The 56560-nt window shown below is 67.3% G+C and carries 50 protein-coding genes (2 of these 50 running past the window's edge); 18 read left to right on the forward strand and 32 right to left on the reverse strand.

The annotated features are described in order from the left end of the window. Nucleotides 1–690, reverse strand: the 5' portion of a protein-coding gene (locus tag AC1DKQ_RS13820) for a type 1 glutamine amidotransferase domain-containing protein (RefSeq protein ID WP_476919283.1). 87 nt of this gene lie to the left of the window's left edge; only the first 690 of its 777 coding nucleotides appear in the window; its start codon is at nt 688–690; its stop codon lies beyond the left edge, outside the window. A gap of 128 nt (nt 691–818) precedes the next feature. Further along, complete coding sequence (locus AC1DKQ_RS13825; protein WP_476919284.1) at nt 819–2069, reverse strand: MFS transporter; 1251 nt, start codon at nt 2067–2069, stop codon at nt 819–821. A 74-nt stretch (nt 2070–2143) separates the two neighbouring features. Here AC1DKQ_RS13825 and AC1DKQ_RS13830 point away from each other — a divergent pair, with 74 nt between their 5' ends. Continuing rightward, a complete protein-coding gene (locus tag AC1DKQ_RS13830; protein ID WP_476919285.1) occupies nt 2144–2686 on the forward strand; it encodes an ArsR/SmtB family transcription factor in 543 nt (180 codons plus the stop codon). Between the two features lie 34 nt (nt 2687–2720). On the opposite strand, the gene AC1DKQ_RS13835 is transcribed toward AC1DKQ_RS13830, so the two are convergent. The 13 genes from AC1DKQ_RS13835 to AC1DKQ_RS13895 form a co-directional block, all read right to left on the reverse strand. Next, a complete protein-coding gene (locus tag AC1DKQ_RS13835) occupies nt 2721–4043 on the reverse strand; it encodes a nicotinate phosphoribosyltransferase (protein WP_476919286.1) in 1323 nt (440 codons plus the stop codon). Nucleotides 4044–4224: 181 nt separating this feature from the next. Beyond that, nucleotides 4225–4983 (reverse strand): DsbA family oxidoreductase, encoded by a 759-nt coding sequence (locus AC1DKQ_RS13840; protein ID WP_476884365.1) that lies wholly within the window; start codon nt 4981–4983, stop codon nt 4225–4227. 96 nt (nt 4984–5079) lie between these two features. Continuing rightward, on the reverse strand, nt 5080–5616 hold the full coding sequence (locus tag AC1DKQ_RS13845; RefSeq protein WP_476919287.1) for an N-acetyltransferase family protein: 537 nt from the start codon (nt 5614–5616) through the stop codon (nt 5080–5082). Between the two features lie 34 nt (nt 5617–5650). Next, nucleotides 5651–6538 carry a TolB family protein gene (locus AC1DKQ_RS13850; RefSeq protein WP_476919288.1) on the reverse strand — a complete coding sequence of 296 codons (888 nt, stop codon included), beginning with the start codon at nt 6536–6538 and terminating at the stop codon, nt 5651–5653. Nucleotides 6539–6555: 17 nt separating this feature from the next. Beyond that, the gene (locus AC1DKQ_RS13855) at nt 6556–7551 is read right to left on the reverse strand and encodes a sugar phosphate isomerase/epimerase family protein (protein WP_476919289.1); all 996 of its coding nucleotides are present in this window, start codon (nt 7549–7551) and stop codon (nt 6556–6558) included. Between the two features lies 1 nt (nt 7552). Beyond that, a complete protein-coding gene (locus AC1DKQ_RS13860; RefSeq protein ID WP_476919290.1) occupies nt 7553–8746 on the reverse strand; it encodes a Gfo/Idh/MocA family protein in 1194 nt (397 codons plus the stop codon). 9 nt (nt 8747–8755) lie between these two features. Next, on the reverse strand, nt 8756–9874 hold the full coding sequence (locus AC1DKQ_RS13865; RefSeq protein ID WP_476919291.1) for a Gfo/Idh/MocA family protein: 1119 nt from the start codon (nt 9872–9874) through the stop codon (nt 8756–8758). Next, nucleotides 9871–10620 (reverse strand): sugar phosphate isomerase/epimerase family protein, encoded by a 750-nt coding sequence (locus AC1DKQ_RS13870; RefSeq protein WP_476919292.1) that lies wholly within the window; start codon nt 10618–10620, stop codon nt 9871–9873. Before AC1DKQ_RS13870 ends, AC1DKQ_RS13865 begins: the two co-directional genes overlap by 4 nt. A 74-nt stretch (nt 10621–10694) precedes the next feature. Then, nucleotides 10695–11588, reverse strand: a complete 894-nt coding sequence (locus AC1DKQ_RS13875) for a carbohydrate ABC transporter permease (RefSeq protein ID WP_476884358.1) — start codon at nt 11586–11588, stop codon at nt 10695–10697. Continuing rightward, nucleotides 11588–12547: a carbohydrate ABC transporter permease gene (locus AC1DKQ_RS13880; RefSeq protein WP_476884357.1), complete on the reverse strand. Its 960-nt coding sequence runs from the start codon at nt 12545–12547 to the stop codon at nt 11588–11590. The genes AC1DKQ_RS13875 and AC1DKQ_RS13880 overlap by 1 nt, the downstream gene beginning before the upstream one ends. Nucleotides 12548–12558: 11 nt before the next feature. Further along, nucleotides 12559–13884 carry an ABC transporter substrate-binding protein gene (locus AC1DKQ_RS13885; RefSeq protein ID WP_476884356.1) on the reverse strand — a complete coding sequence of 442 codons (1326 nt, stop codon included), beginning with the start codon at nt 13882–13884 and terminating at the stop codon, nt 12559–12561. A gap of 123 nt (nt 13885–14007) precedes the next feature. Then, nucleotides 14008–14811 carry a hypothetical protein gene (locus AC1DKQ_RS13890; RefSeq protein ID WP_476919293.1) on the reverse strand — a complete coding sequence of 268 codons (804 nt, stop codon included), beginning with the start codon at nt 14809–14811 and terminating at the stop codon, nt 14008–14010. After that, nucleotides 14808–15899, reverse strand: coding sequence for a Gfo/Idh/MocA family protein (locus AC1DKQ_RS13895; RefSeq protein ID WP_476919294.1), 1092 nt, complete (start codon nt 15897–15899; stop codon nt 14808–14810). The genes AC1DKQ_RS13890 and AC1DKQ_RS13895 overlap by 4 nt, the downstream gene beginning before the upstream one ends. 178 nt (nt 15900–16077) lie before the next feature. Between AC1DKQ_RS13895 and AC1DKQ_RS13900 the strand changes: the two genes are divergently transcribed. The 3 genes from AC1DKQ_RS13900 to AC1DKQ_RS13910 all read left to right on the forward strand — a co-directional run bounded on the left by AC1DKQ_RS13900 (nt 16078) and on the right by AC1DKQ_RS13910 (nt 19413). After that, nucleotides 16078–17289, forward strand: a complete 1212-nt coding sequence (locus AC1DKQ_RS13900) for an ROK family transcriptional regulator (protein ID WP_476919295.1) — start codon at nt 16078–16080, stop codon at nt 17287–17289. A 122-nt stretch (nt 17290–17411) separates the two neighbouring features. After that, nucleotides 17412–18599 (forward strand): MFS transporter, encoded by a 1188-nt coding sequence (locus AC1DKQ_RS13905; RefSeq protein ID WP_476919296.1) that lies wholly within the window; start codon nt 17412–17414, stop codon nt 18597–18599. A gap of 190 nt (nt 18600–18789) precedes the next feature. Further along, nucleotides 18790–19413: a dihydrofolate reductase family protein gene (locus tag AC1DKQ_RS13910; RefSeq protein ID WP_476919297.1), complete on the forward strand. Its 624-nt coding sequence runs from the start codon at nt 18790–18792 to the stop codon at nt 19411–19413. A 203-nt stretch (nt 19414–19616) separates the two neighbouring features. Here AC1DKQ_RS13910 and aceB read toward each other — a convergent pair whose 3' ends face one another. Both aceB and aceA read right to left on the reverse strand, forming a co-directional pair. Continuing rightward, a complete protein-coding gene (gene aceB, locus AC1DKQ_RS13915; protein ID WP_476919298.1) occupies nt 19617–21290 on the reverse strand; it encodes a malate synthase A in 1674 nt (557 codons plus the stop codon). Between the two features lie 264 nt (nt 21291–21554). After that, nucleotides 21555–22898: an isocitrate lyase gene (gene aceA / locus AC1DKQ_RS13920; RefSeq protein WP_476919299.1), complete on the reverse strand. Its 1344-nt coding sequence runs from the start codon at nt 22896–22898 to the stop codon at nt 21555–21557. A gap of 143 nt (nt 22899–23041) precedes the next feature. Between aceA and AC1DKQ_RS13925 the strand changes: the two genes are divergently transcribed. Together AC1DKQ_RS13925 and AC1DKQ_RS13930 are read left to right on the forward strand one after the other, a co-directional pair. Beyond that, the gene (locus tag AC1DKQ_RS13925) at nt 23042–24553 is read left to right on the forward strand and encodes a helix-turn-helix domain-containing protein (RefSeq protein WP_476919300.1); all 1512 of its coding nucleotides are present in this window, start codon (nt 23042–23044) and stop codon (nt 24551–24553) included. A 152-nt stretch (nt 24554–24705) separates the two neighbouring features. Continuing rightward, a complete protein-coding gene (locus AC1DKQ_RS13930; RefSeq protein ID WP_476884347.1) occupies nt 24706–26454 on the forward strand; it encodes a pyruvate dehydrogenase in 1749 nt (582 codons plus the stop codon). Nucleotides 26455–26555: 101 nt separating this feature from the next. Here the strand turns inward: AC1DKQ_RS13930 and AC1DKQ_RS13935 are convergent, their stop codons facing one another. Then, entirely contained in the window at nt 26556–26918 is a 363-nt protein-coding gene (locus AC1DKQ_RS13935) for an iron chaperone (RefSeq protein ID WP_476919301.1), read from the reverse strand. A gap of 32 nt (nt 26919–26950) precedes the next feature. Next, on the reverse strand, nt 26951–27835 hold the full coding sequence (locus AC1DKQ_RS13940) for a hydroxymethylpyrimidine/phosphomethylpyrimidine kinase (protein WP_476919302.1): 885 nt from the start codon (nt 27833–27835) through the stop codon (nt 26951–26953). Nucleotides 27836–27992: 157 nt separating this feature from the next. On the opposite strand from AC1DKQ_RS13940, the gene AC1DKQ_RS13945 reads away from it, so the two are divergent. Both AC1DKQ_RS13945 and AC1DKQ_RS13950 read left to right on the forward strand, forming a co-directional pair. Continuing rightward, nucleotides 27993–29408: an MFS transporter gene (locus AC1DKQ_RS13945; RefSeq protein WP_476884345.1), complete on the forward strand. Its 1416-nt coding sequence runs from the start codon at nt 27993–27995 to the stop codon at nt 29406–29408. Between the two features lie 257 nt (nt 29409–29665). Next, nucleotides 29666–30361: a queuosine precursor transporter gene (locus AC1DKQ_RS13950; RefSeq protein ID WP_476919303.1), complete on the forward strand. Its 696-nt coding sequence runs from the start codon at nt 29666–29668 to the stop codon at nt 30359–30361. 186 nt (nt 30362–30547) lie between these two features. On the opposite strand, the gene AC1DKQ_RS13955 is transcribed toward AC1DKQ_RS13950, so the two are convergent. The 9 genes from AC1DKQ_RS13955 to AC1DKQ_RS13995 all read right to left on the reverse strand — a co-directional run bounded on the left by AC1DKQ_RS13955 (nt 30548) and on the right by AC1DKQ_RS13995 (nt 39575). Then, the gene (locus tag AC1DKQ_RS13955; protein ID WP_476919304.1) at nt 30548–31486 is read right to left on the reverse strand and encodes a type IV toxin-antitoxin system AbiEi family antitoxin domain-containing protein; all 939 of its coding nucleotides are present in this window, start codon (nt 31484–31486) and stop codon (nt 30548–30550) included. A gap of 433 nt (nt 31487–31919) precedes the next feature. Next, nucleotides 31920–33218 (reverse strand): tRNA guanosine(34) transglycosylase Tgt, encoded by a 1299-nt coding sequence (gene tgt, locus AC1DKQ_RS13960; RefSeq protein WP_476884342.1) that lies wholly within the window; start codon nt 33216–33218, stop codon nt 31920–31922. A 33-nt stretch (nt 33219–33251) separates the two neighbouring features. Further along, complete coding sequence (locus tag AC1DKQ_RS13965) at nt 33252–33977, reverse strand: SRPBCC family protein (protein ID WP_476919305.1); 726 nt, start codon at nt 33975–33977, stop codon at nt 33252–33254. Between the two features lie 47 nt (nt 33978–34024). Then, nucleotides 34025–35086: a DUF6707 family protein gene (locus tag AC1DKQ_RS13970; protein WP_476884340.1), complete on the reverse strand. Its 1062-nt coding sequence runs from the start codon at nt 35084–35086 to the stop codon at nt 34025–34027. A 120-nt stretch (nt 35087–35206) separates the two neighbouring features. Next, nucleotides 35207–35746 (reverse strand): NUDIX hydrolase family protein, encoded by a 540-nt coding sequence (locus AC1DKQ_RS13975; protein WP_476884339.1) that lies wholly within the window; start codon nt 35744–35746, stop codon nt 35207–35209. Between the two features lie 44 nt (nt 35747–35790). After that, on the reverse strand, nt 35791–36411 hold the full coding sequence (locus tag AC1DKQ_RS13980; protein ID WP_476919306.1) for an RraA family protein: 621 nt from the start codon (nt 36409–36411) through the stop codon (nt 35791–35793). Next, the gene (locus AC1DKQ_RS13985; RefSeq protein ID WP_476919307.1) at nt 36408–36863 is read right to left on the reverse strand and encodes a RidA family protein; all 456 of its coding nucleotides are present in this window, start codon (nt 36861–36863) and stop codon (nt 36408–36410) included. The genes AC1DKQ_RS13980 and AC1DKQ_RS13985 overlap by 4 nt, the downstream gene beginning before the upstream one ends. Continuing rightward, complete coding sequence (locus AC1DKQ_RS13990) at nt 36860–38260, reverse strand: MFS transporter (RefSeq protein WP_476884336.1); 1401 nt, start codon at nt 38258–38260, stop codon at nt 36860–36862. Before AC1DKQ_RS13990 ends, AC1DKQ_RS13985 begins: the two co-directional genes overlap by 4 nt. A 133-nt stretch (nt 38261–38393) precedes the next feature. After that, complete coding sequence (locus tag AC1DKQ_RS13995) at nt 38394–39575, reverse strand: PucR family transcriptional regulator (RefSeq protein ID WP_476919308.1); 1182 nt, start codon at nt 39573–39575, stop codon at nt 38394–38396. A gap of 203 nt (nt 39576–39778) precedes the next feature. Between AC1DKQ_RS13995 and AC1DKQ_RS14000 the strand changes: the two genes are divergently transcribed. From AC1DKQ_RS14000 to AC1DKQ_RS14035, 8 genes are all read left to right on the forward strand, one after another. Continuing rightward, the gene (locus AC1DKQ_RS14000) at nt 39779–41116 is read left to right on the forward strand and encodes an MFS transporter (protein WP_476884334.1); all 1338 of its coding nucleotides are present in this window, start codon (nt 39779–39781) and stop codon (nt 41114–41116) included. Beyond that, nucleotides 41113–42753 (forward strand): thiamine pyrophosphate-dependent enzyme, encoded by a 1641-nt coding sequence (locus tag AC1DKQ_RS14005; protein ID WP_476919309.1) that lies wholly within the window; start codon nt 41113–41115, stop codon nt 42751–42753. Before AC1DKQ_RS14000 ends, AC1DKQ_RS14005 begins: the two co-directional genes overlap by 4 nt. Nucleotides 42754–42765: 12 nt before the next feature. Next, nucleotides 42766–44193 (forward strand): gamma-aminobutyraldehyde dehydrogenase, encoded by a 1428-nt coding sequence (locus AC1DKQ_RS14010; RefSeq protein ID WP_476919310.1) that lies wholly within the window; start codon nt 42766–42768, stop codon nt 44191–44193. 19 nt (nt 44194–44212) lie between these two features. After that, nucleotides 44213–45958: an amidohydrolase gene (locus AC1DKQ_RS14015; protein ID WP_476919311.1), complete on the forward strand. Its 1746-nt coding sequence runs from the start codon at nt 44213–44215 to the stop codon at nt 45956–45958. A 9-nt stretch (nt 45959–45967) separates the two neighbouring features. After that, nucleotides 45968–47230: a M20 family metallo-hydrolase gene (locus AC1DKQ_RS14020; protein WP_476919312.1), complete on the forward strand. Its 1263-nt coding sequence runs from the start codon at nt 45968–45970 to the stop codon at nt 47228–47230. 82 nt (nt 47231–47312) lie between these two features. Further along, on the forward strand, nt 47313–47534 hold the full coding sequence (locus AC1DKQ_RS14025; protein ID WP_476884329.1) for a hypothetical protein: 222 nt from the start codon (nt 47313–47315) through the stop codon (nt 47532–47534). An 81-nt stretch (nt 47535–47615) separates the two neighbouring features. Next, nucleotides 47616–48689, forward strand: a complete 1074-nt coding sequence (locus AC1DKQ_RS14030) for a hypothetical protein (protein WP_476919313.1) — start codon at nt 47616–47618, stop codon at nt 48687–48689. A gap of 277 nt (nt 48690–48966) precedes the next feature. Then, nucleotides 48967–49308, forward strand: coding sequence for a hypothetical protein (locus tag AC1DKQ_RS14035; protein WP_476884327.1), 342 nt, complete (start codon nt 48967–48969; stop codon nt 49306–49308). Between the two features lie 607 nt (nt 49309–49915). Here AC1DKQ_RS14035 and AC1DKQ_RS14040 read toward each other — a convergent pair. Next, nucleotides 49916–50683 (reverse strand): VOC family protein, encoded by a 768-nt coding sequence (locus AC1DKQ_RS14040; protein WP_476919314.1) that lies wholly within the window; start codon nt 50681–50683, stop codon nt 49916–49918. A gap of 91 nt (nt 50684–50774) precedes the next feature. Between AC1DKQ_RS14040 and AC1DKQ_RS14045 the strand changes: the two genes are divergently transcribed. Together AC1DKQ_RS14045 and AC1DKQ_RS14050 are read left to right on the forward strand one after the other, a co-directional pair. Beyond that, the gene (locus AC1DKQ_RS14045; protein WP_476919315.1) at nt 50775–51374 is read left to right on the forward strand and encodes a YdeI/OmpD-associated family protein; all 600 of its coding nucleotides are present in this window, start codon (nt 50775–50777) and stop codon (nt 51372–51374) included. Nucleotides 51375–51533: 159 nt separating this feature from the next. Further along, nucleotides 51534–52325, forward strand: coding sequence for a phosphatase PAP2 family protein (locus AC1DKQ_RS14050; protein WP_476919316.1), 792 nt, complete (start codon nt 51534–51536; stop codon nt 52323–52325). A 19-nt stretch (nt 52326–52344) separates the two neighbouring features. Here the strand turns inward: AC1DKQ_RS14050 and AC1DKQ_RS14055 are convergent, their stop codons facing one another. The 3 genes in view from AC1DKQ_RS14055 to AC1DKQ_RS14065 are tightly spaced (at most 26 nt apart) and all read right to left on the reverse strand, a layout consistent with a single transcriptional unit that may run on beyond the window. Next, nucleotides 52345–54315, reverse strand: a complete 1971-nt coding sequence (locus AC1DKQ_RS14055; RefSeq protein ID WP_476919317.1) for a glycogen debranching N-terminal domain-containing protein — start codon at nt 54313–54315, stop codon at nt 52345–52347. A 26-nt stretch (nt 54316–54341) separates the two neighbouring features. Further along, a complete protein-coding gene (locus AC1DKQ_RS14060) occupies nt 54342–55532 on the reverse strand; it encodes an ABC transporter ATP-binding protein (RefSeq protein WP_476884322.1) in 1191 nt (396 codons plus the stop codon). Next, nucleotides 55529–56560, reverse strand: partial view of an ABC transporter permease gene (locus AC1DKQ_RS14065; RefSeq protein WP_476884321.1) — the 3' portion only. Its footprint extends 561 nt past the window's final position; 1032 of the gene's 1593 nt are visible here — the last part of the coding sequence; the start codon falls outside the window, past its right edge; the stop codon is at nt 55529–55531. The genes AC1DKQ_RS14060 and AC1DKQ_RS14065 overlap by 4 nt, the downstream gene beginning before the upstream one ends.

Here is a 56560-nt window from a genome sequence, read left to right on the forward strand (position 1 = left end):
GGCTTTTTCCTGGTGGATGACCTCTGCGAAGAGCTTCTCCATCTCCTTGGCCACGCCGGCGGCCGAGGCCGGGTTCTGGCCGGTCACCAGCCGGTCGTCAACCACCACCTTCTCCTCAAAGACACCAGCGAAGACGTGTGTGGCGCCCTGTTCCTCAAGTCGGTCTGCCAAGAAGAAGGGAATGACCTTGTCTTTCCCGACGGCAACCTCCTCGTCGTTGGTGAAGGCGGCCACCCTCCGGCCCTCGACAAGGCGAAGCCCGTTCTTCAATTCGACGTTCAACAGGCCGGCCGGTCCGTGGCAGACCGCGCCCACCAAGCCGCCGGCGTTGTAGACGCTGGCCACCAGATTGTGCAGGCCTTCGCTGTCCGGGAAGTCCCACATGGTGCCGTGGCCGCCCACGAGATAGACGGCGTCGTACTGGTCGGCGTCAACGACGTCGACGCGGGCAGTGTTGTAGAGCCCTGCGCGCGTGGCCTCGTCCTCCGTGAAGGCGACCTGGATGGGATCTTTTGAGTCCACCTCGTCGCGCGGGGGCTGGCCGCCCTGGATGGACGCAAAGTCGACGAAATGCCCGGAATCTTTGAAGACCTTCCAGGGATGTGCAGCCTCGGCCACGTTGTAGCCGGTCTTTTCGCCGGTATCGCCGATCTCGGAAACGCTGGTCAGTACCATGAGGATTTTCTTCATGAAGTGCTCCTTTCGTCCACCTTCCACCCTACGCCAAGCCCAATTCGGGGCTCCCTCCCCTTTGAGGCGGTGGTAGTCCTTTGCGCCTCGAATCGCCTGTGCAAGGCGTCCTCGGCCGCAGTCAGATATTAGGATTCGATGTCGGCGGCGGCAATGGCCCTGTCCGTGAGGATGGGCATCATGCCGAGCAGCGCGAGGGTCAGCATCCCCATGATCGCGAACATGAGCTGCAGGCCCAGCCATTGGGCCAGCAGGCCGCCAGCTGCCGCGCCAAGCGGCATCGTGCCCCACGCGAGCAGCCGGTAGGCGCTGTTGATTCTGCCCAGCAAGCGGTTGGGAGTAATGCGCTGGCGCAGGGATACGGTGATGACGTTCCACAGCACGATCAGAATGCCGCCCACAAAGAGGATTGGGCCAAGAACATAGGGGTTGTCCGTCAGGGCGGGCGCACCGACGAACAGGGAGACCCCGAAGACAGCGAGCGTCAGCGACTTCGACCGCCCCAGCCTGGCCTCCACCCATTCGGAGATGAACGAGCCAACGAAGGCGCCGAGAGCCGAAGTGGTCAAAAGCAGGCCGAACCCCACTTCGGACAGTTCCATTTCTGAAGCCGGGCCCACGGCAAACAACACCAAGACCGCGAAGGCCGCGCTGGAGGCGAAGTTGAACACCCCGGTCATCACCGCGAGCGTGCGAAGGATCTTCTGGTTCCAGAGGAACCGCAATCCTTCACCAATGTCGAATCGCAGTGTCGTCTTCTGCTCCCGCTCCATGCGAAATGCACCCGGGATCAGGAGCAGGCCACCGACGGCGGCAAGCCACAGCGCCGCTGGCACGGCAACGCCCGCAACGACGCCGATGGCCACCAGCAGCCCGCCCAGCGGTGGGCCAATGAATTGGTTGGCGGTGAGCTCGACGGCGTAGAGCCGGCCGTTGGCGCGCGACAGTTCGTCCCTGTGCACCATCTGGGGCATGATCGACTGCGCGGAGGTGTCGTAGAGCGTTTCGGCCACACCCACCATCAAGGCGACTACGTACAGAGCCCAAATGGAGCCGAAATCCAGCAGGATGACGGCCGCCAGCACGGCGGGCAGCAACGCTCGGCTGAGGTTGGCCCACACCATGAGCTTGCGCCGATCCAGCCGGTCCGCCAGCGCTCCGGCAGTCAGGGCGAAGAGAAGCCAGGGAAGCGTCGCAGCGACGGTCAGCCCGGCAATCAGCGTGGGTGACTGGGTGAGCTGAATGGCAAGCAGTGGGAGCGCGATCTTGAAGACGCCGTCCGCGAGGTTGGACAGCCCGGATGAGGTCCATAGCTTCCAGTAGGACGCACCCAGGGGCGCGCGGCCCCGTTCCTTCACCTGAACAGCGGGAACAGTCATACGTGAACCATTCCCTATTGATTTAGAAAATTCAAGGTGGTTGAGTCTAGTAAATCAATTTGTAGGATGGGAACATGACGGATGCAGAGCAGACCAGCGCGGACAAGAAAAAGCCCGTCGCGAGCGCCCGGGAAATCAAGGCGCTGGCCCATCCGCTGCGCTTGAGGATCCTGCGCCTGTGCGGGCTCCACGAACTGACCAACAAGCAACTCGCCGACCGGTTGGACCAGGACCCGGGGACCATGCTCTATCACGTGCGGCAGTTGCTCTCCACCGGCTTCCTTGAACCCGCGGAGGTCCGCACGGGGCCCAGTGGTGCGCTGGAGAAGCCATACCGTTCCACGGGGCTGTCCTGGAATCTGGACACTGCTCTGCGTGAAGCAGGTCCGGACGGTCCGCTGGCACCGATCGAGGCGTTTCGGGAAGAGCTGACGGAAGCAGGGCCGGATGCGCTTGCCAGCCTCTCACGCTTCGTTCTGCACCTCTCCGAGGGGGACGCCGAGGACCTCATTACGCGCATCGAAGCTGTGCTGAACGAATACACCGACAGTGACCGGCAGCGATCGGACCAACCCGCATACGGCGGCATCTTCGTCCTGCACCGCTCGCCAGACTAGGTGGCCCTCCGCGAAGAGCCGCTTGCCCGCAGCCCTATTCGTAGATGGTGGGGATGGCCGGCTGGCCGGGCTGCAGCCTGTCCACCACCCGGGGCAGCTCTGCCATGGAGGCCGTGTGCCGTTCCCGCGCCCGCCCCACCGCGTCCGGCCCGGTCCAGCCCGGCAGGATCTCGCCATCCTTCATGAACTGCTGCAGGAGGGGGCGGCCGTTCCCGCCGGCGCCCGGAGGGTGGCCGACGCCGAGGACCTCGTGGGTGGCCGTGCCGCGGTCATCGAGGCGGCGCACGGCGAATTTGCGCCCTCCCATGTTGATCTTGTCCGTCGAGGTCTTCGCCACGGCAGTCAGCTCACCGGAGTCCCCGGCCCGGCCCACCAGCTTGTAGACCATCCCGGCCGTGGGCGCCCCGGATCCGGTCACCAGCGACGTGCCGATGCCATAGGAATCGGCCGGGGCAGACCGGAGCGCGGCGACCGAGAATTCATCCAGATCCGAGGTCACCACGATCCTGGTGTGCGCATTTCCGAGGCTGTCCAGGAGTTCGCGGACCCAGCGTGACTGGGCCACGAGGTCACCGGAGTCCAGCCGGATCGCCCCGAGTTTGTCTCCGGCGAGGGCGACGGCGGTGCGGACGGCCGCTTCGACGTCGTACGTGTCCACCAGCAGCGTGGTGCCGGGTCCCAGCGAGGCCAGCTGCGCCGCGAAGGCCTCGCGCTCGGAGTCGTGGAGCAGCGTGAAGGAGTGGGCGGCGGTGCCGATGGTCCGCAGGCCATAACGCCGTCCGGCAGCCAGGTTGGATGTGCCGGAAAAGCCGGCGATCACGGCTGCGCGGGCCGCCGCGGCGGCGGCTTCCTCGTGCGTGCGGCGGGAGCCCATCTCAATGCAGGGCCTGCCGCCGGCGGCACTGATCATCCGGGACGCGGCCGAGGCGATGGCGCTGTCGTGGTTCAGCACCGACAGGACGTAGGTTTCCAGGACGCAGGCCTCGGCGAACGTCGATTCGACGATCAGGACGGGGGAGTGCGGGAAATACGCTTCACCCTCCGGATAGCCCCAGATGTCGCCGGAGAACCGGAAGGCGGCCAGCTGATCCAGCGTGTCCTCATGGACCACGCCGGTGCTGCCCAGAAAATCGAGGTCGTCCTGCTCGAAGCGGAAGTCAGCGATCCCCTCAAGGAGCCGTCCGGTGCCGGCCACGATGCCGTACCGGCGACCGGCCGGCAGCCCCCGGGCAAAGGCCTGGAAGACGGACCGGCGGTGCGCGGCTCCGGAGTGCAGAGCCGCCTGGAACATGGTCAGCTCGTAGTGGTCGGTAAACAGGGAGGTCCGGCGTCCGCCCGGGCCGGCCGAAGTGTCCATGCTCCACTCTAGGCCGGGCGTGGCCGCCTGGCCCCGGGGAGTCACCGGTGAGGGTTTACGCGCCCGCCAGGGCGGCGAGTTCGCCGGAATGCGTCGTGGTCGCCGGAAACTTCCGGCGAATTCGGACGATTGCGGCGAATTCGGCGACGGCGGGCTCAGACGAAGGGCTCAGACGGTGGACTCAGACGGCGCAACCGTCGGGCCCGCAGGCACCGGAATCCGCGGCGCCGGGATCCGCTGCACTGGCCGCGCCGGGGGCATCCGCGGCGGGACCAGCCCCCGCGGCGCCCACCATGACCAGCGGGTGGCTGTCCTGCCATGCCTGCTCGAGGGCTGCGCTGAAGGTCTCCGCGGGCTGGGCGCCCGAGAGCCCGAACTTCCGGTCAATCACGAAGAACGGGACGCCGCTGAGGCCCAGGGCGCGGGCCTCGGCGATGTCGTTGCGGACGGCGTCGGCGTAGGTGTCCGTGCTGAACAGTTCTGCCAGTTCGCCGGCGTCGAGCCCGAGGTCCAGGCCCAGGGTGGTCAGGTACTCCTGGCTGCCGATGTCCTTACCGTGCTCGAAGTGGTCGCTGAGCAGGCGTTCCTTCGCGGCGTCCTGCTGGCCGTGCGCGGCGGCTAGGTGGATCAGCCGGTGGGCCGTGAAGCTGTTGGCCACCACGACGGCGTCGAACCGGTAGTTCAGCCCCTCACCCTTGGCCTGCGCCGCGACGTGCTCGAACATCTGCGAGACCTGAGCCGGGGCCAGGCCTTTGCGGGTGCTCAGGTAGTCCAGTTCGGTGCCGTCGTAGTGCTCCGGGAGCGCGGGGTCCAGCTGGTAGCTGCGCCACTGCACCTCCACGGAATCGCGGTGCGGGAAGGCCGCGAGGGCGGTTTCGAATCGGCGTTTGCCGATGTAGCACCAGGGGCAGGCGACGTCGGACCAGATCTCAATCTTCATGCCGGCGACAACCCCGGCGGCGCCGGGTCCATTCCCGGGCGGCCTGTCGGCTTCGTCACGGTGTCACGGATTCACGGCCCCAGCGTGCCTGAGGGCTCACAGTGCGACCGGGCGCTCCATCACGAAGTCGTGCTCCACACTGTTGCCCAGCTGAAAGGATTTGGTGCCGACCTTGCGGAACCCGGACTTTTCGTAAAACCGGATGGCCCGGGCGTTCTGGCTGTTCACGCCTAACCAGAGCCCGCGGGCGCCGGCCGCCGAGGCCGCCCCGATGCTGGCGTGCATCAGTTCGGCGGAGGCGCCGAGCCCGTGGTGCTCCGGATGGACGTAGCACTTGCTGAGCTCGGTGCACGGCAGTTCGCTCAGGACCGCGGCCACTTCCGGGTCCCGGGTGGGGCGGGCCACCAGCAGGCTGTAGCCGCGGAGGTCGCCGCCGGCGTCGATCACCAGCACCGTTACCGCGGGATCGGCAAGATAGGCGCGGAAATTGGCCTCGCTCAGGGTACTGGCCACGTGTGCCGCGATGTCCTCCGGCCGGGATTCCGGCGGGCACGCCAGCGGAAAGGTGATGGCCGCGAGTGCGGCCAGCCTCCCGGCGTCGTCCGCGGTGGCTGTTCGGATCTGGTGCGTCATGGCTAAAACCCTAGTCCCCGGACGGACCCGCCGGTCAGTCCACCGGGTAGGCGACGTAGGCAAACCGCGCCGAGTCCGGTGACCAGCTGCTGACGTTGAGCGTTCCCTGGCCGCCATGCAGGTGCCAGGTGTGCAGCGGCGCGGTCCAGTCCTGCACGGCGACGGCGACGATGTCGACCGGCAAGTCTGCCGGATGGCCAACGGTTCCGGGCGGGAACCTCAGGTAGGTGGCAAGGGCGCCGTCGGGGGAAATGTGCGGGAACCAGTCGACCGTTTCGTTCGCGGTCAGGCGCTCAATCCCGCTTCCGTCCACCCGGACGCGGGCGATCTGCGCGTGCCCCGGCTGGCTGCTGAAGCTCTCGGTGTTGAAGTAGATCCATTCGCCGTCGGGCGAATATTCCGGCCCGTCGCAATGCCCTTCCCCGACGTCTATGGTCGCCGAAGGTCCGCCGCCGGCGGGCAGCGTCAGGAGGCGACCCGGCGTCGTGAAGTCACCGGCCTCGATGCCTACGTAGGCGAGGCGCTCGCCGTCTGGGCTGACGCCGTGGAGGAAGTGGAAGAAGCCGTCCTCTGCCGTGATCCGGGTGGCCGGGCCGCCCGCAAGGTCGGCCTGGTAGATGTGGCCGTCGCTGGCCGAGAGGTAGATCAGCCCGCGGGGCCCGAGCACGTGATCATTGTTCAGCTCCGGGAGGCCGGAGATCGGCACCTCGCCGAGCGAGCCCGTGCCGAGTTCCAGCCGCCACAGTGCGCCCGACCCGTTGAGGATGAGTGAGGCACCGTCATGCGTCCAGTTGGGCGCCTCGAGGAGGAGCTGGTCCGTGGTGTAGATGAGGTCCCGGGCACCGGTTGCCGCGGACGCGATCCAGACCTCGCAGCGCTGGCCGGGCTGAAGCTGGCGCGGCGCGTTCGTGTTTTCCGCCATGGTGGGGGACGTAGCCGCTACTGCTTGAAGGCGGCGTCGAAGGAGGTGTTCGACGGCGGGAAGTCGTACTTCTTGAGTGCGGCGAGGGCCTCGGGGGCGCCATGGAGCCGGTCCATGCCCGCGTCCTCCCACTCGACGGAGATGGGGCCGTCGTAGCCGATCGCGGCCAGGGCGCGGAAGGATGATTCCCACGGCACATCCCCGCGGCCGGCGGAGACGAAGTCCCAGCCGCGGCGCGGGTCACCCCAGGGCAGATGCGATCCCATCACGGTGTTCCGGCCCGTGGGCCGGAGCTTGGTGTCCTTGCAGTCCACGTGGTAAATCCGGTCCTTGAAATCCCAGATAAAGGAGACCGGGTCGATGCCCTGCCACATGAAGTGCGACGGGTCCCAGTTCAGCCCGAACGCCTCCCGGTGCCCAATCGCCTCGAGGGTCCGGACGGTGGTCCAGTAGTCGTAGGCGATCTCGGAGGGGTGGACCTCGTGGGCGAACCGGACCCCGCAGTCGTCGAAGACGTCCAGGATGGGGTTCCAGCGGTCGGCGAAGTCCTGGTAGCCGGCCTCGATCACCTTTTCCGGGACGGGCGGGAACATCGCGACGTACTGCCAGATGGAGGACCCGGTGAATCCGACCACGGTGTCCACGCCGAGGGCTTTGGCGAGCCGGGCGGTGTGTTTCATTTCCTCCGCGGCGCGGGTGCGGACGCCCTCGGGATCGCCGTCGCCCCAGACCCTGGACCCGACGATGGCCTCGTGCCGGAAGTCGATCGGGTCATCGCACACGGCCTGGCCCTTGAGGTGGTTGGAGATGGCCCAGACCTTGAGGTTGTATTTTTCCAGCACGGCGAGCTTGGATTCGACGTAGCCGGGTTCGTCCCAGCGCCAGGCGTCCAGGTGGTCACCGGACACGGCGATTTCGAGGCCGTCGTAGCCCCAGCCGGAGGCGAGGCGGGCGACTTCCTCGAAAGGGAGATCGGCCCACTGGCCGGTGAACAGGGTGTACGGGCGGGGCATGTCAGGGTCCTTCGGTAAGCGTCTGGGTGGTCCGGACGGACGGGGTGAGCTGGATGATGGAGCTTTTGGCCGCGGCGCTTTCTTCCACGGCGGCTAGGATCCGCTGGACGGTCAAGCCGTCCTCGAACGACGGCGACGGCTGGGTTCCGCTGCCGACCGCCCGGAGGAAGTCGCGGATTTCGTGCGTGAACGTGTGTTCCCAGCCGATGACGTGGCCCTGCGGCCACCATGCTTCAAGATACGGGTGCTCGGGTTCGTTGACGAGGATGCGGCGGTAGCCCTGTTCGCGGACGGGCAGCGTCGCGTCCAGGAAGCCGAGCTCGTTCAGGTCCTCCAGATCGAAGAGCAGGGCACCCTTGTCGCCATAGATCTCCAGCTTGAGCGAATTCTTCTGGCCGGTGGCCACCCGGGAGACCTCCACCGAGGCGATGGCCCCGGAGGCGAGGGTCAGCGTGGCCCAGGCGGCGTCGTCGACCGTCACCTGTTCTGGACCGTTGGGGCCGGGCCGGCTGGGCGTGAAGGTGTGGAGCCGGCCGGCGACCTCGGTGACCTGCTCGCCCAAGAGGAACAGCACCTGATCAATGGCATGGCTGGCGATGTCGCCCAGCGCACCGGACCCGGCGGTGTCTTTGTTCAGCCGCCAGGTCATGGGCGAGTCCGGGTCCACGAGCCAGTCCTGCAGGTAGGCCGCGCGGACGTGCCGGATGGTGCCGAGGCGGCCCTCCGCGATCAGCTCCCGGGCCAGCGCCAGGGCCGGGACCCGGCGGTAGTTGAAGCCGATCATGGACTGCACCCCGGTGTCCTGGGCGCTCCGGGCCGCCGCCGCCATGGCCTCGGCCTCGGCCAGGGTGTTGGCCAGCGGCTTTTCGACGAGGACGTGTTTGCCAGCCGCAAGCGCGGCGATGGCGATTTCCGCGTGCATGAACCCCGGCGCGCAAATATCAACGATCTGGATGTCATCGCGGGCAATTACCGCGCGCCAGTCCGTGGCGGACTCGGCCCAGCCGTACTTGGCGGCCGCCTCGGCGACCCCCTCCGGGTCGCGTCCGACCAGGACGCGCCGTTCGAAGGCCGGGACGTCGAAGTAGCTGGCAACGTTCCGCCACGCATTCGAGTGGGCCTTGCCCATGAACGCGTACCCGATCATGGCCACGCCCAAAGGGGGAGGGCCGGGGCTGGTTTCTTGGGAGTTCATGCCTGGTTCCTAGAGTGTGGAAGCGGTGGGGTCCCAGTCCTCGGGGAGGGCTGCGGAGGCGGGGGCGGAGCTTTCGACGTCGATGAAGGTGCCCGAGTCAATCGATTCCGAGATCGAGACCATGGTGTCCAGGACGTGGTAGGCGAGGTTGCCGGTGGCCCGGTGCGGGACGCCGGCGCGGATGGAGCGTGCCATGTCCAGCACGCCCATGCCGCGGCCCTGGCTGGGGCCGGTCGCCGGGATCGTGGTCCATTCCTCGTCGCCGGCACGCCAGAGCCTGACGTCCCCGTCGAAGTAGTTCGGATCCGGCAGCGAGATAGTCGCTTCCGTTCCCGTGATTTCCACGAAACCCATCCGCAGCCGTGGGGACTCGAACGAGAAGACGCTGTGGGAGGACGCGCCGGACTCGAACTGGGCCATTGCGGAGACATGGGTGGGGACCTCGACCGTGAATTCCTCGCCGGCCTTGGGCCCGGAGCCGATGACCCGGACCTGTTTGGCTTTGGACCCGACGGCGGCCACCTTGCGGATGGAGCCGAACGTCTGCACCAAGGCGGTGAGATAGTAGGGGCCCATGTCGAACAGGGGGCCGGCCCCGTACTGGAACAGGAACGCCGGATTCGGGTGCCAGGATTCCGGGCCGGGGGTCTGGAACGTGGTCATGGCCGTCAGCGGTGTGCCGATGTCGCCGCGTTCGATCAGTCGCCGGGCCGTCTGCAGCCCGGCCCCCAGGATCGTGTCCGGGGCGCAGCCGAGCCGCAGCCCCGCGGCGTCGGCCGCTTTCAGCAGGCCGAGGCCGGATTCGCGGTCCAGCGAGAACGGCTTTTCCGTCCAGACGTGTTTGCCGGCATTGACGGCGGCCGTGGCGACTTCGACGTGTGCCGCCGGGATGGTCAGGTTCACGATGATCTCGACGTCGGGGTGGTTCAGGGCGGCGTCCACGCCGCCGGACGCGGCGATCCCGTATTCCTTGGCGCGCGCCGCGGCGGCGTCCTCGAAGAGGTCCGCGATGACGTGGACCTTGAGGTCGGGGAAGACCGTCAGGTTGTCCAGGTACTGCTTGCTGATGTTGCCGGCGCCGATGACGGCGACGCCCACCGGGCCTTTCTTCGTGGACGAGGTGCTCATGCCCGTGCTCCTTCGCTTGCTCCGGCGTTGAGGTAGTCGAGGCTCTGCGCGATGCCGTCGAAGATGTCGCCGGAGTAGTCGTCGAATTCCACGACGCCGACTTCGAGGGACTGCGCGGCGTTGATGACATCCCACACGGCGATCTTGCCCTGGCCGGCCGGCTGCTGCGCTTTGGTGTCTGTGGAGACGGGGCCGTCCTTGATGTGGATGAACTTCACCCGGTCGCCGAGGCGCTGCAGCAGCTGGGCCGGGTCCTGGCCGCCGACGGCGGCCCAGTAGGTGTCCACTTCCAGGACGAGTTCCGGGTCGAGGAGCCCTGCGAAGTATTCCAGGGCGGTCTGGCCCTCGATGCTGGACTCCAGCTCCCACGCGTGGTTGTGATAACCGACGCGGATGCCGTACCCGGCGCCCTTCTTGGCGGCGGCATTGAGCTTCCCTGCGGTGGCCTGGATGTCCTCGGCGGACTGCCAGTGCTCGGCCGGGAGGTAGGGATCGATCACCGTGCTGATGCCCAGTTCCCTGGCGGCGGCGAAGATCTCATCCTGGTCCTGGCTAAGCAGCGGGGCGTGGCCGGACGGGGCGGTCAGACCGTTTTCCTTCAGGGCCGCGCCGAGCTCAGCGGCCGTTGCCACGAAGTTGTAGGGCTCAACCTGGGTGAAGCCGAGCTCGGCGACCTTCCTGATGGTGCCAGGCAGGTCTTCGGCGATGGCGTTGCGGAGGGTGTACAGCTGGATTGAATACGACACGGGATTCCTTTGCGGTGAGTTCGGTTTTGACGAGGTGCGGGACGGGCCTTGCGGCCAGCGAGATGGGGACGGGCCTAGCGGCCGGCGAGGGAGCCGCCGATGCCGCCAACGCTGAAGTACTTGTTCAGGGCGGCGAAGACGATGATGGGCGGGAGCATCATGATCACGGCCAAAGCCATGACGGATGTCCAGTCCGTGGCGTTCTGCTGGAAGAAGGACTGGACGCCCATGGGGAGGGTGAAAATCTCGTTGGAGCGCAGGAAGACGATGGCCACGAGGTAGTCGTTCCAGGCCAGCAGGAAGGCGAAGATCGCGGTGGAGAGGATGCCCGGGAGGGAGTTGCGGAGCACCACCTTGGTGAAGCTGCCGAAGACGGAGCAGCCGTCGATCCAGGATGCTTCTTCCAGGCTGATGGGGATGGAATCGAAGTAGGCGGCCATCATCCAGGTGGCCACGGTCATGGTTGAGCCGACGTAGATGATGGTGATGCCCAGCAGGTTGTCGACCAGGCCCATGCCGGCGAAGAGGATGAAAAGTGGGACCACTGAAGTGATGATAGGCAGGGACTGCATGACAAACAACAGCAGAGAGTAGCCGGAGACCGCCTTGCTGCGGCCGCGGGAAAGGACGTACCCAGCGGGGGCGGCGACGGCCACGGAGACCACGACAGTGGCGAGGGTGGTGATGAGGCTGTTCTGAAGCCATGTGGCAGCGAGGGTTCCGGAGAAGACGTTGGCGAAGTTCTCGAAGGTCAGGCCCGTGGCGGTGCTGGTGGGTCCCGGGGTGAAGGCCAGGACTACGGTGACCATGATGGGAATGAGCACGATCGCGGTGATCATCAGGATCCCAAAGAACCTCCACCATTGGCCGCGGTGGCCTGCTTCGGAGAGGACGCGGCGGTTCTTGGCTGGACCGTCGACGCCGAGGACGGGGCCGGACTTGGGATGGGCGTGGACTGCTGCGCTCATTATTCGACGCTCGACTTTCGGATCTGGCGGTACAGGGCGACGGAGATGACCACCAGGGTCATGGTCATGAGGAAGGCGATGGCCACGCCGGGGCCGGTGGCGAAGTCTTGGAAGACCGTGCGGTAGGCCAGGACTACCAGGGAGGTAGTGGCGCTGACCGGCCCGCCGCCGGTGAGCAGATAGATGGTGGGGAAGTCGTTGACACAGAAGATGGTCATAAGGATCCAGCTGATGTAGGTGGAGCGGGCGATCAGCGGGAGGGTGATCTGGCTGAACTGCTGCCAGCGGGTGGCGCCGTCCATGCTCGCCGCCTCGTAAACCGTGGTGTCAACCGAGGCCAGGGCGGCAGAAATCATCATCATCATGAAAGGGAAGCTGACCCAGACTTTGAACACCATCACGGTGATGGACGCGAGGGTCGGGTCCGCGAGGAACAGCGGCGTTCCCATGCCCAGATTCCGGAACAGGGACGGGATCAGGCTGTCCGGGGTGGCGACCAACCAGTTCCACGCCGTCGAGGAGACGACAATCGGTACGACCCAAGGCAGGAGCAGCAGGACTTTGAAGGTGCCGCTCGCGGGGATCTTCGTACGGAGCAGCAGGGCCAGGCCCAGGCCCACCAGCCAGGAGCCGAAGACGCCCACGATGGTGAACCACAAAGTGAACTGTGCCGCTTTCCAGAACGCGGGAGAGGACAGGACGGTGGCGAAGTTTTCCAGGCCGACGAACTCCCCGGTGTCGATCAGGGAACCGTCGTGCGTGGCCTGCACACCGGCCTGGATGAGGGGGTAGCCGTGGATAAGGACGAGCAGGATGACGGAGGGCAGCAGGAGCCAGAAGAATGTCCGGCTGGTTTGCGCGCTGAGCTTGCTCTTGCGGTTGGCGGGGCCGCCCGGGCCGCCGGGCGCAACACCCTGGCGGGCCCGGCTGAGGCCGGATTGGGCTGTAGTCAGTGCCATGAAAGAACCGCTTACTTCTTTATGACGGATTCGAGGCCGGACTGGAAGGCCTGCAGGGCGGACTTGGCGTCAGACTGGCCGGTAAGGATGGTCTGGGTGAACTGGTTGAGGGCCTGACCGCCGTCAAGGGCTGCTAGGTTGGCGTTAAGGGTGTTGCCTTGGGACGCGAAGGTCTTGGCGATGGGCTGCCAGTCCTTGACGATCTTGACGTTGTTGGGGTCGCTGGCAAACTCGGGAAGTTCAGTGATTGATTTGAAGACAGGCAGCGCCGACATCAGCTTCTGGCGCCACAGTTCCTTCAACTGCCCCAAGTAGGCGACCAGGAAGGCCTCGGACGATGCCTGCGACGGCGTGTTCGTGTACATCATGATGTTGTTCGGGAAGACGATGGTGGCCTTGTCCCCGTGCGGGCCCGTGATGGGGTCCGCGACAAGAAGGTCTCCCGAGGTGTCGCCGACGCGCTGCGGAACGTTGACCTGGAACAGGCCGAAGCCTGCCTTTTTGTTCTTCCACTGCGCCGACATGTTGTCGGTGGTGTAGCTGACGGCGGCGGGGTCGACGATTCCGTTGGACACCAGTTCAAGGATGAATTCAATGGCTTCCACATTGCGGTCGTTCATCAGGTCCAGTTCACCGTCCTTGGTGAAGACGCCGCCGCCGTTGTTAACCATCATCATGATCATGGAGTGGTTGCCGTAGTTGTTGCCTGCGCCCGCCCCGGTGGTGAAGCCGAAGGCGCCGATCTTCTTCAGTGCCTTGCCCGCCTCCAGCAGGGTCGGCCAGTCGGTGGGAAGAGCCACTCCGGCCTTCTCGAAGAGCGACTTCCGGTACCAGAACACGCGCATGTCCAGCTGCCACGGCACGGCCACGTAGCCCTTGTCAGACTTGAATGGATCCAGGACACCCGGCAGGAAGTCGTCGTACATGCCGTTCTTCTTCAGTTCCTCCACTGCCTTGTCCGCGTAGGCGATTTGGCCCTGCTGCGCGAACTGGAAGGCCTGGAAGCCGCCGCCGGTGGACACTGCCGGTCCGGTCTTGGAGGCGATGGCCGAGGAGAACGTCTGGTAGAAGTTGTTCCACTGGATGGTCTGGTAGCTGGCCTTGAGGTTGCCTGAGGCCGGCGCATAGCCCTCTGCGATCTTCTTGGCGGCGTCGTTGTAGGCCGGCGTGGCCCACGGCATATCCCAGAACTTGATGACGCCGCTGCCGCCGCCCGACTGGGAAGCGGAGCCACCGCCGCACGCGGCGAGGAGCGGTGCGCTGGCCGCGGCTGCGGCGAAGCCCAGGAATCCCCGGCGGGAGAAAGCGGAGGAGGTAACAGAGGACTTGATCGTCACGATGAATTCCTTTCATGGCCGGCCCGCGGCGTCGCGGGCCGGTCTTCTCGACAGTGAGTTGATGCGGAAGGTGCTGCTGGCGGTGCAGTAGTTAGTGCAGTTTGCTATTGCAGGTCGTGCGGTTTAGTCGTGGAGGTGCCCGACGAGGGCGGTCAGGGCGGCGAACCGTTCCAGATCGGCCGCCGGGACGCCGGAATGGATGGCGGCGCGGAGCCGCCTCCAGCTGTGCCGGTGGGCCGATTCGTAGATGGTGGGGAATGTGGCGGCCCCGGCGGAGGTGACTGAACGGACCACTGCCGGCCAGCCTGCGGAGGCATCGGGCAGGGTGATGTCCGCCCGCCCGGACGAGGTCAGGACGGAAACGGTGGCCGTGGCCGGGACCGCGGATGTGGTGATCCCCTGCAGGGCCGCCGGTGCGCCGCCCGGGAGGCTGCCGATCACGGTGTAGCCGTTGGCGCTGCGCTGGATGACCCGCAGGCCGGACAGTTCGACGCCGCAGGCCAGGACGGCCGCAAGATGCCGCGTGAGCAGCACCCCTGTGTCGGTCCCGGGGGTGCCCCACGCCACGGAGTCGAGCAACACGGCGTCGGCCAGTGCGCCTGCGATGGCGTCCCGGGCCGCGGACTCCGTGAGGGCGGGGTTGCCGGCCCAGACTTGGTCAAGGATCACCGTTGTGCCCGCCTCGGCTGCCGCTGCGGCCAGTGCCGCGGGGTCTTCGGCCACGGGATCAACCACGACAACGCCCCGGGTACCCTTGCGGACCGCCTCGGTTGCGCTGGCAGTCCAGCCGGCGGTGCCGGCGAGTGCGACGACGTCGGGCACGTTGCGTGCCGGGGCAAAAGAAACCGGGAGGGAAGCGACGACGGCGCCGACGGCGCCATCCCGTTCAGCGTCCGGGCCGGCGTGGACCAAAAGTGGGGTTGTCATGCGCTGGCCTCCTCGAAAGCGGTGTCGCCGGCATCGACGCGGGCGGCGGCGGCGTCGGCGATCGCAAGGGCGAATTCCAGGTCGTGGATGAGCGTCTCCGGGTGCGGGGCTTCTCCGGTGCCGCGGGCGAGCTCGGCGAGTTTGCGCCATTCCCCCTCGTAGCCGTTGTGGCCGAAGGGCCCGAGCACCGTGGTGCCTGCAGCGGTCCGGATCCGGGCTGTCGCCGATCCCGCGTGGACGTAGGACGGGGTGAAGTCGATGGAGAGCGACGCGTCGTGGCCGATGGCCTCGAAGGTCCAGGACGGCTCCCAGGTTCCGTTCATGGCGGCGCGGAGTTCGATTGCCACGTTTCCCGCCCGCAGGGAGATGACATAGCCGAACGGCAGGACGGTCTGGGCGTGCAGCACCTCGACGGACCGGAAGTCCGTGGCGAATCTGCGGACCAGGGGAAGGTCGTGGATGGCCAGGCCCATGATGCCGCCGGTCAGTTTGGCTTTCACGGCAGCGGCGTCATCAGCGGTCGCGTTCGCGGCTGCCGGCGGGGGAGTGCGGCCCACGATCTCGGTCGCGAAGTCCTCGAACCGGGGGTTGGGCGGCAGGATGATCGAGGACCGGACGGTATGGACCTGGTCCGGCAGGTTGCCCCAGGCCGATTCCGCGGCCAGCCAGCCGGGGTCGAACGTGTGCATGGCGCCGACCACGATCGGCACGCCGGTTTCGGCGGACACGGCGGCGATGGCCGCGGCTTCCTCGCCGTTCATGGCGAAAGGCTTTTCGCACAGGACGGCCTTCTTGCCGGCGCGGCAGGCGGCGATCACCTGGACGGCGTGGAACTGGTGCGGGCTGCAGATGGCGACGATCTCGACCGCGGGATCGGCCAGCAGCTCTTCCATGCTGGTACTGAAGCGTGCCCCGACCCGTGCGGCCACGGATTCCGCCACCGCAGGGTCGACGTCCATGATGTGGCGGACTTCCAGGATGTCCCGCAGCCTTGCGAGGGAGGGCAGGTGGATCGCCTGGGTGACGGGGCCGGCCCCCAGGATCCCCACCCCTAGCGGCGCCGGTGCCGTTTGATCTTGGCTCGACAAGTTCCATACCCCTTCGTAGTACCTGCACTGACCGTCCGCAGCGAGGCTGCCTGGGCTGGTGATCTGGCTCACAGCCAAAGCTAGAGACACTTTTGTCGAACGTCAAGCAAAAGTTGAAAACTACGTGACAATCTTTCTCGGCGTGACATGCAGAAGATCTTCGTGCTATTCCTTACTCATGAGCACGCCCACCGGTACCGAGTCCGCAGCCTCCGAGGCCGGCGGCAGCCTGTCCCGAGCCGGCGACCTCTTCCAGCTCCTGCGCGACGGCAAGGCCCGGACCCGCGCGGAGCTGGCGCTGACCACGGGGCTGGCCCGCTCCACCGTCGCTTCCCGCATCGACGCGCTGATGGTCTCAGGGCTCGTTGGTCCCGCCGGGGAGGCGAGTTCCAGCGGCGGCAGGCCGCCGTCGCGCTTTGCCTTCAACCCGGCCGCCCGCGTAGTGCTGGCGGTGGATGTCGGGGCCACGCACGTGATCATCGCCGTCACGGACCTCAGCGGGAAGGTGCTCGCCGAGCGCCGGCTGGCGCAGGATGTCGCCGACGGCCCGGTGGCTGTCTTGGACCGTGTGGTCGATGAAGGGCTGCGGCTGCTCGGCGAGGCAGGCCGGGGCGCCGCGGATCTGGCAGGTGCCGGGATCGGGCTCCCGGGGCCGGTGGAACACGCCACCGGCATGCCGGTGAAGCCGCCGATCATGCCCGGCTGGGACGGGTTCGACGTCGTCCGTCACGTCCAGCGGTCCCTCCCGGTTCCGGTCCTGGTGGACAACGACGTGAACATCATGGCCCTCGGAGAGCGCACGGCGCACTGGCCCGAGGACGAAAACTTCCTGTTCATCAAGGTGGCCACCGGCATCGGGGCAGGCATCATCAGCAGCGGCCAGCTCCAGCGCGGGGCAAACGGAACGGCCGGCGACCTTGGACACGTCAGGGTTCCGCGTGGTGATGACGTGCTGTGCCGGTGCGGCAACTACGGGTGCCTCGAGGCCCTGGCCTCCGGGCCCGCCGTCGCCAAGACGCTGACGCAGCAGGGCCTGCCGGCGCACGACGGCGGCGATGTGCTGCGCCTCGTCGCCGATGGAAACCTGCAGGCCATCCAGGCCCTGCGCCAGGCCGGCAGGGACCTCGGCGACGTCCTCTCCACGGTGGTGAACCTGCTGAACCCCTCGGTGATTGTGATCGGCGGAAGCCTCGGCCAGGCCGGGGAACACCTCATGGCCGGGGTCCGCGAGGTGGTCTACCGGCGCTCGCTGCCCCTGGCCACCACCCACCTGCGGATTGGTGTGTCCCGGGCCGGGGACCAGTCCGCCATCCTCGGCGCCAGCCAGATGGTCACGCAGCACGTGCTCTCACCGGCCGTCATTGAGGCGACCCTGCAGGCCACGGGCTAGGGGTGTCCCGGGAAGCGGTGCGCCCGGAAACGTCACAGACCGCAGGTGCGGCAGGGGCACGTGATAGCAATGGGACTGATGAAATCACATTTCTGCCCGCCCGCGGGGCAAGGCTTCACCCCATGACCCGCCCGGTGCGGACGCCGCGCGGCTGGCTCCTCATGCTCGCGATCGGGCTCATTGCGCTGAACATGCGCGGCCCGTTGGTGGCCGTGGCCCCGGTGATCGCGCAGCTGGAGGACGATCTCGGCTTCACCCCGGTGGAATTGGGATTCCTGACCGGGATCCCGGTGCTGTGCTTCGCCCTGGCCGCGCCGCTGGCCTCGCTGGCCGGACGCAAGCTGGGCCCCGAGTTCGCCATCACCCTGACCCTGCTCGGCGTGCTCTTCGGCGTCGTGGTCCGCTCGGTCGGCGGGGGCGCCCTGGTCATGCTGGGCACCGTGATCCTCGGCGTCGCCATCACGATCGGCAACATTGTGGTCCCGCTGATCATCCGGCGTGACTTCACCCCCGCCCGGCAGGGCGCGGCGATGGGCACGTATACCGCGGCCCTGAATATCGGCTCGTTCCTGACCTCCATGGTGTCGGCCCCGCTGGCTGAGCTGCTGGGCTGGCGTCCCGCGATTGCCGCGAGCGGCCTCTTTGCGCTGGCGGCCGCCGCCGTCTGGGTGATCGCCGTCGGCCGGCGGGCCTTCATTCCTGCCGCCGTCCCTGCCTCGGACCCGGGGCGGCCGGCCGGCAAGCTCACGTCCCGGTGGATCACGGCAGCCCTGACCCTCGGGTTCGCCGGGCAGGCGTTCTCCTACTACGGGGTGACAGCCTGGCTGCCGAGCCTCCTGACGGACGAGCTCGGCATGGCACCCGCGGCCGCCGGGGCCGGGTCCTCGCTCTTCCAGATCCTGGCCATTGTGGGCGGACTCGGCGTGCCGCTGGCGGCCCGTTTCGCCAGCACGACGGCGGTGGGCCTCACCCTGGGACTGCTGTGGCTCACGGTGCCTTTGGGCCTGCTCCTCGCCCCGGAACTGTGGTGGCTGTGGTGTTCCTTTGGCGGTATCGCCCAGGGCGGCGGCATCACGCTGATCTTCCTCGCCATTATCCGGCTGGCACGGGACCAGACCTCGGCGGCCCGGATGTCCGCCGTCGTCCAGGGCACGGGATATTCCTTCGGGGCCGTGGCGCCAACCCTCCTGGGTTACGTCCACGGGGTTACCGGCGCCTGGACCGGACCGCTGCTGATGATCCTGTGTTCGGTGACAGCGTTCATCCTGGGCACCGCGCTGTCCCTGCGCAACGTGCCGAAGCCGCACTAGGGCGTGTCGCCTAATCTTCGCCCCCAGAGTTCGGGGCCGGCTGATCTCGGGGCTCGCTTGAGGTGTTGTCGGATGCGCAGTGGGCCCGTGTCGAGCCGTTGATAATGGTTGCGTTGCAGCGGGCTCCTGTGTCAGCGTCGAAGTGATCCCGTCGCCGGGCCGGCGACGGGCGGCAGAGAAGGAGCACGGCATGGGACTCATCCATATCGACTTGTTCACCACGCTCGACGGCGTCGCGCAGGCGCCCGGCGGCCCGGACGAGGACCCCGACAGCGGTTTCGCGTTTGGCGGCTGGCAAGCGCCTCTCATCGACGAGGTCGTCGGGGAACAGATCTCTTCCGGGATGGCGGGAATGGATGCGCTGCTGCTTGGGCGCCGGACCTACGACATTTTCGCCGCGTACTGGCCGAAAGCGGACGGGGACATCGCGCGGCTGTTCAACCGCATCCCGAAGTACGTGGCCTCGCGCCGGACACCGACGCTCGAGTGGGTCGACTCCACACTGCTCGGTCCAGATGTCGTCGCCGCCGTGCGCGAACTGCGCGAGCGGCACGAGAACGTCCACGTCATCGGCAGTCTCGACTTCGTGCAGACCCTGTTCGCCGAGCGGCTCTTCGATCGGCTCACGCTATGGGTGTATCCGATCCTCCTTGGCGGTGGAAAGAAAGTCTTCGCCGACGGGGTGGTTCCGACGAACCTCAGACTCATCGAGCCGGTGGTCGCCTCACCGAAGGGTGCGGTGATGCAGCGCTACGCTCTCGCCGATGGCACGCCTGGCGTCGGCGATATGTCTGCCGTCGGCCAGGAGGGCTGAAGCTGCATCGGCTAAGGCCCATGTCCGCGAGGAACATGGGCCTTTGCTGTCAAATCGAAATCGTCAACTCGACGCCGTTGTCGAGCTGCAGAGGTGTTCCGTTGCTGGGCTGCCACCCGGATTTCGGGCTGCCTGTTGCGAGGGGCGGGCAGCCCAGCAAACGGAATTCATTGCGGCCCCGGGTTGCCCTGGGCCGTGGAGTCCTACGCCGGGATCAGGGCTGCCTTCCCGCGGCCGGGTTCGGCGCCGTCACGCGCTTCATGCAGGAAGCGGTCGTAGGCCGGCAGCGTCAGAAACGCCGGGAACTCGCTGGACAGGGCGACTTCCTCGAAGATGTCCCGCGCGTCGGCGAAACGGTCCCCCTCGAAGCGCTCCAGCTTGGCGAATTCCTCGTCCAGCATGTCCTCCACCCACTCCCGGGTGACCACATCGCCGTGGTCCGTGATGGCCCGCGAGAAGATCCACTGCCACAGCTGCGAGCGGGAGATCTCCGCGGTGGCGGCGTCCTCCATCAGGTTGTGGATGGCCACCGCGCCGTTGCCGCGCAGCCACGACTCGATGTAGCGGATGCCCACTTCGATGTTGTTCCGGATGCCTTGTTCGGTGATGGTTCCGGTGGTCGCGGAGATGTCCAGGAGGGCACGGTCGTCCGCGGCGACGTCTTCGCGGAGGCGTTCGAGCTGGTTCGGGCGATCGCCGAGGACGCCGTCGAACACCTCGCGGCAGACCGGCACCAGGTCCGGGTGCGCCACCCACGAGCCGTCGAAGCCGTCGCCGGCCTCACGGGTCTTGTCGGCGCGGACCTTCTCGAAGGCGATCGCGTTGGCATCCTGGTCCTTGCGGTTGGGGACAGCCGCGGCCATGCCGCCGATCGCCATGGCACCACGCTTGTGGCAGGCCCGGACCAGCTGTTCGGTGTAGGCCCGCATGAAGGGCTGGGTCATGGTGACCTGGCCACGGTCCGGCAGCACGAAGCGGGGCCCGCGGGTGCGGAAGTTCTTGATCAGGGAGAAGATATAGTCCCAGCGGCCGGCGTTCAGGCCCGCGGCGTGGTCCCGCAGTTCGTAGAGGATCTCCTCCATCTCGAATGCCGCGGTGATGGTCTCGATCAGCACCGTGGCGCGGATGGTGCCCTGCGGGATGCACAGCAGGTCCTGCGCCAGGATGAAGATGTCGTTCCACAGCCGGGCCTCAAGGTGGCTCTCGATCTTGGGCAGGTAGAAGTACGGCCCCTTGCCCTGCGCGATCAGGCGGCGGGCGTTGTGGAAGAAGTACAGCCCGAAGTCCACGATCCCGCCGGCGACCGGTTCGCCGTCGATGAGCATGTGCTTTTCCGGCAGGTGCCAGCCGCGGGGGCGGACAACTACTGTGGGCAGCTCCCCGGCCGGACGCAGCTTGTACTCCTTGCTGTTATGTCCGTCGGTTGTGGTGAAGTCGATCCGGCGTTCCAGCGCGTCCGTCAGGTTCAGCTGGCCCTGGATCACGTTGCGCCAGGACGGGGTGGAGGAGTCCTCCATGTCAGCGAGCCACACCTTGGCACCCGAGTTCAGCGCGTTGATGGTCATCTTCTTGTCCACCGGCCCGGTGATCTCCACGCGGCGGTCCTCCAGACCAGGGCCCGGGGGAGCCACGCGCCAGTTCGGATCGTTGCGGACGGCTTCGGTTTCGCGCAGGAAGCGCGGGTCCTGGCCTTTGGCGATCTGGTGGCGGCGTTCCTGCCGGGCCTGCAGCAGCTCCTGCCGGCGCCCGGCCGTGGCCCGGTGCAGCTTGGCCACAAAGGCCAGAGCGTCCGGAGTAAGAACCTCGCTCTGCCGGCAAATCGGCTGCGCGGTCAGCGTGATCCCGTTGATGGTGAAGTTGTCAGTGAAGCTGTTCATTTCAATCTCTCCTAAACGAAGAAGGAAGTTCGACGGCGAGTGGTGACTTGCGGGCGAGGCCGAAGGTGCCGGTGTTGCGACAGCCTGCGTAAAAGGTGCCCTGTGCCCGCCCCCGACCGAGTTCTTCGAGGTCATGGGGCGGGCATGGGGAATAGCAGGCAGAGCAATGCCGGACCGAAGGCCGGACGTAAGCGCCGCTGTCGGGAGGGGGCCACGGCCGCCGGGTTCCCTCGCGAGCTTGCGAGCGGAGGGTGCGGTTGGGGATTAGTGGAACTGGCCTTCTTCGGTGGATCCCACCAGGGCCAGGGTGGATGCGTTCGGGTTGAGCGCGGTGGCGATGTCGTCGAAGTAGCCGGTGCCGACTTCGCGCTGGTGCTTGGTTGCGGTGTAGCCGCGGGACTCGGAGGCGAATTCCTTCTCCTGCAGCTCGACGTAGGCGCTCATGCCTTCCCGGGCGTAGCCGTGGGCGAGGTCGAACATCGAGTAGTTCAGGGCGTGGAAGCCGGCCAGGGTGATGAACTGGAAGGTGAAGCCCATGGCGCCGAGTTCGCGCTGGAACTTCGCGATCGTGGCGTCATCGAGGTGCTTGCGCCAGTTGAACGACGGCGAGCAGTTGTAGGAGAGCATCTGGTCCGGGAACTCGGCCTTGACGGCCTCGGCGAACTTGCGGGCCAGCTCCAGGTCCGGGGTGCCGGTCTCCATCCAGATGAGGTCGGAGTACGGGGCGTAGGCCTTGGCGCGGGCGATGCAGGGTTCGATCCCGTTGCGGACCTTGTAGAAGCCTTCCGGGGTGCGGACCGGCTGTCCGCCTTCGCGGAGGATGAACTCCTGATCGCGCTCGTCGACGTCGGAGGTGATCAGGGTGGCTGCCTCGGCGTCGGTACGGGCGATGATGACCGACGGCGTGCCGGCGACGTCGGCGGCCAGGCGGGCGGCGTTCAGCGTCCGGACGTGCTGCTGGGTGGGGATCAGGACCTTGCCGCCGAGGTGTCCGCACTTCTTTTCCGACGCGAGCTGGTCTTCCCAGTGCACGCCCGAGGCGCCGGCCTGGATCATCGACTTCATGAGCTCGTAGGCGTTCAGCGGGCCGCCGAAGCCGGCCTCGGCGTCGGCCACGATCGGGACCAGCCAGTCCTCGACCGTCTGGATGCCCTCGGAGAACTCGATCTGGTCCGCGCGGAGCAGCGCGTTGTTGATGCGGCGGACCACCGTGGGGACCGAGTTCGCGGGGTAGAGCGACTGGTCCGGGTACGTGTGGCCGGAGTTGTTGGCATCCGCGGCGACCTGCCAGCCGGAGAGGTAGATGGCGCGGAGCCCGGCCTTGACCTGCTGCACGGCCTGATTGCCGGTCAGGGCGCCCAGGGCGTTGGTGTACTTGCCTTCTTTGTGCTCCTCGGTGAGCTGCTTCCACAGCTTCTCGGAGCCGCGGCGGGCCAGCGTGTGTTCTTCGGAGACGCGGCCGCGGAGGCGGACGACGTCGGAAGCCTTGTAGTCCCGAGTGACACCTTCCCAGCGCGGGTTGGCAGCCCACTCGAGCTCCAGCGCGGCGGCCTGCTGTGTTGTGTCCTGGCCGGACGGCTGCTGGGTGGGCTCAAATGCTGCAGTCATCTTTGTCTCCTTGGTGGGTCCGGGGCCGGCCAGTCTGCGTCTCTGCAGATCCTGGCTGGGTGTTCCCGGATTAGTGAATCTTTCCGTGAGTTCTACTTTTCTTCACTTTCCAAGGGGTTTCTAGACCATGGCTATGGAAAGAAATGCACTTCTTCGCGTATTCTCAAGAAATGCACTCAACCAGCTGGAACCGCCAAGCTCTTTCGCCGTCCGCGCCTGCAGCGCCGGAGGTGGATGTCATCAGCATGGGCCGCCGCGTCCGCCACTTGCGCAAGGCCGCCGGGCTCACCCTCGATGACCTGAGCGCCGCCGTCGGCACGGCGCCAAGCCAGCTGAGCCTGATTGAAAACGGCAAGCGCGAGCCCAAACTTGGCCTGCTCCAGCAGCTCGCGGCGGCCCTCGGGGTGAGCATCGACGAGCTGCTCGGCGCGGAGCCGCCCAACCGGCGTGCGGCCCTGGAGATCGAGCTGGAACGGTACCAGCGCAGCCCCATCTACGAGTCCCTGAATCTGCCCAAGATCCGCATCAGTTCACGGCTTCCGATGGATGTGCTGGAGTCCATGGTGGGGCTGCAGCACGAGCTTGAACGCCGGCTCAACGAACAGGTCGCGACGCCGGAGGAGGCCCGCCGCGCGAACGGTGAACTGCGCGCGATGATGCGCGAGCGGAACAACTATTTCCCCGAGTACGAGGCCGAGGCGCAGAAGGTCCTGGCCTCGGTGGGTCACACGAGCGGGCCGCTATCCCACCACGTCATCTCGGACATTGCCGGGCACCTCGGATTCAGCCTCCACCACGTGGGTGATCTGCCGCATTCCACCCGTTCGGTGACCGACCTTAAGAACCGCCGAATTTATCTCACGCAGAACGCCCGCAGCGATCACGACCCCCGTTCGGTGCTGCTGCAGGCGTTGGGCCACTACGTCCTGGGCCACCAGACCCCCAACAACTACGGCGATTTCTTGATGCAGCGCGTGGCCACGAACTATTTTGCTGCCGCGCTCCTGCTGCCCGAGCAGGCCACTGTGGCATTCCTGCAGGAGGCCAAGCAGGCCAAGGAAATCGCTGTCGAGGACATCAGGGACGCCTTCGCCGTGTCCTACGAAACAGCCGCGCACCGCTTCACCAACCTCGCCACCCATCACCTGGGCATCCGCACTCACTTCCAGAAGACGCACAAGAGCGGCATCATCTACAAGGCCTATGAAAACGACGGCGTGACGTTCCCGCAGGACCACACGGGCGCCATCGAGGGCCAGTTCTCGTGCCGGAACTGGACCTCCCGAGTGGTGTTCGACGTTCCGGACAAGTTCAGCGCCTACAACCAGTACACCGACACCCCGGCCGGGACCTACTGGTGCACGGCCCGGACGGAACGCTCCGCCAACGGGGAGTTCTCGCTCTCCGTGGGTGTCCCGTATGCGCAGGTGAAGTGGTTCCGCGGCCGCGACACCACGGAACGGTCCAAGTCCACCTGCCCGGACGAAAGCTGCTGCCGCCGCCCGCCGGCGTCGCTGACCGCCGAATGGGCCGGCAATGCCTGGCCCTCGGCCCGGGCCCACTCCCACCTGCTGGCAGCGATGCCGCCGGGCGCTTTCCCAGGCGTGGACGAAACCGAGGTCTACACCTTCCTGAAGGCGCACTCGGGGAACTGAGCCGCCCGCCTCGCGCGGCCCGGCGCGAGCAACGCTGCCGCTAGTCCAGAGGGATCTGTTACGGACTGACCGTTCCTGGACGTCGCTGACAGCCGTGCGGACTATATTGGCCTGTGTCAGCTCATCGATCGACCTCCCGGGAGCGTGCACCCATGGCCAAGGAACTTGCCACCCAGCTCATCGAACAACTCCAGGCTGCCGGCGTGCAGCGGATCTACGGGATCGTGGGGGACAGCCTCAATCCAATCGTCGACGCCGTCCGCCAGACCGGCGGCTCGCAGCAGGGCGGAATTGACTGGATCCATGTCCGGCATGAGGAGGCGGCCGCGTTCGCCGCGGCGGCGGAAGCCCAGCTGACCGGCCGGCTCGCGGTGTGCGCCGGCTCCTGCGGGCCCGGCAACCTGCACCTGATCAACGGACTCTATGATGCCAACCGCTCCGGGGCTCCGGTGTTGGCCATCGCCTCGCACATCCCGAGTAAGCAGATCGGCAGCAGCTTCTTCCAGGAGACCCATCCGGACCGGATCTTCAACGAATGCTCGGTCTACTCCGAGCTGGTCAGCACCGCGGAGCAGGCGCCCCGGGTCATGCACAGCGCCATCCAGCACGCCGTCGGACTCCGGGGCGTCGCCGTCGTGACCCTGCCCGGTGACATCGCCGGCCTGGAGGCGACAGCTCCGACGCCGGCCCCTGCGGCGTTCCGGCCTGCGACGCTGACGCCGGACCCCGCCAGCGTGCGGGAACTGGCGGACGCCATCAACGCCGCCGAGAAGGTTGCAATCTTTGCCGGCGCCGGCGTGCAGGGCGCGCACGACGAGGTGATTGCCCTCGCCGAACTGCTCGCGGCGCCGATCGGCCACAGCCTCCGCGGCAAGGACTTCATGCAGTACGACAATCCTTACGACATCGGCATGACGGGCCTGCTGGGCTACGGCGCCGCGGCCGAGGGCATCGAGGACGCGGACCTGCTGATCCTGCTGGGCACCGACTTCCCGTACGACCAGTTCCTCCCGGGAACCCGGACGGCGCAGGTGGACCGGGCCGCGCACAAACTGGGGAGGCGGACCGACGTCGACGTCGCCGTGCATGGGGACGTGCTGCCCACCTTGGCCGGGCTGATGCCGCAGCTGCAGCCGAAGAAGAGCCGGCGCTTCCTCAACCAGATGCTGAAAAAGCACGACCGGCTCATGAACAAGGCTGTGGGGGCGTACACCCGGAACGTCGGGAAGAAACAGCCGATCCACCCGGAATACGCGGCCTCGCTGCTGGACCAGGTGGCGGCCGAGGACGCGATCTTCACGGCCGACACCGGCATGTGCAATGTCTGGACCGCCCGGTACATCAATCCGCTGGGAACGCGCCGGCTTATCGGGTCCTACCTGCACGGGTCCATGGCCAACGCGCTGCCGCACGCGATCGGCGCCCAGCTGGCGTTCCCTGGCCGGCAGGTGGTCTCGGTTTCGGGCGACGGCGGCCTGTCCATGCTGCTGGGCGAGCTCATCACGGTCGCCGCGCACCGGCTGCCGGTGAACGTGGTGGTCTTCAACAACTCCACCCTGGGCATGGTGAAACTCGAGATGCTGGTGGACGGGCTCCCGGACTTCGGCGTCGACGTCCCGGACGCCAACTACGCCGACGTTGCCAAGGCCCTGGGCTTCCACGCCGTCCGGGTCACGGACCCGTCCCGGATCGAGGCCGCGTACCGGGAAGCTTTCGCCCACCCCGGCCCGTCGCTCGTGGAGCTCATCACTGACCCCAAGGCATTGTCCCTTCCGCCCAAGATCAAGGGCGCACAGATCCTGGGCTTCGCCACGGCCATGTCCAAGGTGGTCCTCAACCGGGGCGCCGGCGAGGCCGTCAGCATGGCACGGAGCAACCTGCGGAACATCCCGCGGCGCTGAGGCGGTCCCTGGGTTCGCCGGAAGCCCTCCAGTTCGCTGGAATCCCCCGGGATCGCCGGAAGTTTCCGGCGAACCCGGGGCTTTCCGGCGAGCCCGGTTGCTTAAGGCGCCCCGCTCCGGCGTTCCGCTGCCAGGGCCGCGGCCACTTTTCCGATCAGCTCGTACGGAACGGGCTTCCGCAGCGGGAACTTCAGCGTCCCCTTCGCGGCGCGGTAGGGTGCGAGTTCCGCGCTGAGCGGCTCGTCGCCGTCGGGCACGGGGTAAACGGAGATGTGGTGCGCCCAGCCGGCGAAATACACCACGTATTTGCCGCCGAGCGTGACGGTCGGGATGCCGTAACTGATCATCTCCCCTGATCCAGGGACCGCGGCATGGCAGCGCCGCCGGATCTCCTGCAGCACGTCCTGCACCTCGGCAGGAAAGGAGGCGATGTACTCGTCCACGGACTCAAAGTGCTGTGCCATTGCCGTTCCCTCCGACGATCCTCTGCAACGAGTTAGCGCGGGCCGCCCTGCCACAAGGCATCGAACGGTGCGCCCGAGGCCACCCGGTTGCGGATGCCGGCGGTCACAAATGCCTTCGCCGTCCGGGCGGCGGCCAGCGGCGTCGCACCCTTGGCGAGCTCGGCCGTCACCGCCGCGGCCAGCGAGCACCCGGCGCCGGACACCGCCACTTCGCCCACCTTGGGGGCGGACAGGACCTCCAGCGTTTCGCCGTCGTAATAGACGTCGACGGCGTCGGGACCTTCCAGCCGCACGCCGTCCTTGGCGAGCACCGCGGCGCCGCTGAGCTCATGGATGCGGACCGCGGCGGCCTTGAGGGACTCGAGGTCGGTGATTTCCAGCCCGGAGAGCGACTCGGCCTCGAAGTGGTTCGGCGTGACGAAAGTGGCCAGCGGCAGGATGTGGGACTTGAGCGCCTGGTCGGTGTCCAGGGCGTGGCCCGGCTCCTGGCCCTTGCAGATCAGCACCGGATCCAGCACCACGTTGGCGAACTGCCCGGCTACCAGCGCCGCGGCCACGGTCGAAATTGTCGCAGGGCTGCCCAGCATGCCGATCTTGACGGTGTCCAGAACGGCCGGTGCGCCGGACGCGGCGCCGTACGCCGCCGTCGTCGCCTCCAGCTGGTCCGCGATGACCTGCTGGTCCACTGGGACGAAGCGGTGGTTCCAGTTGTCCTTGGGGTCGAAGGACACGATGCAGGTCAGGTTCGCGATCCCGAAGACGCCGAGCTCCTGGAAAGTCTTCAGGTCAGCCTGCGCGCCGGCGCCGCCGGTCGCCTCGGAGCCTGCGATGGTGAGCGCGACGGCGGGGGAGGAGGCGGCGACGGAGGCAGTATCGGCAACTGTCAGGGCGGCGGAATCGAATGCGGTAGAAGTCATGGTCCCATCCTGCCATCCCGCCAAAACCACCCGCATTGTGCTCCTGAACAAGCATTCCATGAACAGTATGAACAAAACCTTAGTGTTCCGGATCACGGGAACTAGGGTGGCGGACGGTGTTGCCTCCTGGCGGCGCCGGATCCAGGAAGGTTCATTGATGAGCACCCAACTGTCCGAAGCGGCCCAGACCCGGAAAGCCGTCGGCAACATCCTCAAAGGCTCGGCCGGCAACCTTGTCGAGTGGTACGACCTCTACGTCTACACCGTCTTTGCGGCCTACTTCCAGGCGCACTTCTTCAACTCCACCGATGAGCTTCAGGCCGGTCTCGAGGCGATGGCCGTCTTCTCGACGTCGTTCCTGATGCGCCCGATCGGTGCCTGGTTCTTTGGCCGGTACGCCGACCGCAGGGGCCGCAAGGCCGCGCTGACCCTGAGTGTGACCATGATGTCCGCGGGCTCCTTCGCCATCGCCGTGCTGCCCACCCAGGACGTGATCGGCCTGTGGGCATTGATCCTCCTGGTCCTTATCCGCGTGATCCAGGGCTTCTCCGTAGGCGGTGAGTACGGCACCAGTGCCACGTACATGTCCGAGGCCGCTACCTCCAAGCGCCGCGGCTTCTTCTCCAGCTTCCAGTACGTCACGCTGATCGGCGGCCAGATGCTGGCCCTGCTGGTCCTCGTGGTCCTGCAGAACGCCATGCCCAAGGCCGAGCTGACCGAGTGGGGCTGGCGCATCCCGTTCGCGATCGGCGGCGTGGCCGCCCTGGTGGTCCTGTGGCTGCGGCGCTCCATGGAGGAAACCGTCTCGGCCGAACAGATCGAGGCCGCAAAAGCCCCTGCCGCGGCGGGCCAGGCGCAGCCGGGGACCATGAAGCTGCTGTTCACCAGCTACTGGAAGCCGCTCATGATCTGCATCGGGATCACCCTTGGCGGCACGGTGGCGTTCTACACGTACACCAACTTCATCCTGAAGTTCATGAACGATACCTCCGGCATCGCCAAGACCGACACCTCGGTCATCAACTTCTGGGCACTGTTCATCTTCATGCTGCTCCAGCCGGTCTACGGCATCATCTCGGACAAGGTGGGCCGCAAGCCGCTGCTGCTGTGGTTCGGCATCACCGGCGTCCTGTTCACCTGGCCGCTCCTGTCCGCCCTGGCCGGAACCAAGGATCCGATGACCGCGTTCCTGCTCATGATGGGCGGCCTGCTGATCGTGGGCGGCTACACCTCCATCAACGCCCTGGTGAAGGCCGAGCTGTTCCCCGCGTCCATCCGCGCCCTCGGCGTCGGCCTGGGCTACGCGATCGCCAACTCTCTCTTCGGCGGCACCGTCCCGCTCATCGGCGCGGCCCTGCAGAAGGCGGGCCAGGAAGAACTGTTCTTCACCTACGTCACCGTGGCCATCGGCATCTCCCTGCTGGTCTACATCTTCGCCCTGAAGAACAAGAAGTCCACGCACCTGGACCACGAGCAGGGTCACGCCTGGACGCCGGCCGCTGTCGACGCGGGCGCAGGTACCACCGGCCCCAAGGACGACGACGAGGACCTCATCGACGCCTCGCGCCGCTAGGCAGGCCAGCCCGCCGTCGCCGAATTCGCGGGAAGCCCTCGAGGTCGCCGTAATTTTCCGGCGACCTCGGGGGCTTCCAGCGAACTCGCGCCTTCTGGCCGGCCCTGCACCGCCGTGCCCGCAGTGCCGGGTGCGAGAATGGAGGCGGTTCCGGCGTCGTGTGTCACCGGGGCCGTCCAGTGCTAATACAGCCGGCCGCCCAGCGTCTTCCCTTGGGAGTGTGGGCCGCCGAGCGAACCACTACGAAATGGAATGCCATGACTTCCGCCAAGACTTTCCCGGCGTCAGCTCCGCCTAGATTCGCCTCGATCGGCTCCCCGTATTTCGGCATCATGCTGGCCGTCATGGCCGTTGTGCTGATCCTGTCCAATATCGGGGCGTCCAAGGGCGTGGCGATCGGCCCCGTCATAACGGACGGCGGATTCTTCCTCTTCCCGCTGGCTTACATCCTGGGCGACGTCATCAGCGAGGTCTATGGCTTTAGGGTGGCACGCAAAGCCATCGTCACCAGCTTTGCCCTTTCTGTCTTCGCGTCCCTCTGCTACTGGGTCATCATCGCCCTTCCCGGGTTCAACGACGAGTACGGTGCTTCCAAACAGACAGCCCTGGAAGGTGCCCTAGGACCGGTCCCGCAGATCGTTCTGGCATCGCTCCTGGCATTCCTTGCCGGCCAGACCATCAACTCGTGGATTCTCGTGAAGATGAAGGCACGGACCGGAGAAAAGTCTCTGTGGGCGCGCATCATGGGCTCGTCCGTGGCCGGTGAATTCGTGGACACGCTGATCTTCTGCAGCATTGCCGCGTCCGTGATTGGCATTACCGACGCCGGGATGTTCGTGAACTACGTCCTCGTGGGCTTCCTCTACAAGACCCTCGTGGAGTTCGCCTTCGTGCCGCTGACAGCGCTCTCCATCGGTTGGGTCAAGAAGCGCGAACCGAGCTACGGGGCCTAGGCCTCCGTCCCCGGCCGCCGCTAAACTCCGAGTCCGGCCGCCGCCTTCCACCTCCAGCCGCCGCCCAGAGCGCGCCCCCCCCGCCGCACTGTTCGCCGTCCCCCGGGCTGCCACCCTTTCGCCGGAAACCTGCGGGGTCGCCGTAAATTTCGGGCGACGTCGCGGGTTTTCCGGCGAATCCGGCGCTCACGGTTGCGGGCGGCGGGCCAGTGCACGTAGCAGGCGGCTCTTGAATTCCTGTTCCAGGAAGAGGTCCTTCCACTCAACGCGGACGAACCGCCAGCCCTCTTCAGTCAGGGCCTTCTCGCGGCGCCGTTCCTCGAAGAGCACCTCGGGTGTGGGACTGTAATCGAAGTACTTGATTTTGCCGTCGAACTCGAGGGCGACCTTCTCCTCCTTCCACGCAAAGTCCAGACGATAGCGCCCAACGCGGCTTATCACTTCAAGCTGCGGCTCAGGAGGCCGGATCCGGCACCGCAGGATCAGGTCGCGGGTCAGGGTTTCGCCGGGAGATTCGGACCGCGGATCTGCCGAGGCGAGGACGCGGCGGAATGTCCGGATCCCCCGCCGCCCGTCCAGATCATCTGCCATGGCCTGCAGGGTGGCCGGGTCCGCGCCGAGGCGAAGCGCGTGGTCGGTGAGGATCAGCGCCTGCCTGTAGGGCAGCAGCATGGCGCAATCGGCCGTTGTGCGCTCTAAAGAAGTTGTCCGGAGGCCGTTCACAACTGCGACGTCGTGATCGGCGAAGGGACGCGTGTGGCAGCGGACGTCCCTCCCGTGGCGCTCGTTCGAGGGGCGCACTTTCTGGAGGAGATGGATCGCGTTATCCACGTCCCATAAGTGGAGGCGGCGGAGGCGCGCCGCGGAAGTGTGGCTGTAGAGGAAGGTGCCTGTCGATGTCGTGTGCGTTCCGTGGGCATGTGCGTAGATGAGTTGCCTGCTCCGGGTGGTGGGGGACTGGACCCGCCACAGGCTGGCGCGGATGTAGCAGCCGTACCGGAGCCGGACGAGGGCGCCTGAGTCCAGGAGCGAGCGGATGGCGCGCGGACCGTAGCCGAGGTCCAGCAGTTGTTCGGTCCGCCAGAGGTTCCCCGTCGGCGGCAGCTCCAAAGGGTTCTGCGTCATGCCACCAGCCTGAGCTGGCCTGGGAGCGGGCGGCAGTCCCCGCCGACATTATGTGGAAAACCACTACGTGGAAAACCCGACGCCGCACCGCGGATCTTTCGCGACGGCTCTTTTTGGGACGGTGCGCCGCCCAGTTCGCCGGAACGCGGCGGAGGCGCCGGAAATTTACGGCGAGTTCGGTGGCTTCCCGCGATTTCGACGGCGGCCGCCGGGCCTTGCCGCCGTCCTACCCTGGAAAGCCCGTGGTCGCCGGAACGCTGCCAAATCGCCGGAAAGCCCGAGGTCGCCGGAACGCTGCGGGGTCGCCGGAAATTTCCGGCGATCGGGCACGGTTCCGGCGACTTCGAGGTCGACGGCGGACCGGTTCGACGCCGGGACCCGCGGGCGTCGGGCCAGTCCGACGCCGGACCCCGGAACCACGGGCCACGGACGCCTAGGAGTAGTAGTTCCGCAGGGTCTCGGCCTTGAACTCGAAGAAGTTGCCGGCCTCGATGGCGAGCCGGGCGTCGTCCACCATCTTCACCACGAAGCGTTCGTTGTGGATCGAGATCAGGGTGGCCGAGACCATCTCCTTGGCCTTGAACAGGTGGTGGATGTAGGCCCGCGAATAATTCACGCAGGCGTAGCAGTCGCAGCCTTCCTGCAGCGGGCCGAAGTCGCGCTTGTACTTGGCGCCGGAGAGGTTGTACCGGCCGGTGGGGTGGTAGAACGCCGAATTGCGGGCCACCCGGGTGGGGGACACGCAGTCGAAGGTGTCCGCGCCGTTCTCAATGGCGGTGAAGATGTCGTCCGGTTCGGAGATGCCCAGCAGGTGCCGCGGCTTGTTCTCCGGCAGTTCCTCGTTGCACCAGCGCACGATCGTGCCGAGGTTTTCTTTCTCCAGCGCCCCGCCAATGCCGAAGCCGTCGAAGTTCATGGCTCCGAGGTCGCGGCAGGCCTTGCGGCGCAGGTCCTCGTACTGGGCACCCTGGATCACCCCGAACAGGGCCTGGTAGGGCTTGCCGGCGCGCTCGTTCGTGAGACGGAAGTGCTCGGTGATGCACCGTTCGGCCCAGCGGCGGGTCCGTTCCAGGGACTCCTCCTGGTAGCCGCGGGAGTTCTGCAGCGTGGTGAGCTCGTCGAACGCGAACATGATGTCGGCGCCGATCTGGTGCTGGACGTTCATCGAGATTTCGGGGCTGAAGCGGTGCCGGTCGCCGTTGAGGTGGCTCTTGAACCACACGCCTTCCTCGTCCACGTGGGCCAGGCGTTCCTTGCCGGGGGCGACGGCGTCGTCGGGTCCGGAATTGTCCACCGATTTCATGTCGATGACCTTTTTGAACCCCGAGCCCAGGCTCATCACCTGGAACCCGCCGGAATCGGTGAACGTAGGCCCGCGCCAGTTCATGAACGCACCGAGGCCCCCGGCCTCGTCCAGGATGTCCGCGCCCGGCTGCAGGTACAGATGGTACGCGTTGGCCAGCACGGCCTGCGCGCCGAGCTCGGCAATGGATTCCGGCAGCACGGATTTGACCGTGGCCTTGGTGCCGACGGCAATGAACGCCGGGGTCTGGATCTCCCCGTGCGGGGTGGCGATGGTGCCGGTCCGGCCCAGGAACTCCCCGCCGTTGGCGTCAATCTGCCCGGCCGACGGCGGGCACGCCTCGCTCAGGCGCTTGCCCACGCGGAAGGAAAACTCGGACTGCCTGGCAGGCGCGGGGGGCAAAGGATCGGACTCAGGATTGGCTGGCACGGTTCAAGTGTGCCAGCTAACGCAGCCCTTCCCTTAGTGGACGGTGTCGGATGTGGGGTAGTTCTCAGCCCGCCACTTGTCCCAGTGATTTCGGATTGCCTCCAGCTGGTGGGCCCCGAGGTCGTAGGTGGAGATGATCGCGACGGAGCCGCCGTCGGGCCGGACATCGGCGATGACCGGCTGGTCCGCCACGATCACTAGGCCGTCCCCGTGCTCGGCGTAGTGGTGGACCGTCAGGCCAACTTGGTGGTTGCTGCGGAACCACACTTTGCCGGAGATCTCCTCGCCCGTGGGCAGGGTGAGCGAATACGGGTCCCCGGGCGCCGGGACATCGCTGAGCCCGAGTTTTTCTATCGCGGACCCGCTGGTGCCGGGCACGGAGAAGAAAAAAGTTCGACGCCTGCCATGCGGGTGCCGTTCGAGGGCGAAGCGCATTTGTTGCAGGAAGGTCAGCCAGCCCTGGGTGATGTCCTCGTCCCAGGCCGCCCACTCGGAATTGTGGTCGATTGCCGCCCTGGTAACGCTGACTTCCGTGCCCGTGGCGACGGGTTTCAACGTAAAGATGTCTCCGCCGTCCACCACCAGGGAGGTGTGGTCTGCGCCTTCGATGACATTGGGGCCGAAGTAGATTTCGCTGATTTCTGCCTCTTGGTCATCGGCCACCCAGCCGTGCCACTCGGCGATCTTGGCGGGTTCGCGCAGCATGGTCCAAACTTGCTGCGCGTCCGAATTAATCACAACGCTCAGATTGTTCGTCATGGGCCGAATCTACAACGCCCGGCCGCGGCGGGGTAGGGGCAAATACTTCAGGCGCGGACTGATTCGAGCTCGTTGCCGATCCGGCGTTCCAGCTCGGCGGCGCCAACCGTTTCGGAGCCACCATGGGCACGCAGGAACAGGAGCGCCTCGAGCCGCAGCAGGCGCCATTCGCGTTCAGCATCCGGGTTCGCGTTGTCGATCGAGCGGAAGATTTCCTTGTCGTACAGGTTGGGCTCGTTGAGCGAGCGCTGGCGCACCTTGGCGTTGATCCGGGCCTTGAACGGGTCAGTTTCCATGGCCTCCGGCGCGCGGAGGAACTTCTCGTAGATCCCGGCACGCTGGTCCTGCCCCAGCTGGCGGCAAATGTAGCTGGAGAGCGCCAGGGTTGACTCCACGGAGGCCCAGCGGTCGGGGTTGCCGTCGAACGGCAGGACGTTGAGCAGGTCCGCGACCGCCAGGGCGTTTTCGGCGTCCTTGAGGGTGATGAAGAGCTCGTGTGCGAGGTCGCTGAGGTCCTTCAGGCAGCTGCCGGACTTGGTGTTGATGCCCTTGGCGAGCCGTTCACTGAGCAGGAGCACACCGACGGCGCCCGTATGGGCCTCGGCCGCGGCCTCCACGACAGACTCCGGCGTGCCGTCGGGGACCGGGATGAGGGCCAGGTCCGCGTCGCTGGGTCCGCCCACCGCCGGCGGCGCAACGGGCTGGGGAGGGACGACGACGGCGGCCGCCGTATTGTCGGACTCAGCTGCGTCGGGCACCTCCTCTTCCGGTTCCGGGGACGGGCCGGACGCCGGAAGTTCGGGGGAGCCGTCGCCGGAAGGAGTCGGCAGTTCGGGTGCTCCGGCGGGCGCGCCGTCGTCGGAGGCAATCGTGGCGCCGGACTCGGGGTCGTCGGTGACCCGGATCAATGATCCCGCCGCGATCCGCAGCACACCGCCGCCGCTGAGGGTCGCCAAAACCATGGCGGGAGTCCCAAAATCGTCGGCTTCGACATCGACGCGGTGGATCTCGGCAGAGCGGTTTCCATCGGGCAGGATCAGGTGGTCGCCGGCCCGAAGGGATCCAGCCTGCTGTTCGCTGTAATTCCGGGAGGCTGGGGGGTGGGTCATCGGGAGTCCTTAAAGTTCTCTTGCGGTCCGCCCACCAGTCTACAAAATCAGGTGCGTGAAGTCGGGGACGCCCGGGACGCCCCGAGCGTCCCCGGACGGCGCGGGCCCCAAGGGTGTCGGCTAGTTGCCGACTCCCGCGAAGGCCAGAGCCTGCCGGATCAGGGCCCCCCGGCCGCCGCTGAATTCCAGCTGTACGTCCGTGCTCATGACCTCCTGCGGCGTCATCCAGGTCAGCTCGAGGGCGTCCTGGCGCGGGGAGCATTCGCCGGTGACGGGAATGATGTACGCCAGGGCAACGGCGTGCTGGCGGTCGTCCGTGAAGCCGGTATGGGACGGAGACGGGAAGTACTCGGCCACCGTGAACGGCACCGGGCTGACCGGCAGCTGCGGGAAGGCAAGCGGGCCCAGGTCCTTCTCCATGTGGCGGAGCAGCGCGGCGCGGATGGTCTCGCGGTAAAGAACGCGGCCGGACACCAGCGAACGGACCATGGCGCCGTCCTCGTCGGCCTGCAGCAGGGTGCCGACCTCGTTCACGAACCCGAGGGGGTCCAGCCGGACCGGTACGGCCTCGACATAGACCATCGGCAGCTTGCCCCGCGCCTCGATCAGGTCGTCGTCGGAGAGCCAGCCGGGATTCGGGTCAGGGGTGCGCACATTCATGGTTAAGTTCTACCCCATCCCTGACCCGAATCCCGCGCCGTCCCTTAGAACGCCAGCACCGATTCCAACGGCTCGCCGGATGCGATTCGTGCCAGCAGCGCCGGCTCGGCGGCGTCGGAGGCCAGTGCCTGGCCCAGGACCTCGGCGGCAGCCTCCGGGGACAGGACGATCACGCCGTTGTCGTCCCCGAGCACCCAGTCGCCCGGATTGACCTGGACGCCTCCGCACTGCACCGGGACATTCACCGCGGAGCCGCCGCTGCGGACCCGCTTGGTAGTCAGGCACGAAGTCCCGCGGGCGAAGACCGGCAGACCCGTGGCGCGGAGCTCCAGGACGTCGGTGGCCACGCCGTCGACGACGACGCCGGCGGCGCCTTGCGCGGTGGCCGCTGCCGCGGTGACCGCGCCCACCGGCGCGTGCCGGTGGTCGCCGGACATGTCCACCACCAGCACCGCGCCGGGGTGCAGCTCCAGCAGGGCACGGTTCATGGCATAGGCGTCATGGTCCGCGATGCGCACCGTGACCGCGGGGCCAGCCACCTTGACGCCGTCGAGCAGCGCCCGGATGGCCGGATCCACGAATCCGTCCTCCAGGAAGTGCCCGATCGTGGGGTAGCTGACGGCCGCGAGTCCCTCGGCGAGTTCACCGCTACGCACTGCGCTCACGGTGCTCCCGGCGCCGTCGTGTCGGCGACCACGGCCACGCAGTCGATTTCCAGCGCGACACCCCACAGGCTCACACAGACCGTGGTCCGAGCAGGCCGGGCCGTCGCAAAGAACTCCGAGTAGACCCGGTTGTAGGCCTCGAGCCGGTCGGGATCGGTGAGGTAGGCGTTGACCTTGACCACGTGCTCCAGGCCGGACCCGGCCGCCTCCAGCACGGACCGGAGGTTGATGATGGTTTGGCGCACCTGGTCCTCGAAGGTGTCGGGCTGGTGGTCCAGCCCGCTGATCGCGGGGATTTGGCCGGCGGTGAAGACAAACCCGTTGGCGACGACCGCCTGGGAGAACGGGCCGACGGCGGCCGCGCCGCCCGGGACCTGCGCGATCCGGTGGACCGTCCCGTTTACGGGAGGAGCAGCGGGCAGAGCAGTGAGGTGAGCGTCCTGGACTGTCACTTGGCAGCCACCGCTTCGGCGGACGGGTCAGTGGTTGCAACCGTGGTTGCGGCGGCGACCGCGTCGGTGGGGGCGGAGTCGACGGCGTCGATGTTGCCGTGCCGGGTTTCGGTCAGGACGAACAAGGCACAGAGCGATACGAGGGCGGCGGCCATGATGTACCACGCGATGGAGGAGCTCTGGTGGGTCATGCCCAGCAGCCATGTGGTGATGAACGGCGTCGCGGCGCTGCCGAGGAGCCCGGAGAGCATGTAGGCCACGGACAGTCCCGAGTAGCGGACCTTGGAACCGAAGAGCTCGGCGAGGAAGGTGGCGATCGGGCCGTAGTTCGCGGCGAAGGCCGTCATCATGGCCAGGTAGGCGACGAACAGCAGCGGCACGGACTTGGTGTCCATGAGCCAGAACATCGGGAACGCCAGGACTGCCTCGGCGGCAACACCGGCATAGATGATCGGCTTGCGGCCGAACTTGTCAGAGAGCCGGCCGAAGAAGGGGATCAGGACAAAGCACAGGGCGCAGGAAGCCAGCACAACCCACAGCATCAGGGTTTCCGAGTGGCCCAGTTCCTTCTTGCCGTAGGAGACGCCCGAGGCCACGAGCAGGGTGAAGGTGCTGCCGGTGGACAGAGTGGCGACGCCGCCGAGGATAACCTGCTTCCAGTACTTGGCCATGAGGGCCGCGAAGGGCAGCTTGGCCTTGGCGCCGGCATCCTTGACTGCCTGGAAGGACGGCGTTTCTTCGATGTGCAGCCGGATGTAAATGCCCACGGCCACAAGCAGCGCGGAGGCCATGAACGGGATACGCCAGCCCCAGGCGAGGAGGGCTTCGGTGCTGACGCTCGAGGCGACAATGAGGAACGCAACGTTGGCGATCAAGGTTCCGGCGGGCACGCCCACCTGGACCAGCGAACCGTAGAACCCGCGTTGAGACGCGGGAGCGTGTTCTACCGTCATCAGGACGGCGCCGCCCCATTCGCCGCCCAGGGCCAGGCCCTGGATGACGCGTAGGAAGAGCAGCAGCAGAGGCGCCATGATGCCGATGCTGTTGTAGTCCGGCAGCAGGCCGATGGCGAAGGTGGCGGCGCCCATGGTCAGCAGTGAAATCAGGAGCATGGACTTCCGGCCCAGGCGGTCCCCGAAGTGGCCGAAGATGATGGCGCCCACCATGCGTGCAATGTAGGCGGAGGCGAAGGTGCCGAAGGCGAGCATGGTGCCCACGAGGGGGTCGAAGCTGGGGAAGAAGATCTTGTTGAACACGAGCGCGGATGCTGTGCCGAATACAAAGAGGTCGTACCACTCGACGGTGGTGCCGATGACGCTGGCGAGGGCGATCTTACGCATCTTGGCCAGGTCCAGGCGGGCAGCCGCGTGGGAGGTGGTTTCTACCGATTGAGCCATCAATTTCTCCAGATGGGGGTGCGGGGACGAATGTCCGGTGCAAGGTAGTAGCCAACTATTCTGTGTTGGTGATCACACCTCAATGGCGAAAACCCCACCAAAAATGGGCCCGAAGTGTGTGTTCACACAACTGCTAGGCCCAGGCGACCACCAGTCGGGCCGCCTGTGTCGGAACGGTCAAATCGATTCCGGTCAATTCCTGAAAGCGATTGAGCCGGTTCAGGATGGTGTTCCGGTGGCAGAAGAGCTGCTCCGCCGTGGCCGTGATGTTCCCGGTGGACAGGTAGTGCTGCACGGTTTCCGTAAGGCGCTCGCGTTCCCCGCCACGGCATTCCGCCATGTCCTCCTCCAGCTGGGCGGCGAGGTCGAGGCCGGCGTCCTGAAGGTTCTGCTGGGCCAGCCGGGTCCACGCCGCATCGGCGGACAGGGGGCCGTCATCTCCCGGGCGCAGCAGGGCGGCGAGGCTCTCCGCAGTGCGGGCAGCCGCGGGCAGGCCGCGCAGCCCGTGCACCTCCGGCACATAGCCGCAGGGGATGTCGGCCAGGAGCGGCGGCAGCGGAGGCGCACTCCGGGTTTCCCTGGGCCGGGGAGGGAGCAGAGGCCAGAAGAGGTAGGTATTCCCGCCTGATTCGTGCAGGAACAGCTTGTAGCGTCGCTGGCCCGAGCCGAATTGGGTGGCAGATGCACGCAGCCGGGCGCCGGGTTCGCCGCTGGCAGCTACAAGGCCGCATCGCGAATCCGGCCCGATGCCCAGAGCGGAGCCCACCTGCGAGGACGTTTCGGCCGAGGGTGTGCTTTGGTTGAAGAGCCGCGCGATGAACTCGCGCTGGATGCTGGATTCTTCCTGGGCCATCCGCACGCGCTCAGTCAGGTAGCTCATGTGGGTCCGGGTGGCGAACTCGTCGACGACGCGCCAGACCAGATCCACGCGCGAGGCGAGCAGGCCCGCGTCCTCCGGTGCGGCGATCTCTAGGAGGTCGGCCCACAGGATGCTGAAGTCCAGCCGCACGGCTGACGTTAGAGACTCCGGCGGGATTCCGGCCCGTGCCCGCTTGGAGCCGAGATCCGAGGCGAAGGCGAGCAGCCCGTCCCGCGCCGTGTCTTCCGGGCCGCCCCGCAGCCCGTGGATGAGCCGGCGAAAAGTTTCCCGCGCCGTGTCCCGGATTTCCAGGACAGTCACCTGGCTTTCGCCGTATTCCGGGATTTGCCGTACCCGGGCGGTGAAAGTCTGGGCCAGGATGTCCAGCCGCCCTTCTAGCTGGTCCACCAGCTCTCTCCAGCGGAACTCGGCCCCCGGCGATTCAAAATTGTGCATTCTCACATTCTAGGGTCCAGGATGCGTGGCGCACTGCTAGTTATTTTGGAAAAAGCTACTGGCAGAATGGATGGAAGCACCAGGGGTGAGCCTAATCACACCCCACGGAACCATCCGTCTGGAGCGCCATCGACGGCATTTTCCCCGAATGGGGTTGTCGCACCGGCACCGGCAAAGACCCGTCATATTTCTTTGGAGTAATCATGGCAAGCAGCGCAAGCAACGCCACCACCACCGCCGGCCCGCAGTTACCCGGGGCTGTCGATGAGAGCGTGGCCAAGAAAGTCGCCCTCGCGGCCCTCGTTGGAACGGCTCTGGAGTGGTACGACTTCTTCCTGTTCACCACAGCCGCAGCGCTGGTGTTCAACGCGCAGTACTTCGTGTCCCAGGACCCCTTCGTCTCGGCCATGAGCTCCTTCGCCACCCTGGCCGTGGGCTTCGTGGCCCGCCCGATCGGCGGCTTCATCTTCGGCGCTCTGGGGGACAAGGTAGGGCGCAAGAAGATCCTGATGGTCACCATCGTGGGCATCGGCCTCGTGACCGGGCTCATCGGCCTGCTCCCGAACTACATGACGATCGGCGTCGCAGCGCCCATCCTGCTGGTCGCGCTGCGCATCCTGCAGGGTCTCGCCGTCGGCGGCGAGTGGAGCGGTGCGGTGATTATCGCCGTCGAAAATGCCCCGGTCGCCAAGCGCGCCCGCTACGCTGCCCTCCCGCAGATCGGTTCGCCGATCGGCACCATCCTGTCCTCGGGCGGCTTCTTCGGAATGCTGTACCTGGTGGGCCAGGCCAACTTTGACGCGTGGGGCTGGCGCATCCCGTTCATCGCGGCGCTCCCGCTGCTGGCGATCTCCATGTGGATCCGCAGCAAGCTCAGCGAGTCCCCGGAATTCGAAGCGCTCATGGAGTCCGGCGAGACCGAGCACGCCCCCATCCGCGGAGTGCTGACAAAGAGCTGGCGCCAGATCCTGGTCGGCATGTGCTCCGCGCTGCTGGGCATCGGCGGGTTCTACCTCATCACCAGCTTCGTGGTCTTCTACGGCACCAAAGTGCTCAAGATGCCCTACGAAACCTTGCTGATGGGCTCGCTTCTCGCTGCCGTCTTCGAGATCTTCTTCCTGATCTGGGCCGGACGCATGGGCGAGAAGTTCGGCGCCAGCAAGGTCATCCTCTGGGGTGGCGTGGCATCCGCGCTCGTCGCCGTCCCGGTGTTCCTGGCCATCGACACCGCCATCCCGGCCCTGGTCATCCTGGCCATGATCATCGGCGTGTGCACCCTGTCCATCCCGTATGCCGTGTCCGGTACGGCCCTCACCGCGCTCTTCGCCACGAAGGTCCGCTACACCGGCGTCGCCATCACCTCCAACAGCGCCGGCGTCATCTCCGGCTTCGTGCCGCTGATCGCGACGGCCCTCGTGGCCGCCAACGGCAACTCGTTCTGGCCGGGTGCCATCATCTTGCTGGTCGTGTCCGTGCTGACCGCACTGTCCGGCATCCTGCTCCCCGCACTGAGCATCGAAGAAGAGGGAATGAAGCATTGAGTACAACAACCACCGCCGGGCACCTGATTGTTGCCCAGCTGGAACGAGCCGGTATCCAGCGCGTCTATGGCGTCCCCGGGGAAAGCTTCCTGGATGTCCTGGACGGCCTGCACGGATCCTCCATTGAAACCGTGGTGACCCGCCACGAAGGCGGCGCCGGGTTCATGGCCCTCGCCGAAGGCCGGCTCACGGAGCTTCCGGGCGTGGCCATGGTGACCCGCGGCCCCGGTGCCGCCAACGCCTTCATCGCCATCCACACCGCGCACCAGGACGCCACCCCGATGATCCTTTTCGTGGGACTCATCCCGGTCGCGGACCGCGGCCGGGAGTCGTTCCAGGAATTCGACATCAACGCCTGGTTCGGCAGCACCGCCAAGAAGGTCGTGACGCTCGACGACGCCGCCTCCGCCGCCCGCGTGGTGGACGACGCCATCTTCACGGCCCTCAGCGGCAGGCCGGGTCCCGTCGTGATCGGCCTCCCCGAAGACGTGTTGGTCCACGCCATTGAACCGGGCCCAGCGAAATCGTGCACAGTGGAGCCCCGCACCGTCGCCCGGCCCGAACCGTCAGCGGCGGACCTCGCCGGACTGGAGGCCAAGCTGGCCGCAGCCAAGAATCCCCTGATCGTGGTGGGCGGCGAAGGCTGGAACCAGGAATCGTCCGACGCGCTGGCCGGCTGGTCCTCCCGCCACGGCATCCCCGTGCTCGCGGATTTCCGCGCCTATGACGCCGTCCCGCACAGCTGCGACTCCTACGCCGGCTACCTCGGCTACGCCCGCAGCGACGCCAACGCCCGACGCCTCGACGAGGCCGATCTGCTGGTGTTCGTCGGCTGCGTCCGCGCCGACGTGCTCTCCGACGGCTACATGCGCGGACTGGATGCCGTCACCGTCGTCGTCCACCCCGGCGCCGATCTGCTGGGCCACTTCGGCCGGCTTGACCAGCACATCGCGGCCCACGTCGCGTCCTTCGCCACCGCACTCGCCGCCACGGAATCCGCGGTGGAACCTGCGGCCGGCTGGCTGGCCGGGGCCCGCGCGGACTACGAGAAGTACTCCACCGCGCAGCCGGACGGTGGAACCGGCGTGGACCTCGCCGTCGTGATGGAAATACTCAAGCAGGAAATGGACGACGACGCCGTCATCACCTACGGCGCCGGGAACCACTCGCTGTGGCCGGCACGCTACCTCAAGCACAACGCGGCGAACTCCCTCGCCGCGCCCCGCAACGGTGCCATGGGCATGGGGATCCCGGCCGCGGTGGCTGCCTCTCTGGCCTACCCCGGCCGCCAGGTGATCTCCGTGGCCGGCGACGGCTGCTTCATGATGAACGGCCAGGAAATCGCGACGGCCATGGGGCACGGCGGGAAGTTCATCGCCCTCGTGGTGGACAACGGCATCTTTGCCACGATCCGTGAGCACCAGGAAGGCCACTACCCGGGCCGCCCCTCGGGCACGCACATGACCAACCCGGACTTCGCCGCGCTGGCCCGGTCCTATGGCGGCTACGGCGAACGCGTGGAGAAGGCCGAGGACTTCGGCGCCGCCTTCCGCCGCGCCGTCGAATCCGGGCTGCCGGCGGTCCTGCACCTCCCGCAGGACCCCACCACCCGCTCACCCAAGACCGCCAGCAACTGACCGGAGTCCGCCATGATCACCCTGCACAACATCATCAACGGTGAGATCGTCCAAGGCAGCGCCGCAGACGGAACAGCTGCTGCCACCCTGCCATTCTTCGACCCCGCCACCGGGGTCCAGCTCGGCACCGCCCCGGACAGCGACGCCGCCACCGTGGACCTCGCGTTCCAGGCCGCCCACACCGCCTTCCAGGGCTACAAGCGGACCACCCCGGCCGAACGCCAGGCCATGATGCTCAAACTCGCCGACCTCATCGAAGCAAACGTCGACAGGCTCCTTGACGCCGAGGTGGCCTGCACCGGCAAGCCCCGCCAGGTGACCCGCGAGATCGAGATCCTCCGCGGCGCCGACCAGCTGCGCTTCTTTGCCGGCGCCTGCCGCGTGGTGTCCGGAACCGCCCAGACCGAATACGTCCGTGGATTTTCCTCCACCGTCCGGCGCGAACCCCTCGGCGTGGTCGCCCAGATCACCCCGTGGAACTACCCGTTCATGATGGCCATCTGGAAGATCGGACCGGCGCTCGCCGCCGGTAACACTCTGGTCTTGAAGCCGGCGGACACCACCCCTTGGTCCACCCTGGTCCTGGGCGAGCTGGCGCAGGAGGCCTACCCGGCCGGCGTTGTGAACGTCATCTGCGGCGGCCGGGGGACCGGTGCCGCCATGGTGGATCACGAGATTCCGGAAATGGTGTCCATCACCGGCTCCACCCGGGCCGGGGCGCAGGTGATGTCCGCGGCGTCGAAGACCCTTAAGGACGTCCACCTGGAACTCGGCGGGAAGGCGCCCGCGATCGTCTTCGCCGACACCGACATTGACCTGACGGCCAAGGAGATCGCGCTCGGTGCATTCTTCAACGCCGGGCAGGACTGCACCGCCGTGACCCGCGTGCTCGTGGAGGATTCGATCCACCAGAAGTTCGGCGCCGCGCTCGCCGCGGCCGCCGCGGCGCTGCAGGTCGGCGGCGACGCCGCGGACCTCGGCCCGCTGAACAGCGCCGCCCAGCTGGACCGGGTGGAGGGCTTCATGTCCCGGCTGCCCGCCAACGCCAGGGTTCTGGCCGGGGGCAAGCGGACGGGCGCCGGCTTCCACTTCGAACCCACTGTGATCGACGGAGTGTTCCAGGCCGACGAGGTGGTGTGCGAGGAAATCTTCGGACCCGTGGTCACCGTTCAGCCGTTCGCCACGGAGGAGGAGGCCATCGAGCTCGCCAACGGGACGAAGTACGCGCTGGCGTCCAGCGTCTGGTCCAACAACCACGGCGTCGTCACCCGGGTGTCCAACGAACTGGACTTCGGCGCCGTCTGGATCAACTGCCACCAGGTGATCCCGGCCGAGGCCCCGCACGGCGGTTTCAAGCACTCCGGCACCGGCAAGGACCTCTCTGTCTTTGGCCTGGAGGATTACACCCGCCTCAAGTCAGTCACCACCTCCCACCGCTAAGAACCACGCTAGGTAACCCATGAAACTCGATCTGCTGCTGCGTAACGCGGACATCATCACCATGGACGCCCGCCACCCGCACGCCACCTCGCTGGGGATCTGGCAGGGCCGGATTGTGGGCCTCGACGATGACCTGGACGGGCTGGAGGCCGCCGAGGTCCTGAATCTCGGCGGCGCCACCGTGACGCCCGGCTTCATCGACGCCCACTGCCACACCACCTGGTTCGGGCTTGGCCTCGGCGAACTGGACGTCTCCGCCGCGCAGGGCCTCCACCAGCTCTACGCCCTGCTGGAGGCCGGCATGGCTGCAGGCAGCGCCGCCGGCCTCGGGCCGGTGTCCGGGGACGGGCCAGGCTGGCTGCTGGCTACCGGCTTCAGCCAGCAGCAGCACGGCGGCGAGTTCCCGGACATCACCGTCCTCGACCGGATCACCGGAAGCCGGCCGCTGTTCATGCGGCACAACTCCGGCCACATGGCCGTGGTCAACACCGCCGCGCTCCGCCTGGCCGGCGCCGAGCCGACGTCGTTTCCGGACCCCGACGGCGGCGTGATTGTCCGCGACGCCGCCGGCCGCCCCACCGGGTTGGTCCAGGAAACCGCGCAGCAGCTGATCCAGCAGCTGATCCTGCCGTACTCGTCCGAGGCGATCGAAGCCGCGCTGGACCGGGCCACCCGCCACTACGCCGCGGAGGGCATCACCAGCTTCACCGAGGCCGGGATCGGCGGCGGCTGGATCGGCCACAGCCCAGTGGAGCTGGCAGCGTACCAGCGGGCGCGAGCCGCGGGCCGGCTCCATGCACGGGCGCAGCTGATGCCGGTTCTTGATGTGCTCCACCCGCTCGGCGGACAGGACTCGCCGGACGCCGCAGCTGCCGGCCTGGACTTGGGCATCGCCAGCGGATTCGGCGACGACTTCCTGTCCCTGGGCCCGGCGAAGGTGTTCCTGGACGGGTCATTGCTCGGCGAAACGGCCGCGGTCAGCCAGGACTATTGCAGCCACGGCGGGACGGACAACACCGGCAACACCGGCTACTTCCAGGCCGAGCCGGAGGCGCTCCGGGGCAAGATCGAGGCCGCCTACGCGGCTGGCTGGTCCATCGCGGCGCACGCCATCGGCGACCGTGCCGTGGACCTCGCGATCGACATCATCGCCGCCTGCGCCGCGAGATACGGCCCCCGGACTGTGCCCAACAGGATCGAACACGCCTCGATGACCAGGCCGGAGCAGCTTCAACGGCTGGCCTCCGCGGACATCGCCGTCACCCCGCAGGCCAGCTTCTTCTCGGACGGCGGGGACGGGATGACGTTGTCCCTCGGCCCGGAACGGCTCGGCTGGGCCTACCGTGCGGCCTCGTTCCTTGCCTCGGGAGTGACGCTCGCCGGCAGCTCCGACCGCCCCGTGGCGGACGGAAACGTCCTCCGCGGAATGCAGGCCTTCGTGGACCGGCGCACCGCCTCCGGCGCTGTTTTCGGGAACCCGGACGAGCGGCTGAGCCCGTTCCAGGCCCTGGCGGCATACACCACCGGAGCCGCCGCGGCCACCGGCGCGGCCGGCGTCAAAGGCTCACTGACCGCAGGCAAGCTGGCCGACTTCACCGTCCTGTCCGGGTCCCCGCTCACCGCGGACAGCATCGCCGAACTCGAGGTGCTGGCTACCGCCGTCGGTGGGAACTTTACGTTCCGGACCCCCGGCCTCACGTCCCCGGTTGCGGTCGCTTCGGCCGCAACCGGTCCACTCTTCAGCGCAGCTACAAACCGTTCATAGGGGAACACCGTGACTACTCACACCACTTTCAGCTCCGGCGACGCCGCGTTCGTTCGGGACTTCCACACCATGAGCGAATTCGGCGCGACCGAGAACGGCGGCGTGGACCGGCAGGCGGCCAGCGTGCCGGACGGCCAGCAGCGGGCGTGGCTTACGGGCCTGCTGGAGGCCAAGGGCTTCACCGTGCGGTTCGACAAGGCTGGCAACCAGTGGGGCTTGTACGAGGCCGTGCCGGGGGCCCCCTTCGTGGTGGTGGGATCGCACATGGATTCCCAGCCGACGGCGGGACGCTACGACGGCGCGTACGGTGTGCTCGCCGCAGCCCACGCGGCGTTCCGGCTCGTGGAGCAGTGGGACGCAGCCGGAGCCGCCGGGCAGCCCCGATTCAACATCGCCGTGGTCAACTGGTTCAACGAGGAGGGCTCGCGGTTCAAGCCGTCCATGATGGGCTCCTCCGTCTACACGGGAAAGCTCGAACTCGAGACCGCGCTGGACACCACGGACGCGGCCGGAGTCTCGGTCCGCGAGGCCCTGGACGCGATCGGCTGCCGGGGCAGCTACGACGGCCCCGAAGCGGCATTCTGCGCCGAGATCCACATCGAGCAGGGCCGGAGCATGGAGCGCGAGGGCATCACCATCGGCCTGGTGAACTCCAACTGGGCGGCCAACAAATACGAGTTCGTGGTCCACGGCGAGCAGGCCCACACAGGCTCCACCGTGATCGCTGACCGGAAGGATGCGCTGCTGGGCGCGTCCATGATGGTGGTCGCCGCCCGGGAACTCGCCGACTCCTTCCCCGGCGTGCTGCACACCTCCGTGGGACAGCTGAATGTCTACCCCAACTCGCCCGTGGTGGTGCCGTCCCGGGTGAGCCTGCTGCTGGACCTGCGCAGCGCCGATGAAGCCGTCCTGGCCGAGGCGGACGCCCTGCTGGACGAGCGGATCGCCGGGATCGAGAAGCTGGCGAACGTCACGGTTGAGCGCAACCACTCCCACACCTGGCCCGTGACCCCCTACCAGCCAGAGGGCGTCGAACTCGCGGCCAAGGTGGCGGCGGACCTGGGCCTGGCGAACAAGCCGGTCATGACCCTGGCCGGGCACGATTCGACCAACATGAAGGACCTTGTCCCGACTGTGATGCTGTTCGTGCCCAGCGTGGACGGGATCTCCCACAACGAACACGAATACACCACGGACGAGGACATCGTGGCCGGGCTGACCATGCTCACCGAAGTCGTGAACCGGCTCTGCAATGGGGCGCTGGAGGACTGACCCCGGATCCGCCGGTTCCTGGTCCCGACCCGCAGGCTCCGGCTAACGCTGTTCTCAAGGGTGCATCTGGCAGAATGCCCGCATGATCGAGATGCCGCCGCCGCCTGAACCGCCTGAGCTGGAGCCGGATAAGATCCGGGCCCTGATCGACTATGCCGACAGGATGGCCGCGTTTATGGAGGCTCAGATGGAGTTGGCCCGTGAGCTTGGCAGGGCAACTCCGGAGAACGACCTGAGCGAACTCGTCGAAGGCTGGCAGTTCACCGCGCAGGGCCTGCGGGACAGCTACGACGGACGGTTCTGAGGCAGAACAACCGCAGCGATAATCGGCGGCCACTCCAGGGTCGGCGGGCCGGTCTGCTTTCGATGGTGCAAGGATGACCTGATGACGCCAAGTACGGATCTAGTTCTGCAGGGACCTCGAGGGCGCCGCCTGTGTCTTGAGCTGGCGATGGCGCTGGATCCGGATGTCAAAACTGCGGCGTTCTGGTTGGCGTACGAACTTGAAAATGGGAGTGGGACATCGAGCGTCCTGCTGACCGCTTCCTCTCCCGGTGTCATTGCGGATCCGCACTCCTCTCCGTCACCAGAGGAGCTCGCGGCCAGGCTCGCTTCTCTGAACTTTGCCGGCTTCGACGGTGAACTGATGCAGGGGGCCCTCGAGCGGTCGGTCGACACTGCAAGATACTGGCAGGAGCCCGATGGAGAAGATGTTATCGCAGGACTCTCGGTCATCACTGCGGCTTTGTCCACGGTCGCCGGACAACTCCTGGCAGCACCCGGCATCCAGTGGTACTGGCAGCCCCGCCGGGTTGAGCAGTGGGCCATTGACTGGCGACCGGCGGATGGCCCGGCACCGCTATCAAAGAATCCCCGACAAACACTGACCGAGTGGGGCCGCAAGGAACGTGCCGAGGAAGAACGCGCTGACCGCGAACTCCCGCACGACCCGCGCGCCAACTTCTCTGGAACGTGGTGGTCGATCCCGCACGGGCTGGTCCACACCGTTGGGCAAGTCCCGGCCGCCCTGAGTCTCGTAGAGGATGCCCTGGGGTGGGAGCATGCGACTACGGTTCCGGTTCGGGGAGCGGGCCGGACTCTTGAGATCGGCATAGCAGATGACTGGATTTCGCTGTGCCGCAAATTCCCGCTCGACGTCACCGCATCCCGGCGACACGACTGGTTCCGCACGACCGGGCGCGATGGCCTATGGGTCATCCCGGATTGGGAACAAGTGGCAAGCGAGTGGGATGCCGTGCACCTGACAGTCGTTGGTTACCTCAACGGCGCAACGCGAGCACTCCAGGTCGATACCCAAACGGCGACAGTCATCGCAGGATGGGACCCAGACAGTACGATCTGGCTCACGGACGTCGCACGTGAATGGGATGGCCCCCGGCAGACGTGGCACCGAGCCTCACACGGGGACCGCTGGACCTCGGTGCCGCATCAGCCGTAACGCCTCGCAATCCATGCGTTTTGAGGCACAGACGTTTCGAGACACCAAGCTGGATTACAGACATGAGTCGGTCTGCCCGCAAGGGGATCCTCTATCGGACGGAACCTGCCGCTGGTCCTCGTACAAGCCCAGTCCCATCACTGTTGGGCCACGGACCTTGGCAGCCCTGGCGTTTGGCAGACCCCTAGATCTGCCTGGACCGGCTAGACCCTCCCACAGTGTCTGTTGAGGGATCTGTCAGATTGGCTGCTTTCTCGTCTTCCTTCAGGATGGAACTATGAATCTTGTCCGCTACATCGTTGACGCGGTCAACCGCCACTGGGCGGAGGAAGTGCAAATCCTCGGCATCTGGGAGGACGGGCCGGCTGCAGCCTGCCTTGTATACCGCCGGACTATAGATCCCTTGGTGGTTCTTGGCAGCAGGCTCGAGTTCCATACGAACGCAGCCGACGGCACTATCGAGGGCTTCGCTCGCGACGTAGCGGTAAACCTCGCCGAGCCGATTGGGACTGCCAAAAGTCGTCGAGACCAGCACGGCATCGTTTGGGTGGCTGTCCCAGATGACCGCCGGACACCCGAGCCGCCCTCCGAAGTAGTACGAGTTCTCAGCGACCAATGAAATTTGGGAGGCACGACCGCCCGAGCGAAGACGGTCGCCGGCAATCTTGTTTCCTGGGTTTCCGCAGGCGCGCTGCTCTAGGTTCAGTCGGGCGGAGAGCCTGAGCCTCTGCTGTTGCGAAGGTAAGAGGCCACTGCGACGACAATGAGAAGAACCGTGCAGCCAATGAGTACCCATGACGCCATGTGAGCGTCAGGGGCACCGCTGATCGTAAAGATTTGGCCGGTGATGATCAGCGTACAAGTAACCGCGACCCAGATAAGTCCGGTCTTGTCGGGTTGTCCTACGGTCCGAACCATGATCGGCACTCTACCGGGCAGGGTTTGCGATGTCCTCGGTCCTGCCCGACCCGTCCGTTAGCCGGTCGATCGTCGGGCCCCAGCACCCTAAAGGCCGTCTGCGCGGATGCTGGAGCTGACGTGCCCGTATACCCCGCCCGACTAAATGCCCGGTGAAGGTACCCCAACGGCAACACCCCTGACGCCTCGCAATCCATGCGATGTAAGACAACTCAAAGCCCGGTTGCGCGACACCAAGTGGTCACAGAACGCCGCCACGAAAGGCTGAACTCCACAAGATCCGCCGCGGCCGCACCGGAGCAACAGCCTCAGGCGGCTTCCGGCTTCTGCGAGATCCAGAGCATCGCCCCGTTGGGGTTCTCCGGCAGATCGGCGGCGTCTGGGTTGGCCACGTGCAGGGTCCGCCCGAACGCCTCTTCCGTCAGGCTGACCTGGTGGCCCGCGGCCGCCAGGCGGTCCCGCAGGGCGGGGAGGTCGCCGGTGTATTCAAAGCCCAGGCCGGACCGGGCGGCGCCGCTGGCTGGGCGCACCATCAGCACGCCGCCGTTCTTCGCCGTGAAATCCGCGGTTTCGTCATCATCCGGTGCAGGGCGCAGCCGGGCGCCCATATTCCGCAGGGTTTGGGCGGCGGCGGCAGCCTCCGGCGTGAACCAGACTTCGACGACGGCGAGGGCAGGATCGGCGTCCGCGCACTGCGCGCCGTGGGTGGCCTTGTCCGCAAAAAAGCCGAACCCGTCCTCGCCCGTGATGCGGCAGGTGTCCCCGTGGCGCGCGCTGACCAGCTCGGCCGGGGTGGTCCCGTCCTCCACTCCGGCCAGGTTGGTGCGGCGCGCGAACTCTGCCAGGTCTCCGACCTCGACGCCGAAGTCCGTCCTGCCGTCCTGCACGTTTCCTTGTTCGGCAGCGCCGCCGGATGCGGCATCCGCCGCTACGCGGTGCAGCGCGAGCCGGCCCGAGCCGGCGTCGAACTCCTGCCAGTCGCCGTCGTCGACCGTTCGCACCATGCCGAGGGCGGACAGCAGTTGCCCCCACTGGTCCATACGGGAGGTGTAGTGGATCGGGCGGACGCGCAGCATGGGATCTCCTTGCGAGGGACGGGAGTGGCTCCTCATGACATGGTGCCACCAAAGCACCCATCCGGTCAGCCCCGCGGAGCACAATGGTGCCATGGCTGTTGAACTTGAGGAACTGCTGGTGAAGGACGCCGCCGAGTGGCGCACCTGGCTGGAGCAGCACCACGCGCAGAGTCCGGGCGTGTGGCTGGTGCTGCATAAGAAGGGCGGATCAGTGACCGCGCTGGACTACGAGGCCGCGCTGCAGGAGGCGCTGTGCTTCGGCTGGATCGACGGCCAGGGCCGGCGGCGGGACGAGGAGAGCTCCTTCCAGCGGATGACCCGGCGGGGACCCGAGAGCGTGTGGTCCGCACGCAACGTGGAGCGGATTGAACGTCTGGAGTCGGCGGGACGGATGGCCCCGGCCGGACAAGCCGCCGTCTCCGCCGCCAAGGCGGACGGGCGCTGGGAGGCCGCCTACTCGGGCGCGGCGACGGCGGAAGTCCCGGATGATCTTGCCGCGGCCATCGCGGCGGAGCCCCGGGCGCAGGCGATGTTCGAGGTCCTGACGTCCGTGAACCGGTATGCCCTGATCTACCGCACCAACTCGGTCAAGCAGGCCTCCACCCGGGAGAAGAAGATCGCCGGGTTCGTGGAGATGCTGGCCCGGTTCGAAACGCCGTACCCGCAGACCAAACGACCCCCAAACGCGTAACGGCGGAACCGTCACGGCCGGGCCGGCAACGGCCGGGCCCGCGGACGGCCGTTCCCGTTCCCCGCGGCTCGCCGCGCCGGACCCCGGCCGGGCTGCATCCCAGAGAACTCCCAGCGGCCGTCCGGGCTGCGGATAGTTGCCGCTGGCAGAATAGGGCGGATGCTCCTTGCCCAGCGTGCCCCGCAACCCCGTGCCCCTCTGCCGCTGCCGTCCCAGCGGCGGCTCTTCTTCGCGGCAGCGGGCCTGCTGATCGCGGGGGAGACGGTCTTCTGGACCGTGCTCGCCGCCGTGCAGTCGAACAGCGGGGTGGCCGTTCTGGACGCGCCCGTGCACGACGGACTCGTCGCGTCCCGGAACCCGCTCGCCACCGCCATCCTGACGGCCGTGACCACCGTGACGTCGCCGCTGTGGATGACGGTGATCGGCTGCGTGGTGGCCCTGGCCTGGGCCGTCTGGAGACGGGAAGTCTGGCGTCCGGTCCTGCTAATCGGCGCCATGGCGGCCACCTTCGCGGTGTCCACGCTGATCAAACACGACGTCGGCCGCGGCCGGCCCGCCGCCAGCGACTTCATGCTGGGACCGGACGACGCCCTGTCGTTTCCCTCCGGCCACACCTTCGGCGCCGGCGTCTTCTTGTGCGTCCTCAGCTACCTGCTGGTGGCGGCCCGCGGGACGCGGACGGGCAAACGGACGACGTCGGTGCTCGCCTTCGCGGCCGCAGCCGCAGGAACGCTGGTGGTCGCCTTTAGCCGCCTGTACCTGGGCTATCACTGGCTGACGGACGTGCTCGCCGCCATGGGCCTGGCGCTCGCCGTTACCGGGATCGTCATCCTGGCCGACGGGCTGCGCGCCACCATGGCTCCGCGGCCTGCGCCGCTGGTGCCGGCCATGCTTCTGTCGCAACCCGACCCGGCGGAAGCTAGTCCGGCAGGGCCGGCCCCGGGAAGTTAGCCCGCCAGAGCCAGTCTCGTCAGAGCCCTACGCCCATCGCCTGGGCGATCACAACAGCCGAGGCTGAGGACCACGCCTGCGGGTGGCAGGACGCCGGATAGGGCACCGCGACGCCCGAGTCCTCGGCCCGGACCCCCGCGAACACCTCCGGCAGCCGGTGCCCAAAGGAGGCGGCCGCCGCGAGCAAGCCATCGGCGAGGATCTGGGCCTCGGCGATGAAACCGTCGGCAAGGAGGCCGCGGATCGCGATGGCGGTGTCGTGGCTCCAGACCGAGCCGCAGTGGTAACTGAAGGGCCAAAACCCCGCGGCCCGCCGGGAGATCGTGTGCACGCCGTAGCCGGAGAACAGCTCGGGGCTCACCAGCCGGTCCGCCACGATCCGGGCTTCGGCCGCATCCAGGATGCCCGTGCCCAGCAGGTGTCCCATGTTCGAGCCCGGTATGTCCAGCGGAACACCGTGCCCGTCCAGGGCCATGGCCGGGAACGGGCCGCCGTCGTCCTCCACCCAGAAGCGCTCGCGGAACCTGAGCCGGAGGGCAGCGGCGAAGTCCCGCAGCGCCTGCCCGCCGGGTTCCCCGTAGGCGTCGAACAGCTCCGCCGTTTCCATCGCTGCCTGGTACGCGTAGCCCTGCACCTCGGACAGGGCGATCGGCCCGTCGGCCTGGCGGCCGTCGCGGAACTGCATGGCGTCCCGGGAGTCTTTCCAGCCCTGGTTGCTCAGGCCGTGCCCCGACGCGTCCCGGTAGCTGAGGAACCCGGCGTTGCCCGCTGGACTGTTACCCGTTGCGGCGTTAACCGTTGCGGCGTCCTGCCCGGTTGCACCGGCGGCGAGCAGCCACTCCGCGGCGCGTGCCGCGTTCGGCAGCAGCGACCGGACCGCGTCGTCGTCCCGGCCGGTGCGCCAGAGTTCACCAAGCAGGCACAGCCACAGCGGGGTGGAGTCCACGGCCCCGAAGTACACCGGGGGCAGGCGCAGGCCCTGGCTCTCCAGCACTAGCTCCTTGGACCGCAGTTCGTGCAGGATCTTGCCGGGTTCCTCGGCGGCCGCGGCGTCGGTCCGGGTACCCTGGAAGGCTGCCAACGCGCGCAGCGTGCCTGCCGCCAGCCCGGTGTCGAGCCCGTTGTCCAGGGGCAGCAGCAGCCGCGCGGCCCAGAGCGAATCCCGCCCGAACAGCGTGAAGTACCAGGGCGCCCCGGCGGCGATAAACGGCGCGTCCGGCAGCTGGCGGGTGGCCAGCCGGAGCCCGGCCACTTCATCGAGGGAGTTATCCAGGAGCAGGCCCAGGGCCCCGGCCGGTCCGGGCAGGTTGGTCCCTGCGGGCGGGCGGGCCGCGGGCGGGCGGGCAGCCACCACGGCGTCGTCGGCGTCGGTCAGGACGGCCTGCCATTCGGCTTCGAACGGCCGGCCCCGGCCTAGGGTTCCGCGCCAGGTGAGGTGCCCGTCAGGGGTGACGGCGCCGGCCGCCGCCACCGTCAAGGCCTTGCCGCCCTCCTTCCAGCGGAGCGCAGACTGGTCGGCAGAGATCGGACCGGACGGGTCGCGGAAGCGGCTGAGGCGGATCTGGGCCATGTCCGTGAAGTCGGCGGCCAGTTCAATGTCGATTTCGACGTCGAGGGAATCCAGCGAGGTGCGCAGCTGCAGGGTGTGCCGCACCACGCCCGGCGTCACAGTCCAGGTCTGGAGGAGCTCGACGGCGGGATCCTCGGTGGGTCCCGGGATGCCCCGGACCAGGCCCCGGACGCGCAGGACACCGCCGGGCTCGGTCTCGACGGCCGCGGGTTCGGGTTCAAGGCCGTTGACGCGCACCAGCGCCCGGCAGAGCATCCGGGTGTCGCCGTGGAGCAGCCCGGTGAACCCGGCAGGATCACCAGAGTCGCCTGCTCCGGGCGGTTTGACCTCGCCGGCCAGGCGGCCGTCGGGATCGAGCCACAGCTGTGTGGGGGCGGCAACGGAGCAGTATTGGCGGTGCAGGCCTGGCTGAACAGTCATCCGCCCACCCTATCTCCAGAGCAGTCTTAGGGAGACGGTTGCTCATCCACCGGGAACGCCACGGCCTCGCCCACCACGCGAAGCCGCAGCTCCGTACCGGGGCGGGCGATCGAGGCGTTCCAGTGCCGGATGGTGATGATTTCCCCGCCGCCGGGGTAGCGGTGGTCCGGGACGGCGCCGGCGGCAAGGACCGGGGGGACCGGGAGCTGGAGCCGGACCGTGGTCTCGGGGCCGAAGTAGTCGGTATCCACCACCGTGCCGCGGATGGGGCCGTCCTCGGAAATGCGGATCTGCTCGGGCCGCAGCATCAGCTGGACCCGGCCCTGGGCGGGCGGGCGTCGAACGGGGATCCCGCCGAGCGAGCACGTGGCCAAGGAGCCTTCCATCCAGGCGTCCAGGATGACGGCGTCGCCCAGGAATTCCGCGGTGGCACGGTCCGCCGGGCGCGTGTAGACGACGAACGGGTTGCCGATCTGGGCCAGCCTGCCGCCGCGCATCACAGCCACCTGGTCGGCGAAGGACAGCGCCTCGGCCTGGTCATGCGTGACCAGGATGGTGGTGACGCCGGCGTCCTTCAGGACCTGGGCCACGGCGCGGCGGGTGGCCACCCGCAGGCCGGCGTCCAGGGCGGAGAACGGCTCGTCCAGCAGCATGAGCGCGGGCTTGCGGGCCAGCGCCCGGGCCAGGGCGACCCGCTGCTGCTGGCCGCCGGAGAGCTGGTGCGGGCGGCGCTTGGCCATGGCCGGGTCCAGGGAGACCATTTCCAGCAACTCGGCCACTCGCGCCTTGACGCCGCGGTGCCCGCCAGGGAGCTGCGAGGCGTCCAGGCCAAAGGAGATGTTCTGCCCGACCGTCAGGTGCGGGAACAAGGCGCCGTCCTGGGCCACGTAGCCGACGTGGCGTTTGTGGGCGGGCACCCAGGCGTTCTCGCCCGCCACTTTGCTGCCGTTAAGCGAGATGCTGCCGGTGTCCGGGTGTTCGAAGCCGGCAATCAGGCGCAGGAGCGTGGTCTTGCCGGAGCCGGACGGTCCCACGATCGCCGTCGTTCCACCCCTGGCGACGGAGAGGTTGACGCCCTTGAGGACGGCCTGGGGGCCAAAGTTCTTGGTGACCGCGTCGATTTCCAGGTGGCTGTTGGTGCTGGTGGCCACGGATGCCGAGACTCGCGGCTCGGGGAGACGTGAGTGGGCCTCACGCGACGGGTAAACATCGGTCACTGTCCGGCTACTTTCTTGGACTGCTGGAAGAGCAGGTAGGTCATGGGCGCCGAGATCAGGATCATCAGCAGCGCATACGGGGCGGCGCCAGCGTAGTCGATTTCGCTGCTCTTGCTCCAAAACTCGGTGGCGAGGGTGCGCGTCCCGTTGGGCGAGAGCAGGAGGGTGGCCGTGAGTTCGTTGACAATCCCCAGGAACACCAGGGCCGCCCCGCCGGCCGCGGCGGGGGCCGTGAGGCGCAGCGTCACGCGCAGGAAGGCCAGCAGCGGCGGCTTGCCGAGCACCTGGGCGGCCTCGTCGAGTTCCTTTGGTGCCTGGGCCAGGCCCGAGCGGATGTTCACGAGGGCCCGGGGGAGGAACAACAGCACATAGGCCGCGATGAGGAGCGCCGAGGTCTGGTACATGCTGGGCACCATCCGGATGCTCACGGTCACGAAGGCCAGGCCCACCACAATCCCGGGCATGGAGCTGGTGATGTAGTTGGACAGCTCCAGCGACTTGCTGAACCAGCCGGGGCGCCGCACGGCCATGTAGGCCATGGGGAACGCGACCACGGTGGTGACGACGGCCGCCGCAAGGCCATAGGCCAGGGTCTGCAGGAGGGCCGGCATGAATTCCTCGGCTGCCCAGATGTCCGGGCCGCCGGTGACGATCCAGCGCAGCACAAATGCCAGCGGCAGGCCGAATGCCAGCGCCGTGAGGGCGATCAGGGACAGCTGGGCCGGGACCTGGTAGGCGTGCAGGGGCAGCCGCAGGGCGCGCGCCTGGGCACCCGAGCCGACCCTGGCGTACCGGGCGCTGCCGCGGCTGCGGACCTCGACGAGGAGCAGGATCAGGCATAGGAACACCAGGACGCTGGCGAGCATGTTCCCCGCGGTCCCGTTGAACGTGGACTGGTACTGCACCATGATCGCTGTGGTGAAGGTGTCGAAGCGGATCATCGCGAACGCCCCGTATTCGGCCAGCAGGTGCAGCGCGACCAGTAGCCCGCCGCCGGTCATGGCGATGCGCAGCTGCGGCAGCACCAC

This window comes from Arthrobacter sp. 05L421 (assembly GCF_056397785.1).

Coding starts and splice junctions, on each gene's coding strand:
- AC1DKQ_RS13970 (WP_476884340.1), bottom strand. CDS start 35,086: ATGACCCACCCCCCAGCCTCCCGGAATTACAGCGAACAGCAGGCTGGA.
- AC1DKQ_RS14030 (WP_476919313.1), top strand. CDS start 47,616: ATGACGCCAAGTACGGATCTAGTTCTGCAGGGACCTCGAGGGCGCCGC.
- AC1DKQ_RS13990 (WP_476884336.1), bottom strand. CDS start 38,260: ATGGCTCAATCGGTAGAAACCACCTCCCACGCGGCTGCCCGCCTGGAC.
- AC1DKQ_RS13875 (WP_476884358.1), bottom strand. CDS start 11,588: ATGAGCGCAGCAGTCCACGCCCATCCCAAGTCCGGCCCCGTCCTCGGC.
- AC1DKQ_RS13855 (WP_476919289.1), bottom strand. CDS start 7,551: ATGCCCCGCCCGTACACCCTGTTCACCGGCCAGTGGGCCGATCTCCCT.
- AC1DKQ_RS13955 (WP_476919304.1), bottom strand. CDS start 31,486: ATGACGCAGAACCCTTTGGAGCTGCCGCCGACGGGGAACCTCTGGCGG.
- AC1DKQ_RS13825 (WP_476919284.1), bottom strand. CDS start 2,069: ATGACTGTTCCCGCTGTTCAGGTGAAGGAACGGGGCCGCGCGCCCCTG.
- AC1DKQ_RS13845 (WP_476919287.1), bottom strand. CDS start 5,616: ATGACGCACCAGATCCGAACAGCCACCGCGGACGACGCCGGGAGGCTG.
- AC1DKQ_RS14035 (WP_476884327.1), top strand. CDS start 48,967: ATGAATCTTGTCCGCTACATCGTTGACGCGGTCAACCGCCACTGGGCG.
- AC1DKQ_RS14025 (WP_476884329.1), top strand. CDS start 47,313: ATGATCGAGATGCCGCCGCCGCCTGAACCGCCTGAGCTGGAGCCGGAT.
- AC1DKQ_RS13965 (WP_476919305.1), bottom strand. CDS start 33,977: ATGACGAACAATCTGAGCGTTGTGATTAATTCGGACGCGCAGCAAGTT.
- AC1DKQ_RS14045 (WP_476919315.1), top strand. CDS start 50,775: ATGGCTGTTGAACTTGAGGAACTGCTGGTGAAGGACGCCGCCGAGTGG.
- AC1DKQ_RS13925 (WP_476919300.1), top strand. CDS start 23,042: ATGCACTTCTTCGCGTATTCTCAAGAAATGCACTCAACCAGCTGGAAC.
- AC1DKQ_RS14000 (WP_476884334.1), top strand. CDS start 39,779: ATGGCAAGCAGCGCAAGCAACGCCACCACCACCGCCGGCCCGCAGTTA.
- aceA (WP_476919299.1), bottom strand. CDS start 22,898: ATGACTGCAGCATTTGAGCCCACCCAGCAGCCGTCCGGCCAGGACACA.
- AC1DKQ_RS13940 (WP_476919302.1), bottom strand. CDS start 27,835: ATGACTTCTACCGCATTCGATTCCGCCGCCCTGACAGTTGCCGATACT.
- AC1DKQ_RS13890 (WP_476919293.1), bottom strand. CDS start 14,811: ATGACAACCCCACTTTTGGTCCACGCCGGCCCGGACGCTGAACGGGAT.
- AC1DKQ_RS13930 (WP_476884347.1), top strand. CDS start 24,706: ATGGCCAAGGAACTTGCCACCCAGCTCATCGAACAACTCCAGGCTGCC.
- AC1DKQ_RS14050 (WP_476919316.1), top strand. CDS start 51,534: ATGCTCCTTGCCCAGCGTGCCCCGCAACCCCGTGCCCCTCTGCCGCTG.
- AC1DKQ_RS13975 (WP_476884339.1), bottom strand. CDS start 35,746: ATGAATGTGCGCACCCCTGACCCGAATCCCGGCTGGCTCTCCGACGAC.
- AC1DKQ_RS13840 (WP_476884365.1), bottom strand. CDS start 4,983: ATGAAGATTGAGATCTGGTCCGACGTCGCCTGCCCCTGGTGCTACATC.
- aceB (WP_476919298.1), bottom strand. CDS start 21,290: ATGAACAGCTTCACTGACAACTTCACCATCAACGGGATCACGCTGACC.
- AC1DKQ_RS13950 (WP_476919303.1), top strand. CDS start 29,666: ATGACTTCCGCCAAGACTTTCCCGGCGTCAGCTCCGCCTAGATTCGCC.
- AC1DKQ_RS14055 (WP_476919317.1), bottom strand. CDS start 54,315: ATGACTGTTCAGCCAGGCCTGCACCGCCAATACTGCTCCGTTGCCGCC.
- AC1DKQ_RS13865 (WP_476919291.1), bottom strand. CDS start 9,874: ATGAGCACCTCGTCCACGAAGAAAGGCCCGGTGGGCGTCGCCGTCATC.
- AC1DKQ_RS13835 (WP_476919286.1), bottom strand. CDS start 4,043: ATGGACACTTCGGCCGGCCCGGGCGGACGCCGGACCTCCCTGTTTACC.
- AC1DKQ_RS13935 (WP_476919301.1), bottom strand. CDS start 26,918: ATGGCACAGCACTTTGAGTCCGTGGACGAGTACATCGCCTCCTTTCCT.
- AC1DKQ_RS14015 (WP_476919311.1), top strand. CDS start 44,213: ATGAAACTCGATCTGCTGCTGCGTAACGCGGACATCATCACCATGGAC.
- AC1DKQ_RS13910 (WP_476919297.1), top strand. CDS start 18,790: ATGGGACTCATCCATATCGACTTGTTCACCACGCTCGACGGCGTCGCG.
- AC1DKQ_RS13945 (WP_476884345.1), top strand. CDS start 27,993: ATGAGCACCCAACTGTCCGAAGCGGCCCAGACCCGGAAAGCCGTCGGC.
- AC1DKQ_RS13900 (WP_476919295.1), top strand. CDS start 16,078: ATGAGCACGCCCACCGGTACCGAGTCCGCAGCCTCCGAGGCCGGCGGC.
- AC1DKQ_RS14040 (WP_476919314.1), bottom strand. CDS start 50,683: ATGCTGCGCGTCCGCCCGATCCACTACACCTCCCGTATGGACCAGTGG.
- AC1DKQ_RS13860 (WP_476919290.1), bottom strand. CDS start 8,746: ATGAACTCCCAAGAAACCAGCCCCGGCCCTCCCCCTTTGGGCGTGGCC.
- AC1DKQ_RS13850 (WP_476919288.1), bottom strand. CDS start 6,538: ATGGCGGAAAACACGAACGCGCCGCGCCAGCTTCAGCCCGGCCAGCGC.
- AC1DKQ_RS13880 (WP_476884357.1), bottom strand. CDS start 12,547: ATGGCACTGACTACAGCCCAATCCGGCCTCAGCCGGGCCCGCCAGGGT.
- AC1DKQ_RS13995 (WP_476919308.1), bottom strand. CDS start 39,575: ATGCACAATTTTGAATCGCCGGGGGCCGAGTTCCGCTGGAGAGAGCTG.
- AC1DKQ_RS14010 (WP_476919310.1), top strand. CDS start 42,766: ATGATCACCCTGCACAACATCATCAACGGTGAGATCGTCCAAGGCAGC.
- AC1DKQ_RS13905 (WP_476919296.1), top strand. CDS start 17,412: ATGACCCGCCCGGTGCGGACGCCGCGCGGCTGGCTCCTCATGCTCGCG.
- AC1DKQ_RS13830 (WP_476919285.1), top strand. CDS start 2,144: ATGACGGATGCAGAGCAGACCAGCGCGGACAAGAAAAAGCCCGTCGCG.